Consider the following 57,123-nt stretch of genomic DNA (forward strand, 5'->3'; position numbering starts at 1 on the left):
CAATTCGGCTCCGCCCCCGGCGAGATGGTGATGCCGGATCTCCACCGCGAACAGTCTCGGCAGGCCGCGCCGCCGGCGGTCGGGGTCCGGCCACATCCACACCATCACGGGGTCGTCGAAGAACGCGTCGGCCAGGACGCGCGACAGTTCGGGGATGTCGGATCCGGTCGCAGCACGCACGCTCACACCCATGCCCAGAGGGTACGGGCACACCGCGGCGGCGCGCCGGAACGACTGGCCGTCGTGCCCGGTTCGGGGCCGCTGCGGACTCATGACCCGCCCCTCGTCCACATGCAGTCCGCTCGAGTCCGGCGGCAGGTGATGGGGGCGCGTCACCGCGCGACGCCCGGTCGTCCGCATCACCGAGCACGGAACGACACGCCTGCTCACCGAGGGCGTCATCGAGGCCGCACCGACGTGTCCGTCGTCCGCTACTGCGACGGCGTCGACGAGAGCGGAGCCGACATGTACAACGTGCTCGATGTGGTTCTGGCCGAGGGCGTCCCGGTGCCGGGCGGACCCGAACGCCGATTCGTCACCTCGTCGGCCTGCGGGGTGTACGGCAAAGCGTCGCACCAGGCCCGGACGCGGTCACGATTCACGTTGTCCGACAATGACTTGTCGGTGACGGCGGCCACGTTGTCGTCGATGCCGGCGACCCTGCGGTCAAGGCGCTGGGGGGCGCTCACACGGGATCGGGTGCCGCTGTCGGGCCGCGTTCTGCTCGTCAGCGGGCGCGCGTCCTTCGAATTGGTGCAGAAGTCCGTGACGGCGGGGACACCGATGCTCGGCGCGGTGTCGGCGCCGTCCTCGCCGGCCGTCGACCTGGCACTGGAATCCGGCACGACGCTCGTCGGCTTCCTCCGCGGGGAGTCGATGAACGTCTATGCCGGAGCCCAGCGCGTGAAGACCGGGGCCTGAGCGGGCCCTAGACGGTGGCGTCGACGAGGAGCTTCGCGCCGGTGGCCGCCTGGACGTCCTCGACGCTGTGGCCGGGAGCGGTCTCGACGAGCCGCAGGCCATCGGGGGTGACGTCGATGACGGCGAGATCGGTGACGATCTTCTGCACGCAGCGCTTGCCGGTGTACGGCAGCGTGCACTCCTCGAGGATCTTGTGCTCACCCTTCTTGGTGACGTGATCCATCATCACGATGACCTTGCCCGCGCCGTGGACGAGGTCCATCGCGCCGCCCATGCCCTTGACCATGGCGCCCGGGACCATCCAGTTGGACAGGTCGCCGTGGCTGCTGACCTGCATGGCGCCGAGAACGGCCACGTCCACGCTGCCGCCGCGGATCATCGAGAAGGAGTCGGAGGAGGAGAAGAACGCGCCGCCGGGGACCACGGTGATGGTCTCCTTGCCCGCGTTGATCAGTTCGGGATCGACCTCGTCGTCGGTCGGGTACGGCCCGACGCCGAGGATGCCGTTCTCCGAGTGCAGGATGACGTCCTTGCCGGCCGGGATGTGACCGGGGATCAGGGTGGGCATTCCGATGCCGAGGTTCACATACTGCCCATCCTCCAGCTCGGCCGCGACCCGGGCCGCCATCTCGTCACGCGTCCAGCTCATGCCCGCACCGTCCTGTTCTCGATTCCCGTTTCCTGCTTGCCGACCTCGACCACACGCTGGACGAAGATGCCGGGGGTGTGCACCTCGGCGGGGTCGATCTCGCCGGGCTCGACGAGGTACTCGACCTGCGCGATGGTGATGCGACCGGCGCCGGCGGCGTCCGGGTTGAAGTTGCGGGCCGTCTCCCGGTACACGAGGTTGCCGAGGCGGTCACCCTTCCACGCGTGGACCAGCGCGAAGTCGGTTCGGATGGCGCGTTCGAGAACGAAGGCCTCCCCGTCGAACTCGCGGGTCTCCTTGGGCTTGCTCGCCACCGCGATGCCGCCCTGGCCGTCGTAGCGGATCGGCAGACCGCCGTCGGCGACCTGCGTCCCGACACCGGCGGGGGTGTAGAAGGCGGGGATGCCCGCTCCCCCGGCGCGCATGCGCTCGGCCAGCGTGCCCTGCGGAGTGAGCTCGACCTCGAGCTCCCCGCTGAGGTACTGCCGCGCGAATTCCTTGTTGGCGCCGACGTACGAGCTGATCGTGCGCCGGATCCGGTGCTGCTCGAGGAGCAGACCCAGACCGAAACCGTCGGTGCCGCAGTTGTTGCTGACCGTCTCGAGGTCGGTGGCACCTTGTGCGAGGAGGGCGTCGATGAGGACCGAGGGGATACCGACGAGGCCGAAGCCGCCCACCGCGAGGGACGCTCCGTCGGGGACATCGGCAACGGCCTCAGCCGCCGTTGCGAAGACTTTGTTGACCATGTGACGCAGGCTACCGCAAAATGTTCGAGTAGTGAACACCCATCCACATTGCGAACAAATTACGCCCTGCCTGTTGGCCCCATCACAGAACGCGACTACTATGTGCGAATAGCGGCCGACTGTTCACATCGAGAACGTGAGGATCTTTTTCCATGCTGCATCTGCCAGCCCACCACCACGCCGGGCACGAAGCGAATGCCCCGCTGCTGTTCCCCGAGTACAAGACGACTCGGCTGCGCAGCCCCAAGAACGACCTGATCCTGGTCCCGCAGCGACTCGGCGAGATCACCGGTCCGGTCTTCGGCGACGCCGACATCGCCAAGGGCGAGAACGACATGACCCACGCCAACGGCGGCGAGGCCCAGGGACAGCGCATCATCGTCCACGGCCGCGTCCTCGACAGTGCGGGCAAACCCATCCCCGACACCCTGATCGAGGTGTGGCAGGCCAACGCCGGAGGCCGCTACCGCCACAAGATGGACTCCTGGCCGGCCCCGCTCGACCCCCACTTCAACGGTGTCGCCCGCTGCCTGACCGACAAGCAGGGCCACTACGAGTTCACGACCATCAAGCCCGGCGCCTACCCGTGGGGCAACCACCACAACGCGTGGCGGCCCGCGCACATCCACTTCTCCCTGTTCGGTCAGGCGTTCACCCAGCGGCTGGTTACGCAGATGTACTTCCCGGACGATCCGTTCTTCTTCCAGGACCCGATCTACAACTCCGTACCCGAAGCCGCCCGCGAGCGGATGATCAGCACGTTCGACTACGACCACACCCGCGACAACTGGGCCGTCGGATTCAAGTTCGACATCGTCCTGCGCGGTCAGGACGCCACCCCGTTCGAGGACCCGGAGGGCCACTGATGATCGACACCCAGAACCCCGACGCCCCCCGCTACCCGGTCTTCGCCAAAAGCCAGGACGAGGTGCCGTTCGGCGTCACCCCGTCCCAGACCGTCGGCCCGTACGTCCACATCGGCCTGTTCCCCACGTGGGAGAACAGCGGCGAGGCCGTCCCCGAGGATGCGCCGGGACGAATCGACGTGTCCTTCAACGTCATCGACGGGGCCGGACAGCCGATCGGTGACGCGATGATCGAAACCTGGCAGGCGGATGCGGCCGGCCGGTTCAACAGCCCGACCGATCCCCGCGGTGCCGCCGAGGCGACCCCCGCCGGATTCCGCAGCCTGGCACGCGTGTTCGCCGACGAGAGCGGCACGATCGTGGTGCACACGGTCAAGCCGGGCGCACTTCCCGCCGAGGACGGCGCCGTCGAGGCTCCGCACATCAACGTCGGACTGTTCGCCCGCGGCATGCTCGAGCGCCTCTACACCCGGCTCTACTTCCCCGAGGACACGGACGCGCACGCATCGGACCCCGTGCTCTCCGCCGTCCCGGAAGCAGATCGCCCCAAGCTGATCGCGGAGAAGACGGATCGCGGATACCACCTGACGATCCACGTGCAGAACACAGAAGGACGGGAAACCCCGTTCTTCGCCCTGTAACCGTTCACAACCCAGAAAGGTGTCGCGCGTGAACTCTCCGGAGCCTTCCCGGGGTGCCCTGTTCGATCCGACGTTCGGTGCCGGCGAGTTGTCTGCACTGCTCTCGGACCGGGCGTGGGTCACCGCGATGGTCGAGGTCGAGGCCGCGCTGGCCCGGGCGGAAGCGAAATGCGACGTCATCCCCGCCGCGTCCGCCGACGCCATTTCGTCGGTGTTCGCGCGCGTCGTCGCCGAAGGATCCGTGGATGTGGGCGCCCTCGGCGAGGCGGCCGCAGCGGGGGGTAATCCCGTGATCCCGCTGGTGAAACTGCTCCGCGGCGAGGTCGCTGCCGCCGACCTCGGAGTGCCCGGAAGCCACGTGCACAAGGGCGCCACGAGTCAGGACATCCTCGACACCGCCCTGATGCTGCTGTGCCGCCGGTCGGGTGCGCACATCCTGGCGTCCCTCGACGAGGCGGTACTCTGCGCCGAGGCCCTCGCGCGGGCGCAGCGCGACACCCCGATCGCCGGCCGCACACTCGGCCAGCAGGCCCTCCCCACCACATTCGGCGTGCTCACCGCCGGGTGGATGACGGCGTTGCACAGGGCTTCTCGCGCGCTGTTCGACGCACTGGACGGCCTCCCCGTGCAACTGGGAGGTGCGGCCGGCACGTCCGCTGCGCTCTACCCGCACGGCCTCGACGTCGCCGACGTGCTCGCCGACGAACTCGGGCTGGCACGTCAGGACGTGCCCTGGCACACCGATCGCACCCGCATCGCACTGCTCGCGTCGGCGCTCGGAACGGCCGCGGGGGCGGTGTCCAAGATCGCCACCGACCTCGTATTCCTGTCGTCCACCGAGGTCGGCGAGGTCAGCGAAGGGTCACCCGGCGGTTCGTCGGCCATGCCGCACAAGCGCAATCCGGTCGCCGCGATCGCGGCCCGCGCCGCGGCCCGCCGCACCCCGGGACTCGTCGCGACGATCCTCGGCTCGATGGATCACGAGCAGCAGCGCGCCGCGGGTGCCTGGCACGCCGAGTGGGAAACGCTCACGGACCTGCTGCGCCTCACCGGCGGAGCCGTCTCGCGCATCGCCGACTCGCTCGGCGGACTGAACGTCCACCCCGATGCGATGGCCCGCAACCTCGACATCACCGGCGGCCTGCTCCTCGCGGAACGAGTCACCGGCGCCCTGTCCGCCCGCACCGACAACGCGCGCGACCTCGTGACCGCCGCGTGCGAGACCGGAAGCCCTCTCTACGAGGATCCGGGGCTCCTCGAATACCTGCAGGCGGACGAGATCCGCGCCCTGCTCGACCCCGCCGGATACCTCGGCCACGCCCACGACATCGTCGACCGCGCACTGGAGACAGTGGCCCGCGGCCGGGAAGGAACGCGATGACAGTCGCACTCGCACACGAAATCTCCGGACCCCGAAACGGCGCGGCGGACGCCCCCGTCGTGGTCCTGCTCGGATCGCTCGGTTCCAACCGATCCATGTGGGACCCGCAAATCGCGGCGCTGTCCGACGAATGCCGGGTGGTCGCCGTCGATCAACGCGGCCACGGCGAGTCGCCGGCACCGGACGGCCCGTACTCCGTCCGCGACCTGTCCGAGGACGTTCTCGCCCTGCTCGACTCGCTCGGCGTGGACGCCGCCCACTTCGTCGGACTGTCCATGGGCGGTGCGATCGCCCAGTGGCTCGGCGCGCACACTCCGCGCCGGGTGCTGTCGCTGTCGCTGCTGTGTACCGCCGCGAAATTCGGTGAACCGCAGGCTTGGACCGAGCGGGCCGCGGCATCGCGCACCGACGGTCCGGAGTCGCTCGCGGACGCCGTTGTCGCCCGGTGGTTCAGCGAGGGGCTCGCCAAGCGTGATCCGGAATTCGTCCGGCACTACCGCGAGATGATCGCGTCGACGTCCCCCGAGGGATACGCCGCGTGCTGCGACGCCCTCGCGGACTGGGATTTCACCGCCGACGTGTCCCGCATCAGCGCGCCGACGCTGGTGATCGCGGGTGAGGAGGATCCGTCCACCCCGCCGTCGGTCATGCAGATCCTCGCGGACGGCATCACCGGTGCCCGGTTCGAGGTACTCTCCCCCGCCGCCCACGTCGCGAACCTCGAGCAGGCAGGCGCCGTCACGGCGCTGCTGCGCGAACACATCGCCGGCGGCGGGTACGCGCGCGGACGTCGCGCCGCGCACGCACAGGGAATGACGGTGCGCCGCTCGGTTCTCGGCGACGCACACGTGGATCGCTCCGTGGCGGGAACCACCGACTTCACGGCACCGTTCCAGGACTTCATCACCCGCACCGCGTGGGGCGACATCTGGTCGCGCCCCGGACTGGACCACGAGTTGCGGCGGCTGCTCACGATCGCCGTCCTCACCGCGGTCGGAAACGAGCACGAACTCGACATGCACATCCGCGCCGCCCTCCGCGCGGGTGTCGACGCCGACACCATCGGTGAGGTGCTCCTGCACACCGCCGTCTACGCCGGAGTACCCAACAGCAATCTCGGGTTCGCGCTCGGCAAACAGGCCCTCGCCGACCTGTCCTCCACCGACACCGGGGCCACGGAGGAGAATTCGCAGACATGACCGCTACCGAACCGACGGAGAAGATCCTCCCGTCCCCCGACTACGTGCAGTCGCTGGCCCGGGGCCTCGCCGTGATCCGCTGCTTCGACAACCGGAATCAGCGGCGCACGCTCAGTGACGTCGCCCGCGCCACCGACTTGACCCGCGCCACCGCACGCCGATTTCTGCTCACCCTCGTCGAGCTCGGCTACGTGGCCACGGACGGTTCCGCGTTCTGGCTCACCCCGCGGGTGCTCGAACTCGGATACAGCTACCTGTCGAGCCTGTCGCTGCCGGAGGTCGCGCAGCCGCACCTCGAGAGGCTGAGCCACAAGGTCCACGAGTCGTCGTCGGTGTCGATCCTCGACGGTGCCGACATCGTCTACGTCGCCCGGGTGCCCGTCAGCCGGATCATGACGGTGGGCATCACCATCGGTACCCGGCTCCCCGCGTACGCCACCTCGATGGGCCGGGTCCTGCTGGCGGGACTGCCCGACGACGAACTCGACGCCTACCTCGAGAAGCTCGACATCCAGCGGCTCACCGAACGCACGATCACGGCCCGCGACGACCTGAAGGCTGCGATTCTCGCGGTCCGCGCGGACGGTATCTGCGTTCTCGACCAGGAACTCGAGGCAGGCCTGCGGTCGATGGCCGCCCCGATCCGCAACGCCTCCGGGCTGACCGTCGCCGCGGTGAACATTTCCACTCCGGCCGCGCGATACAGCCTCGAGGATCTGCATTCCGATCTCATCCCGTCGCTGCGGGTCACCGCAACCGACATCGAACAGGACCTCGCCACCGTCAATCGCTGACGCAGTGCCCGAGGAAACTTCATGAAAGGTCTTTCCATGCGTGACGTCGTCATCTGCGAGCCCCTGCGAACGCCGGTCGGGCGCTTCGGCGGAGTGTTCAAGGACATCACCCCTCAGAGCCTCGCGGCCACCGTCATCACGGCGCTCGTCGAACGCACCGGCATCGAGGGCAGCCAGATCGACGACGTCATCCTGGGCCAGGCGTCCCCGGGCGGGGAAGCCCCGGCCCTCGGCCGGATCGCCGCGCTCGACGCGGGACTGGGCATCGACGTCCCGGGCATGCAGGTGGATCGCCGCTGCGGATCCGGACTGCAGGCCGTCATCACCGCCGTGCTTCAGGTGGCGTCCGGCGGCAACGACCTCGTCCTCGCCGGTGGCGCCGAATCCATGAGCCAGGCCGAGTTCTACACCAACCCGAACATCCGCTGGGGCGTCAAGGGCGACGGGGTGCAACTCGCGGACCGGCTCGCCCGCGCCCGGGTCACCGCCGGCGGTGCGAACTTCCCCGTGCCCGGCGGCATGATCGAGACCGCCGAGAACCTGCGCGCCGAGTTCGACATCAGCCGTGAGGACCAGGACGCGCTCGCCGTGCAGTCGCACCAGCGTGCCGTCGCCGCACAGGAATCGGGACGCTTCGCCGAGGAGATCGTCGGAGTGACGGTGCCGCAACGCAAGTCGGACCCGCTCGTCGTCGACAAGGACGAGCACCCCCGCGCCGACACCACGGTGGAGTCGCTGTCGAAGCTCCGCGCCATCCGCTCCAAGATCGACTCCGCCTCCACCGTCACCGCAGGCAACGCCAGCGGGCAGAACGACGGTGCCGCCGTGTGCATCGTGACGACCGCCGAGAAGGCGAAGGAACTCGGACTGAAGCCCCTCGCCCGCATGGCGTCCTGGGCCGTGGCCGGCGTCCCGCCGCGCACCATGGGCATCGGCCCGGTGCCCGCCACGGAGAAGGCCCTCGGTCAGCTCGGACTGTCGCTGTCCGACATGGGGGTCATCGAACTGAACGAGGCCTTCGCCGCACAGACCCTCGCCGTCCTCCGCAGCTGGGACCTCGACCCCACCGACGAACGCCTCAACCCCAACGGATCCGGCATCTCCCTCGGACACCCCGTCGGCGCCACCGGCGGCCGCATTCTCGCCACCCTCCTGCGGGAGATGGACCGTCGCGAATCCCGCTACGGACTCGAGACCATGTGCATCGGCGGCGGCCAGGGCCTCGCCGCGGTCTTCGAACGGGTCTGATCCAGAATCACCCCAGGACCCCCGGCACCGGACGACACAGTCCCGGTGCCGGGGTTCCTGCCTTGCGGCATGTGCCGCTCACACTCGCCGTTCGGTCACCGCGATCGACTCCCGGTCACACTCGAGCGCCAGCCTGTACTCAATGGTCGATTCGACCGATCGGACGCCTGCTGTCCCGATACGCTTTGCTCACTGCAATCGGCGGAGTCGACGGCGAGAGAACGGCGGGCCATCATGCCTGAGGAAGCACGTTCAGCTCCAGCGGGGTGGTATCCGAGCCCAAATGGTGGTCGGCGCTATTGGGACGGCACACGGTGGCTCGACCTTCCCGACCCGGCCGCGGAGTCCGTCCGAACCCAACAGAAGCGCCCCTTCCCCAAGAAGTTTGCTGCCTTCGGCCTGGCTGCCCTCGTTTTCCTGGGTGGCGCCGGGGCGATGTGGAAGGTCGGACACGACGGAAAGATCGCTGCTGAGAAGGAAGCTGCTGCAGACGCAGCCGACAAACGAGAGGCAGATCAGCTCGCCGCACAACGGCAGCAAGACGATGCCAAGCGCGCAACGCGAGCGGCCGCTGTGACGAGGATCGAGGCAAGCGTCGATTCGATGGCTCGAGATCACATAGCGCGCGGCCTCATCGACGGGTCGGTCATTTCGGTGACCTGTTCGCCGGTCAGCGGGGGATCCACCGATGACCTCACTGAGACGACAACGGTATTCGACTGCTTCGTCGCCAACGAGAACAATGGCGACGGCACGCTCAGCGGCTACAAGTACAACGCAACAATGAACTGGAACTCCGGCCAGTACACGTACGGGATGGGAGCACCCTGACTATCGCGGCTCGCTGCGTCACGGAGCAGTCGGGCTCGTCACAGCCGGTGCAATTCGACGTCGCCGAGTTCCCCGTCGGCGGCGGTGGCGGTCACGTACGTGCAGTGCGGCTGCCGTCGCCGATCCGTCGGTGATCCCGGGTTCAGCAGTCGCAGTCCGGTTTCCGTGGTGGTGTCCCAGGGAATGTGGCTGTGCCCGAAGATCAGGACGTCGGTGTCCGGGTAGGCGGCCGACATCCGTTTTTCCCTGCCGGCGGAGGCCCCGGTCTCGTGCACGACGGTGATGCGCACCCCGGCCAGGGTCACGTCCGCCCGCTCGGGCATCAGGGCGCGCAGTTCGTCGCCGTCGTTGTTGCCCCAACACGCCACGAGCCGCGCCGATCGCGCCTGCAAGGCCTCGAAAGTGGGGAGATCGACCCAGTCGCCGGCGTGGATCACCACGTCGGCGCGGTCGACCTCGTCCCACACCCGGGCGGGCAGGTCTCGTGCCCGCTTCGGGACATGGGTGTCGGCCAGCAGCAATAACCTCACGGTCACAGTCTGCGCGAATCCGCACCCTTTCTCTGCATCCGCACCCGTTTTCGCGAAAAGCGGTGCGGGTGCAGAAATGGGGTGCAGGTGCTTTACGCGCCGGCGAGCGCGGCGGCGTCCTCTGCCTGCAACAGCAGACCCATGTGCTCACGCATCCGCTGGGCGTCCGGCTCGAGGCCGGTGAAGATCCGGAAGGAGTCGACGGCCTGACCGATGGTCATGCCGATTCCGCTGAGAGTCCGGGCGCCGATCTCGCGGGCGCGGCGGAGGAGTTCGGTTTCGGCGGGACGGTAGACGACGTCCGCGACCCACAGGTCGGGGCGCAGCAGCGCGGCGTCGAGTGCCATGCCGGGGTGGGCCGCCATGCCGATCGGCGTCGCGTGGATGAGGCCCTGGGCCGCACCGACGGCGGCGGGAACGGCGGAGAGGTCGCCGGAAGCGATTTCCCGGTCCGGGAACAGTTCGGCGAGCGAATCGCGCAGATCCTTCGAGCGCGCGGCGTCGGCGTCGATGATCGTGAAGTGTCCGACACCCCGGGTGAGCGCGGCATAGGCGACGGCCGCGCCGGCCCCACCGGCCCCGAGTTGCACGACGCGGTTGATGGGCGCGCCTTCGAGACCCTCGTCCATGTTGCGCGCGAATCCGGACCAGTCGGTGTTGTGGCCGATCAGGCGCCCGCCGTCGATGTGGACCGTGTTGACCGCGCCGAGCTTGCGGGCGTCGTCGGAGAGGTCGTCGAGCAGCGGAATGACGGCCTGCTTGCACGGGTGCGTGATGTTGAGCCCGTTGAACCCGAGGAGCTTGGCGGCCGAGAGGAGCTGCGGCAGTCCCTCGACGCCCACGCCCAACGTGTCGAGGTCGAGGATCCGGTAGACGTACCCGACGCCCTGCACGCGACCCTCGGCCTCGTGGAGCGGCGGGGTCAGCGATTTCGAGATCCCGGTGCCGATCAGACCGCACAGGTACGACGGGCGAGCGGTGGGGGCATCGAGGTCACGAGAGGTCATGGCGATCACTTCCGGGAGAGGGCTGGGAGCTAATTAACTATCTAGTGAGTTATGTCACGGTAGCATACCTCCATACCGCGCGGAAGACAGCACAGGCAGGAGTTTCACCGATGACACGAAGCGAGACGACGGGCGCGACCTCCGAGAAGGAAACGGTCAAACGGACCCGTAACCCCGAGAAGACCCGGGAGAACATCCTGCGGGTGGCGATGACGGAATTCGCTGACAAGGGCCTGACCGGGGCCCGCATCGACGAGATCGCGGCGAAGACCGCCACCACGAAGCGGATGCTCTACTACTACTTCGGCGACAAGGAGGGGCTGTACCGGGCAGTGCTGCAGCGGGCCTACGAGGAGATCCGCTACGAGGAGTCCCAGCTCGACGTCGACCACCTCGAGCCGACCGAGGCGATCCGCGCGCTCGCCGAGCTGACGTTCGACCATCACGAGGCCCACCCGGACTTCATCCGTCTCGTCGCGATCGAGAACACGAATCGCGGCGCCAACCTCGTCCAGGCCGAGGGGCTCCCCGAGACGCAGGCTCCGGCGATTCGCACGCTCGAGCGGATCCTCCAGCGCGGACAGGAGGCGGGCATCTTCCGCACCGACACGACGGCGCTCGACATCCACATGCTCATCAGCTCGTACTGCGTCTTCCGGGTGGCGAATCGGTACACATTCAAGGCGTTGTTCGACTGGGATCTCACCGGCGCGGAGAACCGCCCCCACCTGCGCGCAATGATCGGCGACGTCGTCCTGGCGTACCTGCAGCAGCCCGGGAAAGTATGAACTAACCATTTCGACCATTATTGACTCAAGGCTGTGACCGGGGTTACCTTGCTTCTACGACCTACGAACACCTGCTCTTCCGAGCCGCCCGTGTTCACTTTCCTCGCTCCCCAGGAGTATCGATGACCATCGACTACGGCACCGGCGTCTCCGGTCGAAACGGTGACGGCAAAGGCCGCTCCTCCGTCGACCCCAACGCTGATCCCACCAACGCGAAGAAGGCCGCGAAGGCCGCCTTCTTCGGCAGCCTGCTCGAGTACTACGACTTCTACATCTTCGCCTCGGCTGCTGCGCTGGTCTTCCCGCACGTGTTCTTCGAGGGATCAAAGAATCCGCTGCTGCTGTCGCTGGCCACCTTCGGCATCTCCTACATCGCGCGTCCGATCGGCGCCGTGTTCGTCGGACACTTCGGCGACCGGGCCGGACGCAAGAAGGTGATGATGTTCTGCCTGGTTCTCATGGGCGTCGTCACGTTCCTGATCGGCTGTCTGCCGTCGTCCGAGCAGGCCGGAATGGTCGGCCCGGTGCTGCTGGTGCTCCTGCGCATCTGCCAGGGCGTCTCCGCGGCCGGCGAACAGTCGGGTGCGGGCTCGCTCACCCTCGAGCACTCCCCCGCCCACCGTCGCGGCTTCTTCTGCAGCTGGACGCTCACCGGTACCCAGGCCGGCTTCATCGTCGCGAGCCTCGCGTTCATCCCCGTCGCGGCGCTGCCCGACGAGACCCTCTACAGCTGGGGCTGGCGCGTCCCGTTCTGGTGCAGCCTCCTCGTCCTCGTCGTCGCCTACATCGTGCGTCGCAAGCTCGAAGAGCCCGAGATCTTCATCGCCAACAAGGAAGCACTGGACGAGACGCCCGCCCCGCTGCCCGTCGTCGACCTCTTCCGCACGCACTGGCGTGACGTTCTCCGTGTGGTCTTCTGCGCGTTCATCGCCGTCGTCAGCACCGTGTTCTCCGTGTTCGGCCTCGCCTACGCCACCACCCCCGAGATCGGGATGAGCCGCACGACCATGCTGTGGGTCGCGATCGCCGCCAACGCGGTGGCCCTCGTCTCGCAGCCGCTGCTCGGCATGCTGTCCGACCGGATCGGCCGCAAGCCGGTGTTCATCGGTGGCGCGATCGGTTCGGCCGCCGGAATCTTCCTGTACTTCGCCGCGATCGGCACCGGCAACGTGGCGATGATCTTCCTCGCGGGCATCCTGCTGATGGGTGGCGTCTACGCCGGGACCAACGCCATCTGGCCGGCGTTCTACGCCGAGATGTTCTCGTCGCGGGTTCGCTACTCCGGTATGGCGATCGGCACGCAGCTCGGTTTCGCTCTCGCCGGATTCGCTCCGACCATCGCCCAGGCACTGCGCGGCGCCGACCCGATGAACTGGGTGCCGGTGGCGATCTTCACCGCTGTCTGCGCGCTCATCGCCGCGGCTTCTGCCTCCACCGCCAAGGAGAACTCCCGCACTCCGCTGATCGACCTCGACAAGGAGGATGTCGCGCTCACGAAGGCGAAAGCGAAAGCGAACGCGAAGGTCTGATCCACTCGAAACGACCGATGCGCCCGGCACGTGTGCCGGGCGCATCGTCGTGTCGGTTCCTAACGCCGCAGTTCGTGGGTGAGTGCTTCGAGTTCGTCGCCGCCGGCCATCTGCTGGGTGAGTTCTTCGAGGCTGATCTCGTCGAACGTGCAGTCCAGTTTCTGGCGGCCGCGGTTGAGGAGGACGAAGTGGTCGCCGACCATGTAGGCGTGGTGCGGGTTGTGGGTGATGAACACGACTCCGAAGCCCTGTTCCTTGGCGGCGGAGATGTAGCGCAGCACCATCCCGGACTGCTTGACGCCGAGGGCGGCGGTGGGCTCGTCGAGGATCAGGACGCGGGCGCCGAAGAAAATCGCCCGGGCGATCGCGACGCACTGGCGTTGGCCGCCGGACAGCGAGCCGATGGGGGCGTCGACGTCGGGCAACTCGATGCCCATCTTCGACAACTCGGACATCGTGGTGGCACGCATCCCGTTCGCGTCGAGGGACCTCAGCGGTCCCTTCCGAAGTTCCTGGCCGAGGAAGAAGTTGCGCCACACCGGCATCAGCGACACCACCGCCAGGTCCTGGTAGACCGTGGCGATGCCCTTGGAGAGGGCTTCCTTCGGTGAGCCGAAGGTGATGGCCTCGCCGTCGACGAGCAACTCACCCTCACTCTGCTGGTGCAGGCCGGCGATGATCTTGATCAGGGTGGATTTGCCGGCTCCGTTGTCGCCGAGGACACCGGTGACCTCCCCGGCCCGCACCCGCAGGTTGATGTCCTGCAGGGCGATGATGTTGCCGTACCGCTTGCCGACGTGTTTGAGCTCGATCAGCGGGATCTTGTCGCCACCACCGGGTTCGGTATCGACGGGCATCTGTTCGATGGTACTCATGCGGTCACCTCTTGGCGGCGTAGTTGCGGAAGGCATTGTTGGCGATGACCGCGAACAGCAGCATCGCGCCGAGGAAGAACTTGAACCAGTCCGGGTTCCAGCCGGCGTAGACGATGCCCTGGTTCGTCATGCCGAAGATGAACGCGCCGATCGCGGCGCCGATCGCGGTGCCGTACCCGCCGGTGAGCAGGCAGCCGCCGATGACCGCGGCGATGATGTAGAGGAACTCGTTGCCGATACCCTGCCCGGACTGGACGGTGTTGAACGAGAACAGCAGGTGCATCCCGACGAACCAGGCGGCGAACCCGACGGTCATGAACAACCCGATCTTGACCTTGGTGACCGGGACGCCGATCGCGCGGGCAGAGTCCTGGTTGCCGCCGACGGCGAAGATCCAGTTCCCGATCCGGGTCTTGAACAGCACCCAGGTGGCGATCGCGGTGAACAGCAGCCACCACACCACGGTGATCCGCACCGACACCCCGCCGATCTCGAACGAGGACGCGAACACCTTCTTCGCCGAGTCGAAACCCTGCATGTCGGACACGCTGGGGGTGGCGACCTGGCCGGTGACGAGTTTGGTGACCGCCAGGTTGATGCCGGTGAGCATCAGGAACGAGCTCAGCGTGATCAGGAAGCTGGGGATCTTCGTCTTCATCACCAGGTACCCGTTGAAGAACCCGACCGCCAGCGAGACGACCAGGGCGAGGGCGGCGCCGGCCCACAGGTTCAGGTGCAGGTTGTAGGCGATCATCGACGCCGCGAGGGAGCTGGTGGTGACGGCGACGCCGGCGGAGAGGTCGAATTCCCCGCCGATCATCAGCAGTGCGACCGCGCACGCCATGATCCCGATCGTCGACGAGGCGTAGAGCACCGTGGCCAACGCTTCGGGGCTGCGGAACGGGGGTGCGACGACCATGAAGAAGACGAAGATGGCGATCGCACCGAACAGGGAACCGATCTCGGGCCGGACCAGCAGACGCTGCAGGCGTTTTTGTTCTTTCACCCGCTCGTCGTGGACGACCTTGTGACTGGCAAGGTCCAGATCTTGCTGTGTGGACATGATTTCCTCTCCGCGCCGGTGGATCTCAGCGTTGTGCAGTGCCGGCCGGCCGTGCGGCCGGGTCGATGGTGACGGTGATGGTGTGTGCATGAGATGGACCCACCGGGGTCCGGATCGTGTGCCCTGACATGTGATCGGCCGCCGATCAGCGGGTGCCGGCCTTGGCGTACTCGGCGACCTTGTCGATGTTGGACTTGTCGATGAACGACGGCCCGGTCAGCGTGGGCCCGCCGCCGCCGATGACGTTGCCGTTGTTCAGGTAGAGCCACAGCGAATCGATGGCCAGGTAGCCCTGGAGGTACGGCTGCTGGTCGATGGCCCACTGCACGCTGCCGTCGGAGATGGCATCGACGAGTGCCGCGTTGGTGTCGAACGTGTAGACCTTGGCCGGGCTGCCCGCGTTACCGACCGATTGCACGGCGGTCAGGGCGATCGGGGCGCCGAGCGCGAGCACACCGTCGATGGACGGGTCCTGCTGGAGCTTGGCGGCGATCGTCGAGTTCACCGACGGCATGTCCTCCCCGTTCACGTTGAGTGTCTCGAACGTGCCGCGGAAGGTCTGCTTGGCGCCGGCGCAACGGGATTCGAGCTGAATCTGGCCCTGCTGCTGGATGACGCAGATGACGTGCTTGGCGCCGTCCTCGTTGAGCCGGTTCCCCGCGGCCTGGCCGGCGATGGTCTCGTCCTGCCCGAAGTACTGGGTTGCCCCCATGTCCTTCCAGGCTCCGTATCCGGCGTTGAACGCGGAGATCGGGATGCCTGCGTCCTGCGCGCTCTTGACGGCGGGAGCCATCGCCTCGGGGGTGGCGAGGGTGAGCGCGAGTCCGTCGACCTTGGAATCGATTGCCGTCTGCACGAGGTTGGCCTGGTTGGGGGCCTGCGGATCGGAGGAGTACTTCAGTTCCACGTTGTCCTTGTCGGCGGCGTCCTGCGCGCCCGTGCGGATCAGGTCCCAGAACGTGTCGCCCGGTGCCGCGTGCGTGACCATTGCGATCGTGATGCGCGGGGTGTCGGCGGTGCCCGCGCCGATCCCGGACCCGCTGCTGTCCGGCTTGCCTCCGGTGCTCGAGCACGCCGCGAGGCTCATCACCAGGGCACTCGCGCAGGCCAAGGCCGCCACGCGACGCCGGTTGGGGAAGTTCATCTGCTTTTCCTCTCGGGGGGACGAACGGCCCGGTGACGTCTCGGCCGTGTGCCTTAGATGTAATACGCGTCACACCCGAAAGTCAATAGTTTGTCTGGACATTAGGACCACATATCAAATGCGGACATAGGGGTTCTGCAGTCGGCCCGGAAATCAAGCAGAGGGATGGACGGATCCAGGAGATCCAGGCGCGCTCAGCGCGTGACCGCTGCCCCCGCGTCGCGCGGCAGACGCAGCGTGTCGACCACCGTGCACAACATCAGCAGCCCCAAAAGGACGAAGGTCCAGGAATATTCGGACCCGAACCCGTGCTCGGACGACGTCGCCAATGGCGTGAACGCGGTGAGGGCTAGCGCTGCGACCGCGATCCCGAGACCGGCCGCCAGTTCCTGCACGGCGGCGTTGAGGGTGTTCGCGTGCGTGAGGTCTGCACGATCGACGTCGGAGAACGCGAGACTGTTGTACGCGGTGAATCCGACCGACCGCAGGGCGCCGCTCACGAACAGGACCCCCGCGATGACCGGCATCGGGGTCGACGAGCTCAGGGCGGCGAGCAACCCGAAGCAGCCGACGGACAACAGGGCATTGACCAGCAGGATCGGCCTGATCCCGAAGCGCCGCATCAGCGGCGTCGTACAGGGCTTGATGGCAATGTTGCCGGCGAACAGCGCCGCGACGAGCAGACCCGCGAGGAACGGCGTCCAGCCGAAGCCGAGTTGGAACTGCAGCGGCAGCAGGAACGGCACCGCGGTGACGATCAGGCGGTAGAGCGAACCCCCGGTGACGGTGGTGCGCAGCGTCCGGACGCGCAGCACGCGGAAGTCGACGAGCGGGTGGGGTGTGCGGGCGAGATGGCGCACCGAGGCCGCCAGCAGGACGACCGCGACCACTCCCCCGACCACGACCCGGCGCCAGTCGGTTCCCGTCACGCGGATGCTCTCCAGCGAGATCAGGGCCGCGGCGATTCCCGTCCCGACCCCGAGGAGTCCCCGCCAGTCCAGCCTGCTCGTCGACGGCGCACGCGAACCGTGAACCAGCTTCAGCGACAGCAGGATTCCGAGGAGGCCGATCGGAATGTTGATGACGAAGATCCACCGCCACGACCCGACCGTGGCGATCGCACCGCCGAGCAGGGGCGCGATGACGGGTGCCGCGAGCGCGGGCCAGGTGAGCAGGGCGATCGCGCGGACCAGGTCACCCTTCGTGCTCGACCGCAGCACCGCCAGCCGCCCGACGGGCACCATCATGGCACCACCGACGCCCTGGAGCACCCGCATCACGACGAGCATCGGCAGCGACACACTCGCCGCGCACCCGATGGACGCCAGCGTGAACACGGCGATGGCGGCCACGAACACCCGGCGCGTCCCGAACCGGTCGGCCACCCACCCGCTCGCGGGAATGAGGACGGCGACCGTCACCAGGTAGGCGGAGATCGCGATGTTGACGTCGACTGCGTCGACACCGAAGGACTCGGCGATCAGCGGGACGGCGGGCGCGATGATGGTGGCGTCGAGAATTTCCATGAACAGGGCACCTGCCACCAGCAGGGCCATTCCGCGGGGGAACGACGTCGCGCGCGCGGTTCTAGCGATCGACAACGGTCGTGTCGAAGTAGTACCGCGACGCGCGGTAGCAGTGACTGCCGAACTCGACGGCGCTTCCCGAGTCGTCGAACGCGGTCCGGTTCATCGTCAGCAGCGGCGCCCCGGTCTTCTCGTCGAGCAGCGACGCCTCCGCCTTGCTCGCCGCTTTCGCGCCGATGCGCTGCCGTGCGAGCCGGATGTGCACGCCGCGGGCCCGGAGTGCGTGGTAGAGGCCGTGCGCCTCCAGTTCCTCGGGATCCGGCGCGAGGTCCACCGGGATGTGGTTGGTCATCAGCGCCAGCGGTTCGCCGTTGGTGCTGCGGAGGCGCCGGATGGACGCGACCTCGGCGCCGGGCTGCAGGTTGAGTTCGGCGGCGACGTCTTCGGCCGGCACGGATACCTGGTAGTCGAGGAGTTTGGTGGTGGGGCTCTGCCCCGCCCGCGCGAGGTCGTCGAAGAGGCTGGTGAGTTCGACCGGCCGGTGCACCGCGCTCTGCACCACCTGGGTGCCGACCCCGCGTTTGCGGACGAGCAGCCCCTTGTCGACGAGCTCCTGGATGGCGCGGCGCGTGGTGGGGCGCGACAGGTTCAGCCGCTTGGCGAGCGCCAGTTCGTTCTCGAAGCGGTCACCGGGGGCGAGTTCCCCGCCGATGATCGCGTTCTCGATCGTCTGCGCAAGCTGGAAATACAGCGGAACCGGGCTCGACCTGTCGAGCTCGACTGCGAGTGGTGCACCCACGGACAACTCCGATCCTCGTGCGCGGGGCGACGTCGCCGTCGCCGATCTTTCCGGCAGTGTATGCGAACACTAACACCAGATTGACTTCAAGTAATAATGTCAGGACAAAGTCTTGACAGGAGTCGGTGAGGTGGAGCACAGTTTCAATCAGACCTCGGCGCCCTGCGCAGACCACCCACAACGACCTATTCGGGAGTCAGCCTTGACCACCATCCAGACGCACACCAACCGGAACGGATTGGACGTCCTCGCCATCGGGCGCTGCGGTGTGGACATCTACCCATTGCAGACCGGAGTCGGACTCGAACACGTCGAGACGTTCGGCAAGTTCCTCGGCGGAAGCGCGGCCAACGTCACCGTCGCCGCCGCCCGCCTCGGCTGCCGCAGCGCGCTCATCTCGGGCGTCGGCAACGATCCGTTCGGACGCTTCGTCCGCACGGCACTCACCGACCTCGGCGTCGACAACCGTTACGTCGGCATCGACACCGACCACCCGACTCCCGTCACGTTCTGCGAGATCTTCCCGCCGGACGACTTTCCGCTGTACTTCTACCGCAAACCCGTCGCCCCGGACCTGCAGGTGACGCCGGCGGACATCGACCTCGACGCGGTCCGCGACGCGAAACTGTACTGGTCGACGGTCACCGGACTGTCCGAAGAGCCCAGCCGCAGTGCGCATTTCGCGGCCTGGGAAGCCCGCGGACGCCGCACCCACACCGTCCTCGATCTCGACTACCGCCCGATGTTCTGGTCCTCCCCCGCCGAGGCCACCGCTCAGGTGCAGCGCGCACTCCAGCACGTCACCGTCGCGGTCGGCAACCGTGAGGAGTGCGAGATCGCGGTCGGCGAGACCAATGCGCACAAGGCCGCGGACGCGCTGCTCGATCTCGGCGTCGAACTGGCCATCGTCAAGCAGGGCCCCAAGGGTGTCCTCGGGAAGACACGCACCCAGAGCATCACGGTGCCCCCGAACGACGTCCAGGTGGTCAACGGGCTCGGTGCCGGCGACAGCTTCGGCGGCACGCTGTGCCACGGCCTGCTCGCGGGGTGGCCGCTGGAGAAGATCCTGCGCTACGCCAACGCCGCGGGGGCGATCGTCGCCTCCCGCCTCGAATGCTCCACCGCGATGCCGACGGCCGACGAGGTCCGGGCGCTCGCCGATTCCACCACTTCGGAGGCTGTCAATGTCTGAAACTCTCGCTCACCGCGCAGTCTGCACGTCGTATGCCGACGTCACCGACGTACGCGCGAACGACCCGGGCGCCATAGACCGCGCCTGGGCGACCCGGATCACCCGGCCCACGATGCGCGGTAACGGCCGGCTCATGATCGTCGCCGCCGACCACCCCGCCCGCGGTGCACTCTCGGTCGGCGACCGTCCCACCGCGATGAACAGTCGCACCGACCTTCTCGACCGCCTCCGCACCGCCCTGCGCAACCCCGGCGTGGACGGTGTGCTCGCCACCGCCGACATCCTCGACGATCTGGTGCTGCTCGGCGCACTCGACGACAAGGTGGTCATCTCGTCGATGAACCGCGGCGGCCTGGCCGGCGCCAGTTTCGAACTCGACGACCGGATGACCGGCTACACCGCGGCCGGCACCGCGAAGGCCGGCATGAACGGCGGAAAGATGCTGTGCCGCATCGATCTCGACGATTCCGGCACGCTGTCCACCCTCACCGCGTGCGCCCAGGCGGTCGATGCGCTCGCCGAGGCCGGACTGATGGCCATGGTGGAACCGTTCCTGTCGCGACGGGTCGACGGCAAGGTCAAGAACGATCTCAGCGCCGACGCCGTGATCAAGTCGATCCACATCAGCCAGGGCCTGGGCTCCACGTCCGCGTACACCTGGATGAAGCTTCCGGTGGTCGACGAGATGGAACGCGTCATGGACGCGACGACGCTTCCGACGCTGCTGCTCGGCGGAGACCCGCAGACAGCCCCCGAGGACACGTTCGCGAGCTGGGCCAAGGCCCTCGCGCTGCCGTCGGTCCGCGGCCTGATCGTCGGACGCACCCTGCTGTACCCGCGGGACGAGGACGTCGCCGCCGCGGTCGACACCGCCGTATCCCTCGTTCACTGACGCACACCGGAGAGGCCCACGATGAACAGCAAGTACTACGTGCCGGTCGGTTCCGCGGCCACCGGGCCGTTCGACCTCGAGGTCACCCCCGAATCGGCGGGCTGGACCGAATCGAGTCTGCGGGTGCTCACCCTGTCCCCCGGTGGCTCGGCCGAACTCGCGTCCGGTGACGACGAGATCATCTTCGTGCCACTGGCCGGGTCTGCGGCGGTGTCGAGCGAGGGCACCGAGTTCGCCCTCACCGGGCGGCGATCCGTGTTCGACGGGCCGAGCGACTTCGCCTACGTGGGCCGGGATTCGGCTTACACGGTGACGAGCGCGACCGGTGGACGATTCGCCCTGTGCGGGGCCCGCGCGCGGCAGAAGTTCCCCTTCCGGTACGTCCCGGCAGCCGACATCTCCGTCGAACTGCGCGGCGCGGGCACCTGCAGCCGCCAGGTGCACAACTTCGGCACCGCCGATCGCTTCGAGGCCGATTCGATCATCGCGTGCGAGGTCGTCACTCCCGGTGGCAACTGGTCGTCGTACCCGAGCCACAAGCACGACGAGAACAGCGACGTCGAGTCACAGCTCGAGGAGATCTACTACTTCGAAATCGCCGAAGCCAATTCCACCGCAGTGGATTTCGGCGGAACCGGCTTCGGCTACCATCGCGTGTACGGCACTCCCGAGCGGCCCATCGAGGTGCTCGAGGAGGTGCGCTCCGGTGACGTGGTCCTCGTGCCGCACGGCTATCACGGACCGTCGATCGCCGCCCCCGGACATCACATGTACTACCTGAACGTCATGGCCGGGCCCGGCGAAGACCGCGCCTGGAACATCTGCGACGACCCGGCCCACACCTGGCTGCGCGGCAGCTGGGAACACCAGACCGTCGATCCCCGCCTCCCCCTCCACGCACCGTCCGAAGGAGCATGACCGTGGTGTCCACCGCGCCGATGTCGGCGAGCAAGAACCCCAACGCCGAGGGCACCGTCCACCTCACGGTGGCTCAGGCAACCATCCGATTCCTCGCCAACCAGTACGTCGAGCGGGACGGCGAACGCACCAAGTTCTTCGCCGGCTGCTTCGGCATCTTCGGCCACGGCAACGTCGCCGGACTCGGTCAGGCACTGCTGCAGGCCGAGATCGACGCGGTCGAAGCCGGGACCGAATCCGAACTGCCGTACATCCTCGGGCGTAACGAGCAGGCGATGGTGCACAGCGCGGTCGCGTACGCACGCCAGAAGGATCGCCTGCAGACGTGGGCGGTGTCGGCCAGCGTCGGCCCCGGCTCGACCAACATGCTGACCGGCGCGGCGCTCGCCACCATCAACCGGCTGCCCGTCCTGCTCCTGCCCGCCGACACGTTCGCCACCCGCGCGAGCGCACCGGTGCTGCAGGAACTCGAACTGCCGTCGAGCGGTGACGTCACCGTCAACGACGCGTTCAAACCGCTGTCGCGGTACTTCGACCGCGTGTGGCGGCCGGAGCAGTTACCTTCGGCGCTGCTCGGCGCGATGCGCGTGCTGACCGACCCCGTCGAGACGGGTGCGGCCACCGTCGCCATCCCGCAGGACGTGCAGGCCGAGGCGTTCGACTGGCCGGAGTCGCTGTTCGCAGAGCGCACGTGGCACCTGGCCCGGCCGCTCCCCGAGAAGTCGGTGATCTCACGGGCTGCGGACGTGATCCGGACGGCGAAGAAGCCGCTGATCGTCGCGGGCGGTGGCCTGATCTACTCGGGCGCCACCGAGACACTGGCCTCGTTCGCCGAGGCGACCGGAATTCCGGTCGGTCAGAGTCAGGCCGGCAAGGGTTCACTGCCCTACGACCACCCGCAGTCGGTCGGCGCGATCGGCTCGACCGGCACCACGGCGGCCAACGCGCTCGCCACCGAGGCCGATGTGATCATCGGCATCGGCACCCGCTACAGCGACTTCACCACGGCGTCGCGGACCGCGTTCAACAACCCCGACGTGCGGTTCGTCAACATCAACGTCGCGTCGATCGACTCGGTGAAGCAGGGCGGCGTCAGCGTCGTCGCAGACGCCCGCGAGGCGCTCGAGGCACTCGCCGTGGCACTGCGCGACTACCAGGTTTCCGGCGAGTACCGCTCGCGTACAACCGAACTCGCGGACCACTGGGAGTCCACGGTCGACGCGGTCTACAAGATCGACGACGACTCGCTCGGCTTGAACCAGAACCAGGTCATCGGTCTCGCCAACACGCTGTCGGATCCGCGGGACGTCGTCGTGTGCGCCGCCGGCTCCATGCCCGGCGACCTGCACAAGCTGTGGCGTACCCGCGACCCCAAGGGCTACCACGTCGAGTACGGCTTCTCGTGCATGGGCTACGAGATTGCCGGCGGCATCGGCGCCAAGATGGCCTGCCCCGACCGCGACGTGTTCATCATGGTCGGCGACGGCTCGTACCTGATGATGGCCACCGAACTCGTCACGGCCGTGCAGGAGGACGTGAAGGTCATCGTGGTCCTCGTGCAGAATCACGGGTTCGCGTCCATCGGGTCGCTGTCGGAGTCGCTGGGCTCTCAGCGGTTCGGCACCGACTACCGCTACCGCGGCGACTCCGGCCGGCTCGACGGCGACATCCTGCCCGTCGATCTGGCGGCCAACGCCGCCAGCCTCGGCGCCGACGTGATCCGCGCGAACACGGCCTCCGAGTTCGCCGACGCCGTCAAGCTGGCGAAGGCCAGCGACAACACCACCGTCATCCACGTCGAGACGGACCCCCGCATCGCGGCCCCGGACAGCGAATCCTGGTGGGACGTGCCGGTCAGCGCGACCAGCACGCTCGACTCCACCCGGGCCGCCTACGAGACGTACGCGCAGTGGAAGAAGATCCAGCGTCCGTTCCTCCGCCCGTCCGGCAACTGACCCCTCCCCCCGCAGAACTTTCGAAAGGAATTCCCGATGAGCGTCATTCGCGTCGGATCCGCCCCCGACTCCTGGGGCGTCTGGTTCCCCGAAGACCCCCAGCAGACCCCGTACGGTCGGTTCCTCGACGAGGTCTCCGCATCCGGTTACGAGTGGATCGAGCTGGGGCCGTACGGCTACCTGCCCACCGACCCGCAGCAACTCCGTGACGAACTCGCGGCCCGCAATCTGAAGCTGTCGGCCGGCACCGTGTTCGAGCACCTGCATCAGGACGACTCCTGGGATGCCGTGTGGACCCAGATCGAGGACGTCGCGAAGCTGACCGCGGCCGCCGGCGGCGAGCATGTGGTCGTGATCCCGGAGATGTGGCGCGACCCGAGCAGCGGCGAGGTGCTCGAGGACCGCAATCTCACTGCGGAGCAGTGGAGGAAGAAGACCGGCGGCATGAACGAGCTGGGCAAGAAGATGTTCGAGCAGTACGGCGTGAAGGCGCAGTACCACCCGCACGCGGACAGCCACGTCGACACCGAGGAGAACGTGTACCGCTTCCTCGACGGCACCGACAGCGAGTACGTGAACCTGTGCCTCGACACCGGCCACATCAGCTACTGCGGCGGCGACAACCTCGCGATCATCGAGCGCGCCCCCGAGCGGATCGGCTACCTGCACCTCAAGCAGGTCGATCCCGAGGTCCGCGCCAAGGTCGAGGCCGAGGACCTGCCTTTCGGCGAGGCCGTCAAGCTCGGCGCGATGATCGAGCCGCCGCTCGGCATCCCCGACCTGCCGCCGCTGCTCGCCGCGATCGAGAAGCTCGACATCGACGTGTTCGCGATCGTCGAGCAGGATCTCTACCCCTGCGCCGTGGACGTTCCGTTGCCGATCGCCCAGCGCACCCGTAAGTACCTGGGGTCCTGCGGGATCCCGTCCGTCAAGTTCGTCTAACCGATCACGTCAGGAGCTAGTCAGCTATGTCCGGAAGCAACGACCTGCGCATCGCCGTCCTGGGTGTCGGAATGATGGGCGCCGACCACGTCGCACGCATCACCGAACGCATCAAGGGCGCCACGGTCGCCGTCGTCAACGATTACTTCATCGAGAAGGCCGAGCAGATCGCCGCCGGGATCCCCGGCTGCCGGGTCATCAGCGACCCGCTCGACGCGATTGCCGACCCGGATGTCGACGCCGTCGTCCTGGCCACCCCCGGCCCGACGCACGAGAAGCAGCTCCTCGCCTGCCTCGAGCACGGCAAGCCGGTGATGTGCGAGAAGCCGCTGACCACCGACGTCGCCACGTCTCTCGAGATCGTCAAGCGCGAAGCCGAACTCGGCAAGAAGCTGATCCAGGTCGGCTTCATGCGACGTTTCGACCACGAGTACGAACAGCTGAAGACGCTCATCGACGACGGCGTGTTCGGTCAGGTGTTGCTCGCCCATTGCGTGCACCGCAACCCGGTGGTGCCCCCGAGCTTCGACAGCTCGATGATCGTCAAGGACTCCCTGGTCCACGAGGTGGACGTCACCCGATTCCTGTTCGACGAGGAGATCACCTCTGTCCACATCCTCCGGCCGGCCGCGAATCCCGGTGCGCCCGAGGGACTGCAGGATCCCCAGATCGCGTTGTTCACCACCGAATCCGGTCGCCACGTCGACGTCGAGGTCTTCGTGACCACCGGCATCGCCTACGAGGTGCGCACCGAGATCGTCGCCGAGAAGGGTTCTGCGTTCATCGGTCTCGATGTCGGGCTCGTCCGCAAGTACGGCACCGGCGCGGGCAACGGTCGCTCGGGCGCCGGAGCGTGGGGTGGGGAGATCACCCCCTCGTTCAAGGAACGCTTCGGCCAGGCCTACGACGTCGAGATCCAGCGCTGGGTGAACGCCGCCCGCACGGGTGCGGAGACCGGCAACTACGTCGACGGACCCGGTGCGTGGGACGGCTACGCCGCCGCCGCCGTGTGTGCCGCCGGCGTGCAGTCGCTCGAGACCGGCGAGCGCGTGGCCGTCGACATGGTCGACCGTTCCTCCATTCCGGGAGCCTGATCACGATGAAGATTGCACTCGATCCCACGCCGTTCCACCACGACTACTCGCTGCTCGAACTGCCGGCCGTGGTCGCGGAGCTCGGCTTCGAACACCTGCAGCTCACCCCGCATCGCGACATGATCCCGTTCTTCAACCACCCGAAGGCCGACGACGAACTGGTCCGGCAGTTCCGCAAGTCCTGCAGCGACGCGGGCGTCGGAATCGCCTCCGTGTTGCCGGTCCTGCGGTGGTCCGGCCCGGACGAGGACGCCCGCGAGGCGGCGGTGCGGTACTGGAAGCGCGCCATTCAGATCACCGTCGACCTCGGTGTGAACGTGATGAACACCGAGTTCAGCGGCCGCCCGGAGAAGGCCGAGGAATCGGAGCGCGCCTTCTACCGGTCGATGGAGGAACTCGTCCCCATCATCGAACGTGAAGGCATCGACGTTCGCATCGACCCGCACCCCGACGATTTCGTGGAGAACGGTCTGGACGCCATCCGGATGATCCGCGGCATCAACTCGAAGAACTTCGGACTGGTGTACGTCGCGTGCCACTCGTACCACATGGGCGCCGGCATGCTCGAAATCATGCGCGCGGCCGGCGACATGCTGCGGCTCGTCCACGTCGCGGACACGATGGATCACCACCGCTCCCACGGACTGCGGTACATCACCAACCCGCCCGGCAACCCGGTGCGTGTGCACCAGCACCTCAAGATCGGTGACGGCGACCTCGACTGGGACGAATTCTTCGGCGGGCTCGGCGAACTCGGCTTCTACGACAAACCCGACACCGTGATGGTGTCCAGCGTTTTCGCCGAAGACGAGAACGCTCACGACGTCTCCCGCTACCAACTGAAGACCATGAAGGATTACATCGCGCGCACGCGGTGAAAGGACAACACATGAGCACCAACATCACTCGCGAGATCGCACACTGGTCCGACGGCAAGGGTTTCACCGGGACCAGCGGCAACACCGCCCCGGTCACGAATCCGGCGACCGGTGCCGTCACCGGTCAGGTGGCTCTGGCCAGCGTCGAGGACGCCCGCGCCGTGATCGACGCCGCCGCCGCCGCGTTCCCCGCCTGGCGCGACACCTCCCTCGCCAAGCGCACCCAGGTGATCTTCACATTCCGGGAACTGCTCAACGCCCGCAAAGGCGAGTTGGCGGAGATCATCACCGCCGAGCACGGCAAGGTCGTCTCCGACGCATTGGGTGAGGTCTCCCGCGGCCAGGAAGTCGTCGAATTCGCCTGCGGCATCGCGCACCTGCTCAAGGGCGGCATGACCGAAAACGCCTCCACCAACATCGACGTCTCCTCCATCCGCCAGCCCGTCGGCCCGGTCGGGATCATCTCCCCGTTCAACTTCCCCGCCATGGTCCCGATGTGGTTCTTCCCCATCGCCATCGCCGCCGGCAACACCGTCGTCCTCAAACCGTCCGAGAAGGACCCGACCGCCGCGATCTGGATGGCCGAACTCTGGGCCGAAGCCGGACTGCCCGCCGGGGTGTTCAACGTCCTCCAAGGCGACAAGACCGCCGTCGACGAACTCCTCACCCACCCCGCCATCAAGGCCATCAGCTTCGTCGGATCCACCCCCATCGCCCAGTACGTCTACGCCACCGGCACCGCCCACGGCAAACGCGTCCAGGCCCTCGGTGGGGCGAAGAACCACGCCATCGTCCTCCCGGACGCCGACCTCGACCTCGCCGCCGACGCCATGGTCAACGCCGGCTTCGGCTCCGCCGGCGAACGCTGCATGGCCATCTCCGCCCTGGTCGCGGTCGGCGACATCGCCGACGAACTCGTGACCAAGATCAAAGACCGCACCGACACCCTCAAGATCGGCGACGGCACCCTCGACTCCGACATGGGACCGCTGGTGACCAAGGTGCACCGCGACAAGGTCGCCTCCTACATCGACGCCGGCGAAAACGACGGCGCCACCATCGTCGTGGACGGGCGGCAGGTGCAGGCAAATGGCGGGGCGGACGGGTTCTGGCTCGGCCCGACCCTGATCGACCACGTCACCACCGACATGAGCGTGTACACCGACGAAATCTTCGGACCCGTCCTCTCCGTGATCCGCGTCGACTCCTACGAGCAGGCCCTGGAACTGGTGAACTCCAGCCCGTTCGGCAACGGCACCGCCATCTTCACCAACGACGGCGGCGCCGCCCGACGGTTCCAGAACGAGGTCGAGGTCGGCATGGTCGGCATCAACGTCCCCATCCCCGTCCCCATGGCGTACTACTCCTTCGGCGGCTGGAAGAACTCCCTGTTCGGTGACACCCACGCCCACGGCACCGAAGGCGTCCACTTCTTCACCCGCGGCAAGGTCGTCACCACCCGCTGGCTCGACCCCAGCCACGGCGGACTCAACCTCGGATTCCCCCAGAACGCATAGGTACTGGTTCTCCGCGCCGGACCGTCCGCGGTCCGGCGCGGAGTCCGTTCGATCGAAAGGAACTTCATGAGCGACACCTCTCTCGCCCGCCGTCATCGGGTCGTGGTCATCGGATCGGGATTCGGCGGCCTCTTCGCCACCAAGGCCCTGAAACGGACGGACGTCGATGTCACTCTGATCGATCGGACGACGCACCACCTGTTCCAGCCGTTGCTGTACCAGGTGGCGACGGGAATCCTGTCCGAGGGTGAGATCGCGCCCGCGACCCGGCTCGTCCTCGAGGACCAGCAGAACGCGTCCGTCCTGATCGGCGGAGTCGAGAAGATCGACGTCGCCGATCGGACCGTCACCTCCACACATCGCGGCCGCACCACCGTCACCGAGTACGACAGCCTCGTCGTCTCGGCGGGCGCCCGCCAATCCTATTTCGGCAACGACCATTTCGCCGAGCATGCACCCGGAATGAAAACGATCGACGACGCCCTCGAGCTGCGCGGCCGCATCCTCGGCGCCTTCGAAAGCGCCGAGGTGAGCACCGATCCCGCCGAGCGGGCGCGACTCCTGACGTTCGTCGTGGTCGGCGCCGGGCCCACCGGAGTCGAGATGGCCGGCGAGATCGCCCAGCTCGCACACCGCACTCTCGCCGGCGCCTACCGCACCATCGATCCCCGTGACGCGCGGATCCTCCTGCTCGACGCGGCGCCCACGGTGCTCCCGCCCTTCGACGACAAACTGCGTCGAGCTGCCGCCGACACGCTGGAGGATCTCGGGGTCGAGATCCAGCTCGGCGCGATGGTGACCGACGTCGACGACGACGGACTCACCGTCCGCGACCAGGACGGGGAGCGGCGGATCGAGGCCGCCTGCAAGATCTGGTCCGCCGGCGTCGCAGCCAGCCCGCTGGGCCGGCAACTGGCCGAACAGACCGGCGCCGACACCGACCGCGCGGGCCGCGTCCTCGTCGAACCCGACCTCACCCTCCCCGGCTACAGCAACGTCTTCGTCGTCGGGGACATGATGAACCGCGACGGCCTTCCCGGCGTCGCCCAGGTCGCGATCCAGGGCGGCCGCTACGCCGCGCAGCTGATCGCCGCGGAGGTGCGCGCCCACCGGAAGGGTCGCGACAAGCCCGAACGCGCCCCGTTCCGATACACGGACAAGGGCAGCATGGCCATGATCTCCCGCTTCCACGCGGTCGCGAAGGTCGGCCGCCTCCAACTGACCGGGCTGCTCGCCTGGCTGCTCTGGCTCTTGATCCACCTGGTCTACATCGTCGGCTTCAAGAGCCGACTCGCGACCGCCATGTCCTGGACCTGGTCGTTCCTGGGCAGGACCCGGGGACACCTGGCGGTCACGGAGCAACAGGTGGTCGCGAGGACAGCCATCAACCGGCTCGACGCCTGGGAAGATTCCCGGGCGGTACCCGAGGCGGCGACGGCCTCGGCACGGTGAGTACCGTCGCCTCCGTGCCTGCTTCCGCTCTCACCGTCGGCATCGACGTCGGTGGTACCAGTATCCGTGCCTGTGTGGTCGACGACACCGGCGAGGTACTCGACTCCGTCCAGGCACCCACACCGCAGTCGGCGAAAGCACTCGAGGACGCGCTCGACCGTGCCGTCCGCGAGCTCGCGTCCCGTCATCGGATCGCCGCCGTCGGTCTCGCCGTGGCCGGATTCATCAGCTCCGACCTCACCACGGTGCGATTCGCCCCGCACCTGCCGTGGAAGAACGTGCCGGTCGCGAACGATCTGAGTGACCGGCTCGGACTGCCGGTAGTCCTCGAACACGACGCGAACGCGGCGGCGTGGGCGGAGCACCGGTTCGGTGCCGCCGCCGGTGGTCGCAATGTCGTGATGGTCGCGATCGGCACCGGCATCGGTGCGGCTCTGCTCATCGACGGCACGCTCTACCGGGGCAGTTACGGCGTCGCCCCCGAGCTGGGTCACCTCCAGGTGGTGCCGGGCGGCAGACCGTGCGCGTGCGGTAAACGGGGGTGCTGGGAACGGTATTGCAGCGGAACAGCGCTCGTCGACACGGCTATCGAGCTCCTCGCCGCCGACCCGGCGAGTTCCACGGTGCTCGCACGCGAGGTCGCGAGCGACCCGGGATCGCTCACCGGCCGCCGCATCGCGAGCGCCGCGCGAGACGGCGACCCGCTCGCCGTGCGCACCATGGAGGAGTTCGCACGGTGGCTGGGCGTCGGACTCGCCATTGTCGGTGACGTCTACGACCCCGATCTCGTCGTCGTCTCCGGCGGTGTCAGCGGTTCGGCTCCGCTGTTCCTCGACCACGCGCGAGACGTCTACGCCTCTCTCGCAACCGGTTCCGGGCACCGTCCCCTCGCCCGCATCCGGGAAACCCAACTCGGCGAATCGGCCCAGCGGATCGGGGCCGCGACGATGGCCAGGGACGCACTACTGAACGCAGCTCCGCTCTCCGTGCGTGGTTGAGGAGTCTCTGGGCTCGTCGGGCACTCACGGGCGCAGTCGAGGATTCGGGCCGTGAGCGATCGGGAAAGCATCGAACTGCGTGCGTGCCTCGGTGAGGAAGCGTTGCCGGTCCTCGCTGCCATCCGGAAAAGCGCGGTGCAGGCGACGATCTCACCTCACCCACAATCGGTGCAGACCTCCCCGCGCCCTCCGACTGCTCATCGAGCGCTCCCGCGACCAGCAGGACGCGAAATTGTTACACGACCTGCTCGGGAGGCGAGCCACACACCACCACGCACCGGCACCACCACCCGAAGGCGGCGGTGCCGGTGCCTGAGATCCAGCGATCAGTGGGTGGCGACGGCGGCGGTGCTTCCCGCAGCCGACGCGTCGGGCTTGCCTGCGCCGAGGCGGTCCTCCAACTCTTCGAGGCTGCGCCCCCTGGTTTCCGGGACGAAGCGGTATACGAAGTACACCGAAATGAGGTTGACGAGGACGAACAGGCCGAAGGTTCCGGTGGATCCGAGGACCGAGTTCAGGATCGGGAAGACGAACGAGATCAAGGCGTTCGTCGTCCAGAGCACGAAGACCGCGAGGCCCATGGCGAACCCGCGGATGGCCATCGGGAAGATCTCCGAGAGCAGCAACCACACGCAGGTTCCGATGAAGCACTGCACGAAGGCGACGAACACCATCATCGCGGCGAGGATGATGTAGCTGCGGCCGGTGGACGAGGGCAGCAGGAACACCAGGGACAGCGCGGCCTGCGAGGATGCCACACCGATGAATCCGGTCAGCAGCATCGTGCGACGATTCACGAAGCCCAGCAGGATGATTCCGACAATCGTCATGACCACCGACGTGACACCGACCGCGATGGTGGCAACCAGGGACGCGCTGACACCCAACCCGCTCTGTTCCAGGATCGTCGGGGCGTAGTAGTTGACCGTGTTGATACCCGTTGCCTGCTGGACGATGGCCAGACCGCAGCCGATCCAGAGGATCCGGCGCATCCAGGGATAGTCGCGCAGATAGTGGACGGCGCCACTGACCTTCGAGTTCCGGTCGCGGGCGGCGTGGACGCTGATGCTGGCGTACTCGATTGCGGCCTCCGACTCGCTGCGGCTCAATTCGAGCGTCCTGCGCGTTTCGGCGAACCGGCCCTTCGACGCGTACCACCGCGGCGAATCCGGGAGCGCGAGCATGCCGAGCAGCAGGAGTACCGCGGGCACCGAGGCGATGGCCAGCATGTACCGCCACACCGTCGGATCCTCGATCAGGTGATCGAGTAGCGCGTTGATCGAGAAGGCGAGCATCTGACCGGTGACGATCATCAGTTCGTTGATGGTGACCATCCGACCGCGGCGCTCGACCGGCGCCATCTCGGCCAGGTAGAGCGGGCAGGTGACGGCGGCGGCGCCCACACCGAGTCCGAGGACGATCCTGGCCAGCACCATGATCTCCACGTTGGGGGCCATCGCACACCCGAGGGCGCCGACGAGGAACAATCCCGCGCAGACGAGGAGCGTGCGCTTGCGACCGAGAGCGTCCGACAACCGGCCTCCGAGCAGCGCACCGACGGCGGCACCCGGGAAGAGCAGCGAGCTCACGACGGTGGCTTCGCCGACCGCGCTGAGGTTCAGCTCGTCCTTCATGTAGAGCAGCGCACCGGAGATCACACCGGTGTCGTAGCCGAACAGCAGGCCCCCGAGCGTGGAGATGACGGTGAGCTTGGTCAGGAAGCGTTTGTGACTGCGCTCGTTACGCGCAGCGCCGCCGCTTCCGCGGGCACTGGCAGCCGAGTGGGTTGTCGACATCAGGTGTATGGCCTTTCTGGGGAATGCTCACGCATCGCGACACGGAAGATCGGTTCACGTGTGTCGATATCGCCCGAGTGCGCTCGGCTCGATGCAGCCGACGGGGCGTTCTCTCCTGGACTGAAGCGCTTCACTAACGCGCTTCAGTTACCTACTATGATGTGAATCACAGAGGGTGTCAAGGGCAGATGACGCGATGCGTGAGAATGTCCCTGACTACGCGACCGAGGGAGATCGAGATGCTCGACGACCGAGCCACCGCGCACGACGGTGCGGAACGGCTACCCGCCGGCCTGCACCGACGCCCCACGATGGCCGATGTCGCGACGCGGGCCGGGGTGTCGCGCACCCTCGTGTCACTGATCTTCAGCAACAAACCCGGCGCCTCCGACGAGACGCGGGAACGCGTCCTCCAGGCCGCGGACGAACTCGGCTACCGGCTCGACCGGGCCGCCCGCATGCTCGCCCGTGGGCGCAGTCGCACCCTCGGTGTGCTCATCGACGTCCACCAGACCTTCCAAGCCGACCTGATCGGAACCATCTACGCGGAGGCCGAGGCCGCCGGATACGAAGTCCTGCTCTCCGCGAGCGCACCCGCCCGGGACGAACACAAGGCGATCGAAGCGCTTCTCAGTCACCGGTGCGAAGGCCTGATCCTGCTCGGTCCGCTGTCCGAGGCCGACTATCTGCGGACGCTTGCGGACCGTGCCGTCGTCACCGTCGTCGGCCGCGCACTCCCCCACACCGCCGTCGACACCGTGCGGACCGCGGACGCCAAGGGCATCAGGCAGTCCGTCGACCACCTCGTCGAACTGGGACATCGTGACATCGTGCACGTCGACGGCGGAGCGGACCCGGGGTCACCCGAGCGTCGTCGCGCGTACCTCGCGGCGATGCGCAAGCACGACCTCTCCGACCACATTCGCGTCATTCCCGGTCAGCACACCGAGGACGCAGGTGTCGCCGCCGCGAACACCCTACTGGCGGAGGACCGCCTGCCGACCGCGGTGCTCGCCGGCAACGACCGCTGCGCCATCGGCCTCATGGACGTGTTCACCCGCGCCCACGTCGACGTGCCCGGCGACATCTCGATCGTTGGGTACGACGACAGCCACCTGGCACAGTTGTCGCGGATCGACCTCACCACCGTGCGGCAGGACACGGAGGGTCTGGCGCGGCGCGCCGTGCAATTCGCCATCGGGCGACTCGAGGACGAGGACCTCGTCCCGCAGGATTTCGTGATCGACCCCCACCTGGTGGTGCGCGGCACGACCGGTCCGGCCCGGTCGTAGCCGCGTCCCCGCCGGCACCCCGATTCAGCGCAGAGGCGATGGCCTCACTTCGTGATGCTCCTCAGGTATTCGACACTCCGGACGACGTCCCGCACGGGGCCTTCGCCTTCCGGTTCCGACGCGAGGATGGTGTCCTGTTCGAGGACGTACCAACCGTCGTAACCCTGATTCTGCAGCCGCTCGACCACCCCGGCGATATCCACGTCTCCGGTGCCCAGTGGCGTGTACATCCCCTGCGCGACGGCCTCGGTGTAGGTGAGTTCGCCCGCCCGGACCCGCCCGAGAAGTTCCGCATCGACGTCCTTCAGGTGCGCGTGCGCGATCCGCTCGGGGGCCGTGGTGACGAGGTCGAGGGGGTCGGTGCCGCCGATCAGCAGGTGTCCGGTGTCCAGGCACAGCGGGATCGACGAGCCGTCCAGGATGCGGTCCACCTCGGCGCGGTTCTCGATCATCGTCCCCACGTGGGGGTGGATCACCGCCCGGAGCCCCCGGTCGGCAGCGGCCGACGACACGCGGTCCAGGTTGCGCAACAACGTCTTCCATCCCGAGTCGTCGAGTTCCGGTCGTGAATCGTAACCGATGGCTCCCGTCACCGCCGCCAGGACCATCACCTCCGACCTCGACGCGAGGAGTGAGTCGATCGCCCCGCCGACACCAGCGACCGCGTCGTGATCCGGATCGTGGAGCAGCACCGGGACGAATCCCCCGACCGCAGTCAGGTCGTACCGGGCGAGAGTGTTCGTCAGCTCGTGCGGATCCGAGGGGAGGAATCCGTCCGGACCGAGTTCGGTGGCAGCGAGGCCGGCGTCACGCATTTCGGTGAGCACCCGGTCGGGGTCGAGCTGGTGGCCCCAGCCCTCCACCTCACACACTCCCCACGAAATCGGTGCGCCTGCAAGTCGAATCGTCATCGTCGTGTTTCATCCCATCGCACCGGACGGTGCTGTTGTAGTGACAGTGTGGCCGTGTCGACAATCCCGCTCACGGCCGCCGCCGGGTGGTCTGCTCGGACAGACGCTCGGCGAGCACCGCCGGATCGGCGTTTTCCCGCAATGCTTCCCACACCGTGTCCACCTGAGTGGCCGGCGCGAGACTGTGCACCGGCCGATCGTGGTCGAGGTTGGTGGGGAACGGGTAGCACTCGGCCGTCGCGACGACGGCATTGCGGAGGGTGCGCTCGCTCGCTCCGGCACTCTGCCGTGCCAGCAGGGCCGGATATACGGCGTTCGCCATGGCCTCCCGGTCCAGCACCTCCATCGCCCGGCCGAACGGCGACGAGATCTGCAGCAGATTGGCCGTCCGCCGGATCGCATCCGAACGGTTGTGGCCTGCACCGTGGTAGAGCGCCGGGTTGAAGAACACCGCGTCGCCTTTCCGCAGCGGCAGCTGAACGTGACTGTCACGGAAGAACTCGACGAACTCCGGCCGGGAGAACGCCAGGTAGCCCGCCTCGAACAGGTGCGAGTACGGCAGATGCAGGGTGGGTCCGCTCTCGACGGGCATGTCGCAGTGTGCCACCGCGCCCTGCAGTGTCAAGGTTGCCGACATCCGGTGCAGGTGCGCCGGATACTCGGTCAGCTCGTCCCGGGGCACGATGCCGAGGTGGTAGTCCCGATGCGGCACCTGCGCGGCACTGCCGGGGTTGACCACGTTGACCTGCGACGTCACCTGATACAGCGGCCCCAGCCAGCTCTGGCAGATCAGCGCGAGAATGTCGTTGGAGTAGTACTCGGCGAACACCTCCGGGGCGCCGAGAGCCAGCTTCTGCGCGGCGTTCCAGATGCGGCCGTTGGCGCCCGCCTTGCCGAAGTGGTCGCCCACCAGGCCACCCGACGCGTACTGCTGCGCGTTGAGGAGGTCGAATTGCTCCGTGGCGCGATCCACCACCGCGAGATCGTTGAAGGCGTTCTGGAACACCACGATTCCGGGGCCGTCGGTGAGCGCGCGCACGAGTTCGGTCTGCACGGCGCGGCGGGACTGCGCGTCGTCGAGGTGGGGCATCAGCGAGTCACTGCGGTACAGCAGGACGTTCCGTTCCACGGAGTGAGCGAACGGGTAGTCGGCGAGATTCGTCGAGCGGTCAATGGACGTGCGAAACGAGTCGAGGTCACAGTCGGAGTCGCGGATCCACTCACGCCCGCCGGTCGGCGGAGGAGTCGTGATGGTCATGGGGATAGTCTTGCTGTGATGTGAGCGCCGAACAACAGCAGAAATCCATCATTTTCACCTCAGGAGCCGGCCGTGAAGCACCGCTACAAGGTCCGTGAGATCGCCCAGCAGTCGGGATTGAGCGAGGCGACCGTCGACCGCGTGCTCCACGAACGCCCCGGAGTACGGGAATCGACGAGAGCGGAAGTGCAGCAGGCGATCCGCGATCTCGACAAACAACGCACTCAGCTCAAGCTGAGTGGGCGCAAGTTCCTCGTCGACGTCGTCATGCAGTCACCCGAGCGCTTCACCACCGCGTTCCGCGCGGCCGTGGAGGCGGAACTGCCCGCTCTCGCTCCCGCCGTCGTGCGCTCACGGTTCCATTTCCGGGAAACCGGCTCCACACCCGCGATGGTCGAGACCCTTGATCGGATCGGGGCCCGCGGCACGCAGGGCGTGATCGTCAAGGCGCCCGACTCCGTCGAGGTCGTCGAGGCCATCGACCGGCTCACCGCGGCGGGGATCCCGGTGGTCACCTATGCCACCGACGTGCCGGGCAGCTCGCGGGCCGGCTACGTCGGGATCGACAACCGGGCCGCGGGGGCGACCGCCGCCTATCTCGTCGACCAGTGGCTCGGCGAGGCGTCGTCCACCGTCCTGATCACGCTGAGCAGCAACGCGTTCCGGGGCGAGGAGGAACGGGAGATGGGGTTCCGCGCCGCACTGCGAAGTTTCGGCACCGACCGTGCGGTGATCGACATCGCCGAGAGCGACGGGCTGGACGCGACCATCGAGAGCCTCGTCCTCCGGGCCCTCGAACAGAATCCGGACATCGCGGCCGTCTACTCGATTGGCGGCGGCAACGTGGCCACGACCCGCGCATTCGAACGCACCGGCCGCGCCTGCCGCGTGTTCATCGCCCACGACCTCGACGGGGACAACACGCGGCTGCTGCGCGCGGGCACGCTCTCCGCGGTGCTGCACCACGACCTCCGGGCCGACGCCCATCTGGCGTGCCGCATGCTGCTGCAGGCCCGGGGCGCGCTCGGTGGAGTCGCGACCGCGGCGTCACCCATCCGGGTGGTCACCCCGTACAACCAGCCGTGACGGCGTGAATCGGCGACTCGCCCGCGCCTAGCCCTGCCCCTGGGGGACGGGGACGCCGCGCGATTGGAACCAGCCCGCCGGATCGATCTTGGTTCCGTTGACCGCCCACACCTCATAGTGCAGGTGTGGTCCGGTCGACTGACCCCGGTTGCCCATGGTGGCGATCTGGTCGCCGGCCCGGACCTGCTGCCCGACCGACACCAGTGAAGTGTCGATGTGGCCGTACACGCCGGTGGTGCCGTCGTCCTGCCGGATGCGGACCCACAACCCGAATCCCGACGCCGGACCGCTCTCGACCACGGTGCCGTTGGTGACAGCCTTGATCGGGGTGCCGATGGAGTTCGCGATGTCGATCCCGTTGTGGTTCGTGCCCCACCGCGGGCCGAAGCCTGAGGTGAAGGTGCCGACGGCCGGGACCAGCACGGCGGGTCGACGTGCCGCTTCCTCCGCCGCAGCCTGGCGCGCGGCCTGTTCGGCGGCCTCGCGAGCCAGCCGCTCGACCTGGGCCTTCTCGAACGCCAGCCGCTCGACCTCACGCTGGGCGCCGCGCTGGAGTTGCTCGGCGTAGTCGACGGGTACCGGGCGCGTGACCTGTAGGAACTGGGGCGGCGTCGAGAGAGACATGCCCGTCTCGGTCGACGCCTGCGCTACCTCACCGGTGGCCGCGGAGGCGATCCCCCCGGATGCGAGCAGTGCAGCGGCCGCCAGCGAGGTCGCGACCAGCCGTCTACGGGAGGTCTTCGTCGAACGGAGGCGCCGGGTGCGCCGGGCTTGCGGGACGGTGTTCGGGTGTAGAGCCAAAACCACATTCCTCTGTCGAGTGCGTGATCGATAACGAAACGGTCACGGTTTCGACACAGGTTAGTACGGATCTGGCTGAATCCTGCGCGTCGCATTGACACACTCGGACGAGGTCAAGGTTTCGAACTGGATTACTCGACCTCATCAGTCACATGCACCCCGTGGGCCCACATCGACGACAGTGGTCACGCTCCAAAAGTGTCCGAAGTCACGGAGCCCGCGGTCGTGACCGCGGGCTCCGTGACTTTCGAATCGACCGCTCAGCCGGCCGCCCGCAACTGGGCCGCCAAACGCATCGCGGAGTTCGCGTCCCCGTATCCCTTGTAACCGCCGACGCGTTGCACCACCTCGAAGAACAGGTCGGCGCCCACCGTCTGGGTGAACAGATGGAAGAACTCGCCGTGCGCATCACGGTCGTACATGATGCCCGACCCGCTCATCCGGTCCAGGAGTTCGCGGGAGAGCCCGAAGCGGGCCTCGAGGTCGTCGTAGTAGTTCGGCGAAATCACGAGGGGCTCGAACCCGTTGGATTGCATGGTCGCGGCGGCGGTGAAAATGTCCGTGCACGAGAACGCGACGTGACTGATGCCGCCGCGCCGAGCCGCGGCGATGTGGGAGTTGCCCGACACCGCACCCGGAACCATGTTCAGGGAGATGCGCAGCGGACGGTCGACGCCGTCGGCACCCGTCTGATCCATCGTCAGCGCCTGACTGCGCATCATTCCGACCGCGTCGGTGACATCGAGGCCCTCGTGCGGCGCCATCGCGAAGACCGAACGGAGCAGCAGCATGATGCCGTCCCAGTTGTCGGACGGCACGGCGAGCGCCACGTGATCGACACCGGTGAAGACGGGCACCTCATCCTGCCAGCGCGACTCCGTCGGGTACAGATCGAACGCCGACTGCCACGACGCGGCGCTGCCCGGGCCGCGCAGATCCAGCGACGTCGCGTCGGTGATCTTGAGACGCACCACATCCGATTCGGGTGCGGTGTCGACACCGGGCAACAGGACCTCGTGCACCGGGACCTCGAGCGCTGCGGCGCGCTCACCCCACGCGTCGGGATCGCTCGACCGGATACCGATCTGGGTGAGCACCGGCAGGTGCGCAGGCAGACCCGGAGCGGTCCACACCGTGCCCGCGGTCGCATCGACCACGATGGTCATCCGGCCGTGCCGCCACAACTGGAGGTCGTGGCTGCGGTGCCGGCCCACCAGACGGAATCCGATGTGCTGAAGCGCCTGCCGAAGGTCGGAATCCTTGCCCGGACCGGCCGCGAGCCGGAGCGACACGATGCCTTCGAGGGGTGCGCGCGGCGGCGGCTCGAACAGCGTCAGGCCGCGACCGGTGTCCTCACCGCGCTCGGCCTGCACGCGTGCGACCTCCTCCTGGAGGTACAGCAGCGAGCGGTGCGCGTCGGCGGCCGTGCGCCCCGTGGACGACTGCCGGAACGTGTCGTTGAAGATCTCGAGCGACCACGGTCCGGTGTATCCAGCGGCCTGGACGTGCGCGCCGAACGTCGCGAGATCGAAGTTGCCCTGCCCCGGGAAGTTCCGGTGGTGCCGGCTCCATTGCAGGATGTCCATCGACATGCGGGGCGCGTCGGCGAGTTGGAGGAAGAAGATCTTCTCCCCCGGGATGTCGCGGATGCCGGACGGGTCGTCGCCGCGGGAGAGGATGTGGAAGCTGTCGAGGCAGGTACCGAGGGCAGGATGGTCGGCGTCCTGCACGATCTTCCACGCGTGCCGGTACGTGTTGACGTGCGTGCCCCAGGCCAGCGCCTCGTAGGCGATGCGGAGTCCCCGGCTGTGTGCGCGCTCGGCGAGAGTGTGGAGTTGCTCGGTCAGGCGAGCGTCGTCCCGCACCGCCTCGGGCAACGGCGACGAGCACACCAGCAGGGTGTCGCAGCCGAGCTGCTCCATGATGTCGAACTTGCGCTCGGCTCGGATCAGGTTGCGCGCGAACGTCGTGTCGTCCACGGAGTCCAGATCACGGAACGGCTGATACAGATCGAGGGTGAGTCCGAGATCCGCTGCGCGGGAAGCCAGCTCACTCGGCGACCACGGCGAGCTCACGAAATCGGGTTCGAACACCTCGAATCCGTCGAACCCGGCCGCCGCGATCGCGGTGACCTTCTCCTCCAGCGATCCGCTCAGGGATACCGTGGCAACGCTCGTACGAACCTGTCGTCCCATGGCGGCGTCAGCCCTTGTTGCAGATGAAGTCGACGGCCAGCGCATAGCCGAGGATTCCGAGTCCGGCGATCACACCGGTCGCGACCCCGGACACGTACGAATGGTGCCGGAATTCTTCGCGGGCGTGCACGTTGCTGATGTGCACCTCGACGAGCGGCACCTCGAGCGTCACCAGGGCGTCGCGCAGCGCCACCGACGTGTGCGTGAAACCGCCGGGGTTGATCACGACGCCCGACGCCGTGGTCCGGGCCTCGTGCACCCAGTCGATCAGGTGGCCCTCGTGATTGGACTGCCGCGCGACGATCTCACGTCCAGCCTTCGCGGCAGCCGTGCGGCACGACTCCACGACATCGTCGAGCGTCTCCCGCCCGTACACCTCGGGCTGCCGCTGCCCCAGCAGGTTCAGGTTGGGGCCGTTGAGAACAAAGATCGGTCCGGGAGCGGTCATCGCGCGCATTACCTCCATTTGTACGAACTAGTGAGTTAGTTCGCACCCAGGATACAGCGCGCTCCCGCCTAGGCGGACTTGTCTCGGCGTTCTCCCCGCTCCGGCTTGCGCGGAACGATGGTCGGAAGCACGTTGTCGTTGACCGTCTCCGCGCTGACCACGACCTTCTCGACGTCGTCACGGCTCGGGATGTCGTACATGACCGGCAGGAGGACTTCCTCCATGATCGCGCGGAGTCCACGAGCACCGGTGCCGCGGAGGATCGCCTGGTCGGCGATGGCCTCGAGTGCGTCCGTGGTGAACTCCAACTCCACGCCGTCCATGTCGAACAACCGGTTGTACTGCTTGACCAGCGCGTTCTTCGGCTCGGACAGGATCTGGACGAGCGATTCCTTGTCCAGGTTCGTCACCGACGCCACGACCGGCAGACGACCGATGAACTCGGGGATCAGCCCGAACTTGATCAGGTCTTCCGGCATGACCTCTGCGAAGTGGTCCTGCGTGTCGATCTCCGCCTTCGACCGCACCTCGGCGCCGAAACCGATTCCGCGCTTACCCACGCGATCGGACACGATCCGCTCGAGGCCGGCGAACGCGCCCGCCACGATGAACAGGACGTTCGTCGTGTCGATCTGGATGAACTCCTGATGCGGGTGCTTGCGACCGCCCTGCGGCGGCACGCTGGCCTGCGTGCCCTCGAGAATCTTCAGCAGAGCCTGCTGCACACCCTCACCGGACACGTCCCGCGTGATCGACGGGTTCTCGCTCTTGCGGGCGATCTTGTCGACCTCGTCGATGTAGATGATGCCGGTCTCGGCGCGCTTGACGTCGTAGTCGGCGGCCTGGATCAGCTTGAGAAGGATGTTCTCGACATCCTCACCGACATAGCCGGCTTCGGTGAGCGCCGTCGCATCGGCGATCGCGAACGGGACGTTGAGCATCTTCGCCAGCGTCTGTGCCAGATACGTCTTGCCGCATCCCGTGGGACCGAGCATGAGAATGTTCGACTTCGCCAGCTCGACCGTCTCGCCGCGCGCATCACGACCCTTGTCGCCGGCCTGGATGCGCTTGTAGTGGTTGTAGACCGCAACGGCGAGAGTCCGCTTGGCGGCATCCTGGCCGATCACGTAGTTCTCGAGGAAATCCCGGATCTCGGCCGGCTTCGGCAGCTCGTCGAGCTTCACCTCGCTGGACTCGGCCAGCTCCTCTTCGATGATCTCGTTGCACAGGTCGATGCACTCGTCGCAGATGTACACCCCAGGCCCAGCAATGAGCTTCTTGACCTGCTTCTGGCTCTTACCGCAGAAAGAGCACTTGAGCAGATCCCCGCCGTCACCGATGCGTGCCATCTCGTCAGGTCCCTACTTCCTTCGTCTACGTGCAACCATCGAACCGATCCCACGCCGTGCGCGCACCGACCGAAAACGAAAGCCCGTTATGTGACCGTACCCGCAGATCGCGAGCGAGGTCGACTGGTTGTCGGTGATTCGCGCACCGATCTTCCGGGAAAGCCGGCCTTGCCGATCCCGCACCCGGCTCGCGGCAACCGCGCCGTAACGGCGTGTCGCCCGAGCCGGGGCGGCAGGAAATCACTTCTGGGCGCTGAGTTTGCGGTACTCGAGCACGTCGTCGATGATTCCGTATTCCTTGGCCTCGGCGGCCGTGAGGATCTTGTCGCGATCGGTGTCCTTGCGGATCACGTCGGCATCCTTGCCGGTGTGCTTCGCGAGGGTGGTCTCCATCAGGCGACGCATCCGCTCGATCTCGGCAGCCTGGATCTCGAGGTCGGAGACCTGACCCTGGATGCCGCCGGTGGCGGGCTGATGGATGAGGACACGAGCGTTCGGCAGGGCGAGACGCTTGCCGGGGCTACCGGCCGCCAGCAGCACCGCGGCAGCCGAGGCCGCCTGGCCGAGGCACACCGTCGTGATGTCGGCGCGGACGTACTGCATGGTGTCGTAGATCGCCATCAGCGAGGTGAACGAGCCACCCGGCGAGTTGATGTACATGGTGATGTCGCGATCGGGGTCCAGCGACTCGAGAACGAGCAGCTGAGCCATCACGTCGTTGGCCGACGCGTCGTCCACCTGCACGCCGAGGAAGATGATGCGTTCCTCGAACAGCTTGTTGTACGGGTTGGACTCCTTGACGCCGTAGCTCGAGTGCTCGATGAACGACGGCAGGATGTAGCGAGACTCGGGGCCTGCGGGCGCCTGGCCTCCCAGGCTGCGGGGATCGAACAGGTTGGTCATCAGTTCTCCAAAGGATGTGTGGGAGCGGTCAGTGAGGAAGCCGGGCCGCTACAGCCCCGTCCCGCCCGCCTGCGCCGCGCGGGAGACGACGTGGTCGACGAAACCGTATTCGAGAGCCTGCTGTGCGGTGAACCAGCGGTCACGATCCGAATCGGCGGTGATCTGCTCGACCGTCTGACCGGTGTGCTCGGCGATCAGCTCGGCCATTTCGCGCTTGGTGTGCGCGAACTGCTCGGCCATGATCGCGATGTCACTGGCGGTACCACCGATTCCGGCGGACGGCTGGTGCATCATGATCCGCGCGTGCGGGAGCGCGTACCGCTTGCCCTTGGCCCCGGCGGAGAGCAGGAACTGACCCATCGACGCGGCCAGACCCATTCCGAACGTCGCGACGTCGCACTCGGCGAACTGCATCGTGTCGAAGATCGCCATGCCGGCGCTGACCGAACCGCCGGGCGAGTTGATGTAGAGGGAGATGTCCCGGCTGGGATCCTCCGCCGACAGCAGCAGGATCTGAGCGCACAGCTTGTTCGCGATGTCGTCGTCGACCTGGGTACCGAGGAAGATGATGCGCTCGCGCAGCAGGCGTTCGTACACCGAGTCGCTGAGGTTCAACCCAGCGGTGGCTGAAGTCATGGCGGGACTCTGCAAAGTCTCCAGGTGATTGGAAGTCACGGTACCTGCCTTCTCCGTAAATCGTTGATTGCTGACACAGACACTAACGAAGGAGGGCGGCACCGGAGTCCCGGTGCCGCCCTACTTCGCTCAAAGCGGAAAACAACTCACAGCCGAACGCGAGAGAAACATCCCGCGACCAGCATTACTTCTGGTCTTCGCCCTCGGCGGAATCCGACGCAGCCTCGTCCGTGGACGCAGCCTCCTCGGCGTCGGCCTCACCGTTGCCGAACAGTTCGGCGGTGTCGACAGCGGCACCCGAGGTGTCGGTGACGGTGGCCTGCTCGACGACACCGGCGAGAGCCTTGCCGCGACGCACGTCCGCGAAGACGGCGCCGAGCTGGCCGGCCTGCTGGATCTGCTGGATGAACTGCTCGGGCGCCATGCCGTAGCGCTGCGCCTGGAACAGGATGCGCTCGGTGAGCTCGTCCTGGCCGACGGTGACGTCGGAGGCGTCGGCGATGGCGTCCAGCAGCAGCTGGGTCTTCACCGAGCGCTCAGCGCTCTCCTTGGCGTCCTTGTCGAACTCTTCGCGGCTCGTGCCCTGCTCCTCGAGGAGCTTGTTCAGCGCTTCCTCGTCGTGGTCGAGACCGTGCACGGCGTCGTGCAGTGCAGCGTCGACCTCGGCCTTGACGACGGCCTCGGGCAGCGGGACCTCGACGGTCTCGAGCAGGGTCTCGAGGACCTTGTCGCGGATCTGACCGGCCTGCTCGACCTTGCGGACGCGTCCGACGCGCTCACGCAGGTCGGCCTTCAGCTCGTCGAGGGTGTCGAACTCGCTTGCCAGCTGAGCGAACTCGTCGTCCTCGGCAGGCAGCTCGCGCTCCTTGACGGTGCCGACGGTGACGGTGACGACAGCTTCCTTGCCCGCGTGGTCACCGGCGACGAGCGTCGAGGTGAACTCCTTGGACTCGCCGGCCTTGACGCCGACGACGGCCTCGTCGAGGCCCTCGATGAGCTGACCCGAACCGACCTCGTGCGACAGACCGCTCGCGGTGGCCTCGGGAACGGCCTCACCGTCGACGGTGGCCGACAGGTCGATGGAGATGAAGTCTCCGTCCTCGACCGCACGCTCGACACCGGTGAGGGTGCCGAAGCGCTGACGCAGCGACAGGAGCTGCTCCTCGACGGCCTCGTCGGTGATCTCGATCGGATCGACGGTGACGCTCAGCTCGCTGTAGTCGGGCAGCGTGATCTCGGGACGGACGTCGACCTCGGCGGTGAACTCGAGGAGCTCGCCGTCCTCGATCTTCGTGATCTCGATCTCGGGCTGACCGATCGCCTTCACCGAGGCGCTGGTGACGGCCTCGGAGTAGCGGGACGGGAGTGCGTCGTTGACGACCTGCTCCAGGACTGCGCCACGACCGACACGGGCTTCGAGCAACTTGGCCGGTGCCTTGCCCGGACGGAAGCCGGGGAGACGGATCTGTTGCGCGAGGGCCTTGTAGGCCTTGTCGAAATCAGGCTTGAGCTCCTCGAAGGGCACCTCAACGTTGATACGGACTCGCGTCGGGCTGAGCTGCTCGACGGTGCTCTTCACGGACTGGCTCCTTCGTGTGGTCGTGCTTTTCTGTGCGGCAGTTACCTGCCCTGTGGTTCTGGTCGGGGTGACAGGATTTGAACCTGCGACCCTCCGCTCCCAAAGCGGATGCGCTACCAAGCTGCGCTACACCCCGGTCGAAGCCGGCTCTCGCCAACCTCGCGAGGACCCGAGGAAGAATCCTACGGCCCCCCGATTATGAAATCCAAAGCGAGGTTGGGTACAGTCACTCATCGCAGACGACATGCATGGCGATCCCAGGTAGTCGTATGCACGGGGATGTAGCTCAATGGTAGAGCCTCAGTCTTCCAAACTGATTACGCGGGTTCGATTCCCGTCATCCCCTCCAGACAGGAGCGTTCCCACCCAGGGAACGCTCTTTTTTTCATGTTCGAGGGCGGCCGCGGAGACCGCATCCGCTATGACATGCGTCACATGGATGGTGGACGCGGCTCCACTCGCCCTCGACCGGACCACTCCCCCGTTCGCCGAGCGCGTAACCACGATTTCGGTCAGTACTCTGGGAGATGTCCGATTTGTCCCCTACTCGTGGATGTTGCAGCTCCGCAGCCGGCGGTCCGCGAGAACTCCGGAGGCCCACCGTGGAACTGCTACTCATTCTCGTGATCGTGGCGGCGGTCGCCTTCCTGGTGGTGAGGAGCCGCAGCAACCGCGCCGGGCAGACCGCGAACCAGCTCGAGGACGCCAAGGCAGACGCGCGCCAGGCCATCGAACGGCTCGGCGGACAGGTGTACAGCCTCACCGGATCCGACACCGCCTCCCAGCAGGCACTCGCCGACGCGTCCGAGCGCTACACCGCCGCCGGCTCCCAGATCGATCAGGCCACGACGCCCGTCCAGGCGCGTCTCGCCAAGCAGACGGCACTCGAGGGTCTCTACTACATCCGCGCCGCCCGCACGGCCATGGGCATGGACCCCGGCCCGGAGATTCCGTCCATCAACGGCCAGAAGTCCGCGGGCGCGGTCACCGAGGACCGTGAGGTCGAGTTCGAGGGGCGGCAGGTCGCGGCGTCGCCGAACCCGTCGTCGAAGACACCGAACTACTACCCCGGCGGCCGCGTCGCGGGACGCCCGGTTCCGGCCGGCTGGTACTCGGAGCCGTGGTGGAAGCCCGCTCTCGTCGCAGGCGCGTGGGGCCTGGGCTCGATGTTCCTCTTCTCGGCGATGTTCTCAGGGATGGCCGGAGTGGGGTACGACGCGCAGGGCTTCGAGAGCGGAGCGGGCGACGCGTCCCAGGACACCGGTGACGCGGGCGCAGACGGCGGTGGCGACGGCGGTGACGCAGGCGCGGACGGCGGCGGCGACATGGGCGGGGACGCCGGTGGCGACGGCGGCGGATTCGACTTCGGTGGCGGCGGAGACGGCGGCGGGTTCGACTTCGGTGGTGGGTTCGACTTCTAGCCGGCCGTCAGGAGGGCTGGCAACTCGGGCACCAGAAGAGGTTGCGGCCCTTCATGACCGAGTGGGCCACCGGGGTGCCGCAGATCCGGCACGGTGATCCCGCCCGCCGGTAGACGTACGTCCGGGGACGATCCTTCGCATACGCCGGATCGCCGTGATCGTCCTCGGGACGGACGACGTGCATCTTGCCGCGGCGGACCCCGACCTTCATCAGGGCGACGAGGTCGGCCCACAGCGCGTCCCACTCGTCACGGGACAGCGCGCGGCCGGGACGGTCGGGGTTGACGCCGTGCCGGAACAGGACCTCCGCCCGGTACACGTTGCCGATGCCCGCGATCACGGCCTGATCCATCAGCAGTGCCCCGACCGGGGTCTTCGACGCCGAGATGCGTTTCCACGCCTTGTCGGGATCGGCGTCCTTCCGCAGCGGATCCGGTCCCAGCCGCGCCTCGATGGCGGCGACCTGCGGCGGATGGAGAACCTCACAGGCCGTCGGACCGCGGAGGTCGGTGCCGAATTCGGCGCCGACCATCCGCATCCTGACCTGCCCGACCGGCGGTTCCATGGGAACGGCCGATTCCGTGAACGCTCCGTACAGTCCCAGATGGACGTGCACGACCAGTCCGGACTCGTAGTGATGCCATAGGTGTTTACCCCAGGCCTCGGACTTGACGAGGACGCGGCCGTCGACGAGGGCTGCGTCCTCGGCGAATCTGCCCTGCGGGCTCAGAACCCGCACCGGCGCACCGGCGAACCGGCGTTGGTGCAGCCGGGCCAGCCGGTGCAGGGTGTGACCTTCGGGCAAGGACGATCAGGCCTCGGGCAGGGCCGGGGCGACGCCGGTCTTCTCGAACTCGGACAGGATGTCGATGCGGCGCTGGTGGCGCTCCTCGTTCGACCACTCGGCGGCGAGGAACGCGTCCACGATCGCGAGGGACTCCTCGAGGGAGTGCATGCGGCCGCCGAGGCCGATCAGCTGAGCGTTGTTGTGCTGGCGGGCCAGCTGCGCGGTCTCGACGCTCCACGCCAGGGCACATCGCGCGCCCTTCACCTTGTTCGCGGCGATCTGCTCACCGTTGCCGCTGCCGCCCAGCACGATGCCGAGGCTGCCCTCGTCGGCGACGACACGACGAGCCGTCTCGATGCAGAAGGCGGGGTAGTCGTCGAGGGCGTCGTAGACATGAGCGCCGCAGTCGACGGTCTCGTGGCCCGCGGCCTTCAGGTGTTCGATGATCTCGTTCTTACGTTCGAATCCGGCATGGTCGGCACCCAGGTATACGCGCATGACTGGTGATTCTGTCAGGCGTCCTCGCGAATCGTGTCAGGGGCCCGGGACGCTTATCGTGATCAGCATGTATCCCGACAACGGACAGAACTGGGGACAGGCGTATCCGGGACATCGGCAGACCCCCGCGCAGCACCAGTGGAGTGGCGGGACGGGATGGAATCCTCCGGTCCCGTTGCCGGGCCTCATGCCGCACGACAGGCCCGCCCGGCACTCGTGGGAGATCCCGCTGCTCGTGGCGGCGATCGTTCTCACCGTGGTCGCCTACATCGCGGCGATCGCGGCACTCTTCCTCGGCGTGGTGTCCACCTGGGTGCTCATCGTGCTGATCGCACCGATCCTCATCGCCGTCGGCCGCGGCCAGCTCTACGGCTCGCAGCAGGTGAACGGGATCAAGATGACCCCCACCCAGTTCCCCGACGGGTATCGGATGGTGGCCGAGGCGGCTGCGCGGTTCGGGATGACCGAACCGCCCGACGCCTACGTCGTGCTCGGGAACGGCCGGATCAACGCGTTCGCATCCGGACACGGCTCCCGCCGCTTCGTCGTGGTGTACAGCGATCTGTTCGAGATCGGCGGCGAGGCCCGCGAGCCCGACGCCCTCGCCTTCATCATCGGCCACGAGGTCGGTCACATCGCGGCCGGTCACGCCTCCTACTGGCGGCAACTGGGACAGTTCGCCGCCAACTACATTCCCGTCGTCGGGTCGGCGCTGTTCCGATCGATGGAATACACCGCAGACAATCACGGCTACTGTGTGCGGCCCCAGGGCACCCGCGGCGCGATGGGCGTTCTCGGCGCTGGCAAATACCTCGTCAGCATCGTCGGCTTCGACGAACTCGCCGACCGGGCCACCACCGAACGCGGGTTCTTTCCGTGGTTCGTGAATCTGCTGTCGGGACATCCGGTGCTGACCTGGCGCGCCGCCGCCCTGCGGAACAGGACCCGGCACGGTCACCTGTTCGTGAAACCCGGCCAGATCTACCGCGATCCGCAGCAACTGCAGTACGCGGCCGACCCGGCCGGGCCCGTCACTCGGTGACCGTGCCCGGGACGGGGCTCAATCGAACTGGGGGTCCTCGGTCCGGGTGCGCTTGAGTTCGAAGAAGTGCGGGTAGCCGGCCAGCGCGACCGCACCGTCCCACACCTTGCCCGCGTCCTCGCCGCGGGGAATCCGCGACAGGACCGGGCCGAAGAACGCGACACCGTTGACGTGGATGGTCGGGGTTCCCACGTCCGGTCCGACGGCGTCCATGCCTGCGGCGTGACTCTCACGCAGTGCGGCGTCGTACTCCTCCGATTCGGCGGCCTCGGCCAGTTCGGCCGGCAGCCCGACCTCGGCGAGCGACTTGACGATCACGTCGCCGAAGTCCTTGTTGCCCTCGTTGTGGATGAGCGTGCCCATCGCCGTGTACAGCGGCAGCAGGATCTCGTCGCCGTGCTTCTGCGCGGCCGCGATCAGCACCCGCACCGGGCCCCACGCCTTGGTCATGAGCTCGCGGTATTCCTCCGGCAGATCCCGGCCCTCGTTGAGGACGGCCAGGCTCATCACGTGGAAGTTCGCCTCCAGGTCACGCACCTGCGTGGCCTCGAGGATCCATCGCGAGGTGATCCAGCACCACGGGCACAGTGGGTCGAACCAGAAATCAGCGACGTCCTTGGCGGTCCCGGCGTTCGTCCCAGCACTCACGTGATGCTCCTTCTCAGTGATGTACACACATTCCCGTCCAGTCAACACCTCCCCTCCGGGAATCCTTCCCGGAGACCCCGCTCGCGGCAGTAGGGTCGAAAGTGGTCGACCGGAAGGGAGCATCCTCACATGCCCTCCACTCGCACGTTCGTCGTCGTCGGCGGCGGCCTCGCCGGAGCGAAGACGGCAGAAGCATTGCGTGACAAGGATTTCGACGGATCGATCATCCTCCTGTCGGAGGAGGAACATCTTCCCTACGAGCGACCTCCGCTGTCGAAGGAACACTTCGCAGGCAAGAAGGCACTCGGCGACTTCACCGTCCACCACGGCGACTGGTACCGCGACCATCACGTGGACCTGCGGCTCGGCACCACCGCCACCGCCCTCGACCTCGCCGCCCACACCGTGACGCTGCCGGACGGTTCCACGCTGGGATACGACAAGCTCGCCCTCGCCACCGGTTCGCGCTCGCGCCGCCCACCGATCTCCGGGTCCGACGCCGAGGGCGTCTACTACCTCCGCACCATCGACGAATCGGACAAGCTCATCGAGGCGGTCGCCGGTGGCCGACGACTCGTGGTGATCGGCGCCGGCTGGATCGGCCTCGAGGTGGGTGCCTCCGCGCGGGAGAAGGGCGCCGACGTGACGGTGGTGGAAGCCGCCGAAGTTCCCCTGCTCGGCTCCCTCGGCCCCGAGATCGGCTCGGTCTTCGCCGAACTCCACCGCGAGCACGGCGTTCAACTGCACCTCGGCGCGACGGTCGAGGAGATCGTCGTCGAAGACGGCAAGGCCACCGGGGTTCGGTTGGGCGACGGCACCGTCCTGCCCGCCGACGCGGTCCTCGTCGCCGTCGGCGCGGCACCCAACATCGAGATCGCGGAGCGGGCCGGACTCGACGTCGACGGCGGCGTTCTCGTCGACGCCGGGTTGCAGACCAGCGACCCCGACGTCGTCGCGGTGGGCGACATCGCCGCGCAACAGCATCCGCAGCTCGGCACCCGCATCCGGGTCGAGCACTGGGCGAACGCGCTCAACCAGCCGGCCGTGGCCGCCGCCACCATGCTCGGGCACGAGGCGGAATACGGGAACCTGCCGTACTTCTTCACCGACCAGTTCGATCTGGGCATGGAGTATGTGGGGTACGCCCCGCACGATTCGTACGACCGGGTGGTCGTGCGCGGCGATTTCGCCGCACGCGAGTTCGTGGCCTTCTGGCTCGACGCGGACAACCACGTCCTCGCCGGCATGAACGTCAACATCTGGGATGTCACCGATCAGATCAAGAAACTGGTGTCGTCGTCCGCCCCGGTCGATCCCGACCGCCTGGCCGACCCCGGGGTGCCGTTGGCCGACCTGTCCGGTTAACACCCCTGGCCCACTCGTGATGGGATGGCAGCATCGAGTACGAGCACCGCCGCCGATCACGAGGAGACCTCTGTGGCCCCACCGAACCTGACCCGCGAACAGGCAGCCGAACGAGCCGGACTGCTGACCGTCGACAACTATCTGATCGAACTCGACCTCACCGACGGGACAGGTCAGCCCGGAGTCGAGACGACAATTCAGCCCGGAGTCGAGACGTTCTCCTCTCGCACCACCGTCACGTTCGGGGCCACCCCCGGCGCGTCCACGTTCGTCGACATCGTCGCGGCCCGTGTGCATTCGGCCACGCTGAACGGCTCCCCCGTCGACGTGTCGAACTACGACGAGTCCACCGGCATCACACTCACCGATCTCGCGGAACGCAACGAACTGGTGGTCGAGGCCGACTGCGCGTACTCGCACACCGGTGAAGGGCTACACCGCTTCGTGGACCCGACCGACGACGCGGTGTACCTGTACTCGCAGTTCGAGACCGCAGACGCCAAGCGCATGTTCGCCTGCTTCGACCAGCCCGACCTGAAGGCGACGTTCGACGTGCACGTCACGTCCCCCGCCGACTGGAAGGTGATCTCCAACTCCGCGACCGTCGAGACGGTGGCGCCGGACGCCGGCCGCCACATCTTCCGCACCACCCCGAAGATGAGCACCTACCTCGTGGCGCTCATCGCCGGCCCGTACGCGGAGTGGACCGACAACTACTCCGACGAGCACGGCGACATCCCCCTCGCGATCTACTGCCGCGCCTCCCTCGGGAAGCACATGGACTCCGAGCGCCTGTTCACGGAAACCAAGCAGGGCTTCGAGTTCTACCACCGCAATTTCGGCACCCCCTACGCGTTCGGGAAGTACGACCAGCTGTTCGTTCCCGAATTCAACGCGGGCGCAATGGAGAACGCCGGCGCCGTGACGTTCCTCGAGGACTACGTCTTCCGGTCCAAGGTGACGCGGGCGTCGTACGAGCGGCGCGCCGAGACCGTCCTGCACGAGATGGCGCACATGTGGTTCGGCGACCTCGTCACCATGCGCTGGTGGGACGACCTGTGGCTCAACGAGTCCTTCGCGACGTTCGCCTCCGTGCTCTGCCAGAGCGAGGCCACCGAATACACCAACGCGTGGACCACGTTCGCCAACGTCGAGAAGTCCTGGGCGTACCGGCAGGATCAGCTGCCCTCCACCCACCCCATCGCCGCCGACATCCCCGACCTCGCCGCGGTCGAGGTGAATTTCGACGGCATCACGTACGCGAAGGGCGCCTCGGTCCTCAAGCAGCTCGTCGCGTATGTCGGGCTCGACCCCTTCCTGTCCGGCCTGCGGGACTACTTCCGCGACCACGCCTTCGACAACGCCACGTTCGACGACCTCCTCGGCGCACTCGAGAAGTCGTCGGGCCGCGACCTGTCCGACTGGGGAGCCCAGTGGCTCAAGACCACCGGGCTCAACATCCTGCGCCCCGAATTCGACGTCGACGCGGATGGCAAGTTCACGCGGTTCGCCGTCCTGCAGTCCGGCGCCACACCGGGTGCCGGTGAGCGACGGGTGCACCGTATCGCCGTCGGCGTGTACGACGACCGGGACGGCAAGCTCGTGCGCACGAAGCGGGTGGAACTCGACCTCGACGCCACCGAACGCACCGACGTCGCCGAACTCGTCGGTGTCGAACGCGGTCAGCTGATCCTCGTCAACGACGACGACCTCACGTACTGCTCGCTGCGGCTCGATCCCGACTCGCTCGCCACCGCCATCGACCGCATCGGCGACATCGACGAGCCCCTCCCCCGCACGCTGGTGTGGTCGGCGGCCTGGGAGATGACGCGTCAGGCCGAACTCAAGGCGCGGGACTTCGTCGCCCTCGTGCAGCGCGGCGTCGGCGCCGAAACCGAGGTCGGCGTCGTCCAGCGCCTGCTGATGCAGGCCCAGACCGCGCTGCACAGCTACGCCGAACCCGAGTGGGCCAAGGAACACGGCTGGCCAGACTTCGCGAACCGGCTCCTCGAACTGGCGCGGGAAGCCGAGCCGGGTTCGGACCACCAGCTGGCGTTCGTCAACGCGCTGGCGGGGGCGCAGCTGTCGGCGTGGCACACCGAGGTGCTGCAGGAACTGCTCGACGCCGCACCCGAGACGGTCGGGCTTCCCGGGCTCGTCGTCGACACGGACCTGCGCTGGCGTCTCGTCACCGCACTCGCCGGGGCCGGTGAGATCGACGCCGAGGGCGTCGAGACGCCGTTCATCGACGCCGAAGCCGAACGCGACCCCACCGCGGCAGGTGCCCGCAACGCCGCCGCCGCGGCCACCGTCCGCCCGCAGGCCGCGGTGAAGGAACAGGCCTGGAACCGGGTGGTCGGCGACGATTCCGTGCCGAACATCACCGCCCGCTCGATCATCGGCGGCTTCGCCGGTCACGGCCAGTCCGAGATCCTCGCACCGTACGTGGCCCGCTACTTCGCGGACATTCCCGGGGTGTGGGAGCGGCGTTCGAGCGAGGTCGCGCAGACCGTCGTCGTAGGTCTGTACCCGTCGTGGTCGATCAGCGAGGAATCCGTGGCGGCAGCCGACGAATTCCTGGCCGGCGACCACCCGCCCGCCCTGCGCCGCCTGGTGGTCGAGGGCCGCGCCGGGATCGTCCGGTCGCTGGCGGCCCGAAAGTTCGACGCGAGCTGATCGGTGGCCGATCCTGCCGGCCTAATCCGGCAGGATCGGCACCGTCACACCCTGATCCCGGCCCAGCAGCACGGCGCGGGTGACGGCCGAGGAGCCGAAGCGGTCGCGCAGACTGTCGAGCGTGCTGTCGAGTGAACTACTCGTGTACGGGTCGAACGGCAGCGCCAGCTGTTGCGGGCAGTCGTCCTCGAGGTTGGCCACCGCGATTCCCACGAGGGTGATGCCCTTGCGTTCGATCATCGGCGTCGCGTTGTTCAGCAGGCCGCGGGCCGTCGTGAGGATCGTCTGCGTCTGAGCCGACGGCTGCGCGAGTGTGTGCGAACGCGTCACCCGCGTGAAGTCGTCGAACCGCAGCCGGAGCACCACCGTGCGCCCGACCCGCTCGCCGCGGCGCAATCGGCCGGCCACCCGGTCGACCAAGGTCACCAGAGCGGCGTCCACATCCTCCCTCGACTTCGGTCTGCGCCCCAGAGCGTGCTGCGCGCCGACGGATCTCCGCCTGCGCCCCACCTGCACGGGACGCGGGTCGCGTGCCCAGGCGAGCGCGTGGAGGTGGTGGCCCGCCGCGGGTCCGACGATGGACACGAGCAGCTCTTCGGGATAGTGGGCGAGCTGGCCGACGGTGGCGATCCCGGCGTCGCGGAGCTTGACCGACGTCACCGCGCCGACACCCCACAGCCTTTCGACCGGCAGCGGATGGAGGAACTCGATCTCGCGGTCCGGCGGCACGTGCAGCAGTCCGTCGGGTTTGCCCACCGCGCTGGCGACCTTCGCGAGAAACTTCGTTCTCGCGATCCCGACCGTGATCGGCAGACCCACCTGCTCGCGTACGTCCCGGCGCAGACGCGCCGCGATGTCGACCGGCGCGCCGGCGATCTTGCGGAGACCGGCGACGTCGAGGAAGGCCTCGTCGATCGACAGTCCCTCGACCAGGGGCGTCGTCCGGCCGAAGACTTCGAACACCGCCTTGCTCGCGGCCGCGTACGCCGACATTCGTGGGCGCACCACGACGGCGTGCGGGCACAGGCGCAGCGCCTGCGCACCGCTGCTGGCCGTGCGCACCCCGTACGCCTTCGCCTCGTAGCTCGCGGCCAGCACGACGCCGCCGCCGACGATCACCGGACGACCCCGCAGGCCGGGGTCGTCCCGCTGCTCCACCGAGGCGTAGAACGCATCGAGGTCGGCGTGCAGGATGGTCGCCTCGGCGCCACTCGAGATGGGCGGGCGCGGCGAATCGGACACGAACATATGTTCGCATCGACCACCGACAGAAATCGAGGGTCGTTCAGGCCGACAACAGTGTTCGCAGCGCGGTGGGTGTCTCGCCGAGGTGGGCCCGGATGGTCCTGGTCATGTGCGCCTGATCCGAGAATCCCAGGTCCGCGGCGAGTCCGGCGAGGTCACGGTCGCCGTTCTCGATCCGCGCGAGCGCCCGCCCGACCCGAACCCTGTTGCGGTACCTGGTGAGCGAGACGCCCATGACTGCACTGAACGCACGACTGAGCGCGAACGGTGACACCCCGAACCGTCCGGCGAGGGGTATCAAACCGTCCGAGCCGGGCTCGTCGTCGAGGACCGCCGCGCGGGCCGCCGCGGCCACTACGTCGTCCGGAATGCCGCCGCGCCGGTGTGAACGCGACCGCGCCCGGGACGCGGCGACCGCGACGACCGCGACGAGCCGGACGGCCTCCTCGGCGAGGGCGAGGTGGACGTCGCCCGTCCGGCCGGCACGGAGCAGGCGCCGATGAAGAAGGTCGACGTGGGCATCGACGTACACATCCGAACGGCCGAGTGTCCAGTGGTCACCGGCGATCGCACGCCAGAGCTCAGGCCGGACACTGATCGACGTGCACCGGTCTCCACCGGCGGGGTGCGCGAACTGTTCCACTTCGCCGGGTATTCCGAGATACGCGACGGTCGGATCGGCCACCGACTCACGTCTGCCGATCCGGCGAACGAATCGGCCGCCACGGACGAGCACGAGCCGGTGATCGTCCCGCACCTCCACGTCCGACCAGCCCGTGTGCGCGCCACAGCAGTCCACCGCCCAGACACTCGCGCCCGGCAGACGTGCGACCTCGCTCACCGCCACAACGGGGACGCTACCCGTGGGGCCCGACACCTTCCCGCACATACGGTGGCCTGCAAGAATCTTCAATCCTCACGGCAGTTCCCGCGGCAGGCTGCAGTCATGTCATACATCTACGAGTCCACCCACATCGATGTCACACCCGCTGCCGCGTGGGACGCTCTGCGCGACTGGGGTGCGTTGGACACGCGGCTCGCCGCAGGTTTCGTCACCGCCTCGGTGATCGACCGGGGAGATCGGGTCATCACGTTCTTCGACGGTTCCGTCGTCCGGGAGCGTCTCGTCTCGCGCGACGAGGACGCGCGCCGACTGGCCTGGTCGATCGTCGACGGCCCCTACCTGCATCACAATGCTTCCGCCCAGGTGAGCGACGACGGCCACGGCGCGACCGTGTTCGTCTGGATCGCGGACATCCTGCCCGCAACTCTCGCGGACCGGACCGCGCAGATGATGGAACTCGGCATCGACGCCGTTCGGCGGACCCTCGAAGGCGCCGATCGCGTCGTCGGCACCCGGTGAGACACCGACGGCCCGATCCGGTTCAGGAGGACTGAGCCGGATCGGGCCGCGCGGATGCTGATCTGTGCAGGTTTTACGGCGAGGCGATCGCCGCACTCATTACGCGGATGGCACTCACGAGACCGTCGATGAGGTCCCCGTCGCCGAACGACGACACGGCGGCGGTGGCGCCGAGCTGGGCGACCCGGTCGGTGACACGGTTGGCCACGGCCCGACCGCTGCGAATCTCGACCGTCCGCTGGTTGGGCGAGACCGCGATGAGCACGGACCGTTCCGCCTCGGGCGTCGTGGGGAACAGCGCGTCGGCGCCGGCCGCGGTGTCGGCGCCGAGGTCGCCGATGTACGCGTTGAAGCGCACCTTCGTCTTGCGGGTGCCTTCGGTGAGGGCATCGTCGAGGCGGACGAGTTCGTCCGTCGTGAACGGCAGGTCGTCGGTGAACGGCTCACCGACGCGGTGCACGCCTGAGATGCGACCGCTGGAGGTCACGACGCTGCCGACAGGAAGATTGTCCGCGGATACCGCCGACGCAGGAATCAGGTCACCACTTGCCACTTGCCGAGCCTCCAATCAGGTCTGCCGAACCGGCGTGCGCGCCGTGGTGTCCGCCGTGATGACCGTGCGTGGTCACCTCGTCGACGGCGCTCCACAGCACCGGCGCGTGCGTCCATTCCTCACCGAGGTGGAACGCGGGCGGCACGGGGCCCGGCGTCTTCTTGCCGACGAACGACATCCCCGCGAAGAAGGCGGTGATCAACGCCGGAATTCCTACGAATATCAGCACTGTCTCGAGAATGCTCACAACGCAAACGGTAGCCCAGAACCGTGCGAGGGGAAGCGTCAGGGCCGAACTTCGCGAAGCGGACGCGCGGAACGCTCAGGCGGCGCCTTCACCGAGGTAGGGCATCCACGACGGGTGCAAGTCCTTGGTGGACGCCAGCAGTCGCCAGTGCGGCCCCGACGGAGGCACGAGGGAGGCCCTGAGCGTCCAGCCGAGATCGCTCAGCAATTTGTCCGCCTTGCGGTGGTTGCAGGGCGCGCAGCAGGCCACGCAGTTCTCCCACGAATGCTCGCCGCCTCGACTGCGGGGAACCACGTGATCGACGGTCTCGGCCTTGGCACCGCAGTAGGCGCACCGGAACCGGTCCCGGTGCATGAGGGCTGCGCGGGTCATCGGAACACGGGCGCGATACGGGACGCGGACGTAGTTCCGGAGGCGGATCACGGACGGCACCTGCACGGACCACTGCTCGGAGTGGACGACCGGGGCCTGGGGATCCTCGTGGACGGTATCGGCTTTACCGCAGGTCATCAACACCACGGCGCGGCGGGCAGGAAGGGCGGTGAGCGGCTCGTAGGTGACATTCAGGAGAAGCACCCGGCGCTTGATCCAGAGCGGAACCGCATTCTCGCCCGGGAAAGAAGGCTCTGCGCTGCGCGCGGAGCCTTCG

54 protein-coding genes, 2 tRNA genes and 1 pseudogene (2 of these 57 only partly in view) are annotated in these 57,123 nt (G+C 67.5%); 28 read left to right on the forward strand and 29 right to left on the reverse strand.

Annotation, left to right across the window (positions count from 1 at the left end; translation table 11 throughout):
* A protein-coding gene (locus FND50_RS24625) for a GNAT family N-acetyltransferase (protein WP_043791586.1) crosses the window boundary here: on the reverse strand, positions 1-192 show its start. The gene continues 435 nt to the left of window position 1, outside the view; 192 of the gene's 627 nt are visible here — the first part of the coding sequence; it begins with the start codon at positions 190-192; its stop codon lies beyond the left edge, outside the window.
* A 166-nt stretch (positions 193-358) separates the two neighbouring features.
* Here FND50_RS24625 and FND50_RS24630 point away from each other — a divergent pair.
* A pseudogene (locus tag FND50_RS24630) lies at positions 359-921 on the forward strand (formate dehydrogenase accessory sulfurtransferase FdhD).
* A gap of 7 nt (positions 922-928) precedes the next feature.
* On the opposite strand, the gene FND50_RS24635 reads toward FND50_RS24630, so the two are convergent.
* Positions 929-1,570: a 3-oxoacid CoA-transferase subunit B gene (locus FND50_RS24635; RefSeq protein WP_005570063.1), complete on the reverse strand. Its 642-nt coding sequence runs from the start codon at positions 1,568-1,570 to the stop codon at positions 929-931.
* Positions 1,567-2,316, reverse strand: coding sequence for a CoA transferase subunit A (locus FND50_RS24640; protein WP_005248111.1), 750 nt, complete (start codon positions 2,314-2,316; stop codon positions 1,567-1,569). Before FND50_RS24640 ends, FND50_RS24635 begins: the two co-directional genes overlap by 4 nt.
* Before the next feature lie 152 nt (positions 2,317-2,468).
* On the opposite strand from FND50_RS24640, the gene pcaH reads away from it, so the two are divergent.
* From pcaH to FND50_RS24675, 7 genes are all read left to right on the forward strand, one after another.
* Positions 2,469-3,182, forward strand: a complete 714-nt coding sequence (pcaH, locus tag FND50_RS24645; protein WP_037226325.1) for a protocatechuate 3,4-dioxygenase subunit beta — start codon at positions 2,469-2,471, stop codon at positions 3,180-3,182.
* Positions 3,182-3,823 carry a protocatechuate 3,4-dioxygenase subunit alpha gene (gene pcaG, locus FND50_RS24650; protein WP_005261317.1) on the forward strand — a complete coding sequence of 214 codons (642 nt, stop codon included), beginning with the start codon at positions 3,182-3,184 and terminating at the stop codon, positions 3,821-3,823. The genes pcaH and pcaG overlap by 1 nt, the downstream gene beginning before the upstream one ends.
* Before the next feature lie 28 nt (positions 3,824-3,851).
* Positions 3,852-5,204 (forward strand): 3-carboxy-cis,cis-muconate cycloisomerase, encoded by a 1,353-nt coding sequence (gene pcaB / locus FND50_RS24655; RefSeq protein WP_144287408.1) that lies wholly within the window; start codon positions 3,852-3,854, stop codon positions 5,202-5,204.
* Complete coding sequence (gene pcaD, locus FND50_RS24660; RefSeq protein WP_144287409.1) at positions 5,201-6,403, forward strand: 3-oxoadipate enol-lactonase; 1,203 nt, start codon at positions 5,201-5,203, stop codon at positions 6,401-6,403. Before pcaB ends, pcaD begins: the two co-directional genes overlap by 4 nt.
* Complete coding sequence (locus FND50_RS24665; RefSeq protein ID WP_005261320.1) at positions 6,400-7,197, forward strand: IclR family transcriptional regulator; 798 nt, start codon at positions 6,400-6,402, stop codon at positions 7,195-7,197. Before pcaD ends, FND50_RS24665 begins: the two co-directional genes overlap by 4 nt.
* Before the next feature lie 36 nt (positions 7,198-7,233).
* Complete coding sequence (locus FND50_RS24670) at positions 7,234-8,445, forward strand: acetyl-CoA C-acetyltransferase (RefSeq protein ID WP_144289152.1); 1,212 nt, start codon at positions 7,234-7,236, stop codon at positions 8,443-8,445.
* Positions 8,446-8,679: 234 nt separating this feature from the next.
* Entirely contained in the window at positions 8,680-9,276 is a 597-nt protein-coding gene (locus FND50_RS24675; protein WP_144287410.1) for a DUF2510 domain-containing protein, read from the forward strand.
* 38 nt (positions 9,277-9,314) lie between these two features.
* Here FND50_RS24675 and FND50_RS24680 read toward each other — a convergent pair whose 3' ends face one another.
* Both FND50_RS24680 and FND50_RS24685 read right to left on the reverse strand, forming a co-directional pair.
* Complete coding sequence (locus FND50_RS24680) at positions 9,315-9,806, reverse strand: metallophosphoesterase (protein WP_144287411.1); 492 nt, start codon at positions 9,804-9,806, stop codon at positions 9,315-9,317.
* Between the two features lie 92 nt (positions 9,807-9,898).
* A complete protein-coding gene (locus tag FND50_RS24685) occupies positions 9,899-10,813 on the reverse strand; it encodes a shikimate dehydrogenase (RefSeq protein WP_144287412.1) in 915 nt (304 codons plus the stop codon).
* A 110-nt stretch (positions 10,814-10,923) separates the two neighbouring features.
* On the opposite strand from FND50_RS24685, the gene FND50_RS24690 reads away from it, so the two are divergent.
* Together FND50_RS24690 and FND50_RS24695 are read left to right on the forward strand one after the other, a co-directional pair.
* Positions 10,924-11,601 (forward strand): TetR family transcriptional regulator, encoded by a 678-nt coding sequence (locus tag FND50_RS24690; protein ID WP_005261325.1) that lies wholly within the window; start codon positions 10,924-10,926, stop codon positions 11,599-11,601.
* Between the two features lie 122 nt (positions 11,602-11,723).
* Positions 11,724-13,130 carry an MFS transporter gene (locus FND50_RS24695; protein WP_144287413.1) on the forward strand — a complete coding sequence of 469 codons (1,407 nt, stop codon included), beginning with the start codon at positions 11,724-11,726 and terminating at the stop codon, positions 13,128-13,130.
* 59 nt (positions 13,131-13,189) lie between these two features.
* Here the strand turns inward: FND50_RS24695 and FND50_RS24700 are convergent, their stop codons facing one another.
* The 5 genes from FND50_RS24700 to FND50_RS24720 form a co-directional block, all read right to left on the reverse strand.
* Positions 13,190-14,005, reverse strand: coding sequence for an ATP-binding cassette domain-containing protein (locus FND50_RS24700; RefSeq protein ID WP_005261327.1), 816 nt, complete (start codon positions 14,003-14,005; stop codon positions 13,190-13,192).
* Positions 14,006-14,009: 4 nt separating this feature from the next.
* On the reverse strand, positions 14,010-15,068 hold the full coding sequence (locus tag FND50_RS24705; protein ID WP_005261328.1) for an ABC transporter permease: 1,059 nt from the start codon (positions 15,066-15,068) through the stop codon (positions 14,010-14,012).
* Positions 15,069-15,213: 145 nt separating this feature from the next.
* A complete protein-coding gene (locus FND50_RS24710) occupies positions 15,214-16,212 on the reverse strand; it encodes a substrate-binding domain-containing protein (RefSeq protein WP_144287414.1) in 999 nt (332 codons plus the stop codon).
* 194 nt (positions 16,213-16,406) lie between these two features.
* Positions 16,407-17,768: an MFS transporter gene (locus FND50_RS24715; protein WP_144289153.1), complete on the reverse strand. Its 1,362-nt coding sequence runs from the start codon at positions 17,766-17,768 to the stop codon at positions 16,407-16,409.
* A gap of 31 nt (positions 17,769-17,799) precedes the next feature.
* Positions 17,800-18,537 (reverse strand): GntR family transcriptional regulator, encoded by a 738-nt coding sequence (locus FND50_RS24720; protein WP_009474056.1) that lies wholly within the window; start codon positions 18,535-18,537, stop codon positions 17,800-17,802.
* Between the two features lie 202 nt (positions 18,538-18,739).
* On the opposite strand from FND50_RS24720, the gene iolC reads away from it, so the two are divergent.
* From iolC to FND50_RS24770, 10 genes are all read left to right on the forward strand, one after another.
* On the forward strand, positions 18,740-19,729 hold the full coding sequence (gene iolC / locus FND50_RS24725) for a 5-dehydro-2-deoxygluconokinase (RefSeq protein WP_005261332.1): 990 nt from the start codon (positions 18,740-18,742) through the stop codon (positions 19,727-19,729).
* A complete protein-coding gene (locus FND50_RS24730; RefSeq protein ID WP_144287415.1) occupies positions 19,722-20,621 on the forward strand; it encodes an aldolase in 900 nt (299 codons plus the stop codon). Before iolC ends, FND50_RS24730 begins: the two co-directional genes overlap by 8 nt.
* Positions 20,622-20,642: 21 nt before the next feature.
* Positions 20,643-21,539: a 5-deoxy-glucuronate isomerase gene (gene iolB / locus FND50_RS24735; RefSeq protein WP_144287416.1), complete on the forward strand. Its 897-nt coding sequence runs from the start codon at positions 20,643-20,645 to the stop codon at positions 21,537-21,539.
* Positions 21,536-23,494: a 3D-(3,5/4)-trihydroxycyclohexane-1,2-dione acylhydrolase (decyclizing) gene (iolD, locus tag FND50_RS24740; RefSeq protein WP_186301139.1), complete on the forward strand. Its 1,959-nt coding sequence runs from the start codon at positions 21,536-21,538 to the stop codon at positions 23,492-23,494. Before iolB ends, iolD begins: the two co-directional genes overlap by 4 nt.
* Positions 23,495-23,530: 36 nt before the next feature.
* Positions 23,531-24,436 carry a sugar phosphate isomerase/epimerase gene (locus FND50_RS24745; RefSeq protein ID WP_144287417.1) on the forward strand — a complete coding sequence of 302 codons (906 nt, stop codon included), beginning with the start codon at positions 23,531-23,533 and terminating at the stop codon, positions 24,434-24,436.
* Positions 24,437-24,462: 26 nt separating this feature from the next.
* Positions 24,463-25,530 (forward strand): Gfo/Idh/MocA family protein, encoded by a 1,068-nt coding sequence (locus tag FND50_RS24750; protein WP_144287418.1) that lies wholly within the window; start codon positions 24,463-24,465, stop codon positions 25,528-25,530.
* A 5-nt stretch (positions 25,531-25,535) separates the two neighbouring features.
* A complete protein-coding gene (locus tag FND50_RS24755; RefSeq protein WP_005261338.1) occupies positions 25,536-26,408 on the forward strand; it encodes a sugar phosphate isomerase/epimerase family protein in 873 nt (290 codons plus the stop codon).
* 11 nt (positions 26,409-26,419) lie between these two features.
* Entirely contained in the window at positions 26,420-27,925 is a 1,506-nt protein-coding gene (locus FND50_RS24760) for a CoA-acylating methylmalonate-semialdehyde dehydrogenase (RefSeq protein ID WP_144287419.1), read from the forward strand.
* 66 nt (positions 27,926-27,991) lie between these two features.
* Positions 27,992-29,377, forward strand: coding sequence for an NAD(P)/FAD-dependent oxidoreductase (locus tag FND50_RS24765; RefSeq protein WP_144287420.1), 1,386 nt, complete (start codon positions 27,992-27,994; stop codon positions 29,375-29,377).
* Positions 29,374-30,375: an ROK family protein gene (locus FND50_RS24770; protein WP_144287421.1), complete on the forward strand. Its 1,002-nt coding sequence runs from the start codon at positions 29,374-29,376 to the stop codon at positions 30,373-30,375. The genes FND50_RS24765 and FND50_RS24770 overlap by 4 nt, the downstream gene beginning before the upstream one ends.
* A 326-nt stretch (positions 30,376-30,701) precedes the next feature.
* Here FND50_RS24770 and FND50_RS24775 read toward each other — a convergent pair whose 3' ends face one another.
* Positions 30,702-32,171: a sugar porter family MFS transporter gene (locus tag FND50_RS24775; protein WP_144287422.1), complete on the reverse strand. Its 1,470-nt coding sequence runs from the start codon at positions 32,169-32,171 to the stop codon at positions 30,702-30,704.
* A gap of 239 nt (positions 32,172-32,410) precedes the next feature.
* Between FND50_RS24775 and FND50_RS24780 the strand changes: the two genes are divergently transcribed.
* Positions 32,411-33,463: a LacI family DNA-binding transcriptional regulator gene (locus FND50_RS24780; protein ID WP_007296622.1), complete on the forward strand. Its 1,053-nt coding sequence runs from the start codon at positions 32,411-32,413 to the stop codon at positions 33,461-33,463.
* Between the two features lie 44 nt (positions 33,464-33,507).
* Here FND50_RS24780 and FND50_RS24785 read toward each other — a convergent pair whose 3' ends face one another.
* The gene (locus tag FND50_RS24785; protein ID WP_144287423.1) at positions 33,508-34,374 is read right to left on the reverse strand and encodes a sugar phosphate isomerase/epimerase; all 867 of its coding nucleotides are present in this window, start codon (positions 34,372-34,374) and stop codon (positions 33,508-33,510) included.
* 70 nt (positions 34,375-34,444) lie between these two features.
* Positions 34,445-35,632, reverse strand: a complete 1,188-nt coding sequence (locus FND50_RS24790; protein ID WP_144287424.1) for a phytanoyl-CoA dioxygenase family protein — start codon at positions 35,630-35,632, stop codon at positions 34,445-34,447.
* A gap of 72 nt (positions 35,633-35,704) precedes the next feature.
* Between FND50_RS24790 and FND50_RS24795 the strand changes: the two genes are divergently transcribed.
* Positions 35,705-36,718 (forward strand): LacI family DNA-binding transcriptional regulator, encoded by a 1,014-nt coding sequence (locus FND50_RS24795; RefSeq protein WP_144287425.1) that lies wholly within the window; start codon positions 35,705-35,707, stop codon positions 36,716-36,718.
* Between the two features lie 27 nt (positions 36,719-36,745).
* Here FND50_RS24795 and FND50_RS24800 read toward each other — a convergent pair whose 3' ends face one another.
* From FND50_RS24800 to FND50_RS24840, 8 genes are all read right to left on the reverse strand, one after another.
* On the reverse strand, positions 36,746-37,519 hold the full coding sequence (locus FND50_RS24800; protein WP_144287426.1) for a M23 family metallopeptidase: 774 nt from the start codon (positions 37,517-37,519) through the stop codon (positions 36,746-36,748).
* Positions 37,520-37,779: 260 nt separating this feature from the next.
* Positions 37,780-39,714, reverse strand: coding sequence for a bifunctional sugar phosphate isomerase/epimerase/4-hydroxyphenylpyruvate dioxygenase family protein (locus FND50_RS24805; RefSeq protein ID WP_144287427.1), 1,935 nt, complete (start codon positions 39,712-39,714; stop codon positions 37,780-37,782).
* A 7-nt stretch (positions 39,715-39,721) separates the two neighbouring features.
* Positions 39,722-40,162, reverse strand: a complete 441-nt coding sequence (gene aroQ, locus FND50_RS24810; protein WP_144287428.1) for a type II 3-dehydroquinate dehydratase — start codon at positions 40,160-40,162, stop codon at positions 39,722-39,724.
* 68 nt (positions 40,163-40,230) lie between these two features.
* Positions 40,231-41,511 carry an ATP-dependent Clp protease ATP-binding subunit ClpX gene (gene clpX / locus FND50_RS24815; protein WP_005248181.1) on the reverse strand — a complete coding sequence of 427 codons (1,281 nt, stop codon included), beginning with the start codon at positions 41,509-41,511 and terminating at the stop codon, positions 40,231-40,233.
* 240 nt (positions 41,512-41,751) lie between these two features.
* Complete coding sequence (locus FND50_RS24825; RefSeq protein ID WP_005264334.1) at positions 41,752-42,414, reverse strand: ATP-dependent Clp protease proteolytic subunit; 663 nt, start codon at positions 42,412-42,414, stop codon at positions 41,752-41,754.
* A 48-nt stretch (positions 42,415-42,462) separates the two neighbouring features.
* The gene (locus tag FND50_RS24830; protein ID WP_005264333.1) at positions 42,463-43,050 is read right to left on the reverse strand and encodes an ATP-dependent Clp protease proteolytic subunit; all 588 of its coding nucleotides are present in this window, start codon (positions 43,048-43,050) and stop codon (positions 42,463-42,465) included.
* Positions 43,051-43,234: 184 nt separating this feature from the next.
* On the reverse strand, positions 43,235-44,629 hold the full coding sequence (tig, locus tag FND50_RS24835) for a trigger factor (protein ID WP_005264332.1): 1,395 nt from the start codon (positions 44,627-44,629) through the stop codon (positions 43,235-43,237).
* 59 nt (positions 44,630-44,688) lie between these two features.
* Positions 44,689-44,765, reverse strand: a tRNA-Pro gene (locus FND50_RS24840).
* 139 nt (positions 44,766-44,904) lie between these two features.
* Between FND50_RS24840 and FND50_RS24845 the strand changes: the two genes are divergently transcribed.
* Positions 44,905-44,978, forward strand: a tRNA-Gly gene (locus FND50_RS24845).
* A 253-nt stretch (positions 44,979-45,231) separates the two neighbouring features.
* Positions 45,232-46,050: a DUF1542 domain-containing protein gene (locus tag FND50_RS36300; protein WP_186301140.1), complete on the forward strand. Its 819-nt coding sequence runs from the start codon at positions 45,232-45,234 to the stop codon at positions 46,048-46,050.
* Positions 46,051-46,057: 7 nt separating this feature from the next.
* Here FND50_RS36300 and FND50_RS24855 read toward each other — a convergent pair whose 3' ends face one another.
* Both FND50_RS24855 and FND50_RS24860 read right to left on the reverse strand, forming a co-directional pair.
* Positions 46,058-46,855, reverse strand: a complete 798-nt coding sequence (locus FND50_RS24855; protein WP_144287430.1) for an Fpg/Nei family DNA glycosylase — start codon at positions 46,853-46,855, stop codon at positions 46,058-46,060.
* A 6-nt stretch (positions 46,856-46,861) separates the two neighbouring features.
* Positions 46,862-47,335 (reverse strand): ribose-5-phosphate isomerase, encoded by a 474-nt coding sequence (locus FND50_RS24860; protein WP_005248193.1) that lies wholly within the window; start codon positions 47,333-47,335, stop codon positions 46,862-46,864.
* Between the two features lie 67 nt (positions 47,336-47,402).
* Between FND50_RS24860 and FND50_RS24865 the strand changes: the two genes are divergently transcribed.
* Entirely contained in the window at positions 47,403-48,377 is a 975-nt protein-coding gene (locus tag FND50_RS24865) for a M48 family metallopeptidase (protein ID WP_144287431.1), read from the forward strand.
* 18 nt (positions 48,378-48,395) lie between these two features.
* Here the strand turns inward: FND50_RS24865 and FND50_RS24870 are convergent, their stop codons facing one another.
* Positions 48,396-49,052 (reverse strand): DsbA family protein, encoded by a 657-nt coding sequence (locus FND50_RS24870; protein WP_397492477.1) that lies wholly within the window; start codon positions 49,050-49,052, stop codon positions 48,396-48,398.
* A gap of 102 nt (positions 49,053-49,154) precedes the next feature.
* Between FND50_RS24870 and FND50_RS24875 the strand changes: the two genes are divergently transcribed.
* On the forward strand, positions 49,155-50,390 hold the full coding sequence (locus FND50_RS24875) for an NAD(P)/FAD-dependent oxidoreductase (RefSeq protein WP_144287432.1): 1,236 nt from the start codon (positions 49,155-49,157) through the stop codon (positions 50,388-50,390).
* 72 nt (positions 50,391-50,462) lie between these two features.
* The gene (gene pepN, locus FND50_RS24880; RefSeq protein ID WP_144287433.1) at positions 50,463-53,066 is read left to right on the forward strand and encodes an aminopeptidase N; all 2,604 of its coding nucleotides are present in this window, start codon (positions 50,463-50,465) and stop codon (positions 53,064-53,066) included.
* 21 nt (positions 53,067-53,087) lie between these two features.
* Here the strand turns inward: pepN and dinB are convergent, their stop codons facing one another.
* Both dinB and FND50_RS37095 read right to left on the reverse strand, forming a co-directional pair.
* Positions 53,088-54,314, reverse strand: coding sequence for a DNA polymerase IV (gene dinB / locus FND50_RS24885; RefSeq protein ID WP_144287434.1), 1,227 nt, complete (start codon positions 54,312-54,314; stop codon positions 53,088-53,090).
* A gap of 37 nt (positions 54,315-54,351) precedes the next feature.
* Complete coding sequence (locus FND50_RS37095) at positions 54,352-55,158, reverse strand: helix-turn-helix domain-containing protein (protein ID WP_260850684.1); 807 nt, start codon at positions 55,156-55,158, stop codon at positions 54,352-54,354.
* A gap of 99 nt (positions 55,159-55,257) precedes the next feature.
* Here FND50_RS37095 and FND50_RS24895 point away from each other — a divergent pair, with 99 nt between their 5' ends.
* The gene (locus FND50_RS24895) at positions 55,258-55,674 is read left to right on the forward strand and encodes an SRPBCC family protein (RefSeq protein WP_144287436.1); all 417 of its coding nucleotides are present in this window, start codon (positions 55,258-55,260) and stop codon (positions 55,672-55,674) included.
* 73 nt (positions 55,675-55,747) lie between these two features.
* Here the strand turns inward: FND50_RS24895 and FND50_RS24900 are convergent, their stop codons facing one another.
* The 3 genes from FND50_RS24900 to FND50_RS24910 all read right to left on the reverse strand — a co-directional run.
* On the reverse strand, positions 55,748-56,227 hold the full coding sequence (locus FND50_RS24900; protein WP_005264322.1) for a DUF5130 family protein: 480 nt from the start codon (positions 56,225-56,227) through the stop codon (positions 55,748-55,750).
* A complete protein-coding gene (locus FND50_RS24905; protein ID WP_005248217.1) occupies positions 56,214-56,474 on the reverse strand; it encodes a hypothetical protein in 261 nt (86 codons plus the stop codon). The genes FND50_RS24900 and FND50_RS24905 overlap by 14 nt, the downstream gene beginning before the upstream one ends.
* Positions 56,475-56,549: 75 nt before the next feature.
* A protein-coding gene (locus tag FND50_RS24910; protein ID WP_186301142.1) for an HNH endonuclease crosses the window boundary here: on the reverse strand, positions 56,550-57,123 show its 3' portion. It continues 98 nt past the right edge of the window; only the last 574 of its 672 coding nucleotides appear in the window; its start codon lies beyond the right edge, outside the window — the gene reads right to left on this strand; its stop codon occupies positions 56,550-56,552.

It is taken from the genome of Rhodococcus sp. WB9 (assembly GCF_007558985.1).
Taxonomy (GTDB): domain Bacteria; phylum Actinomycetota; class Actinomycetes; order Mycobacteriales; family Mycobacteriaceae; genus Rhodococcus_F; species Rhodococcus_F opacus.

Excerpts from the sequence above, each read along its gene's own strand:
- pcaH (WP_037226325.1), top strand. The coding sequence starts at position 2,469 with ATGCTGCATCTGCCAGCCCACCACCACGCCGGGCACGAAGCGAATGCC.
- FND50_RS24755 (WP_005261338.1), top strand. The coding sequence starts at position 25,536 with ATGAAGATTGCACTCGATCCCACGCCGTTCCACCACGACTACTCGCTG.
- iolB (WP_144287416.1), top strand. The coding sequence starts at position 20,643 with ATGAACAGCAAGTACTACGTGCCGGTCGGTTCCGCGGCCACCGGGCCG.
- FND50_RS24760 (WP_144287419.1), top strand. The coding sequence starts at position 26,420 with ATGAGCACCAACATCACTCGCGAGATCGCACACTGGTCCGACGGCAAG.
- aroQ (WP_144287428.1), bottom strand. The coding sequence starts at position 40,162 with ATGACCGCTCCCGGACCGATCTTTGTTCTCAACGGCCCCAACCTGAAC.
- FND50_RS24690 (WP_005261325.1), top strand. The coding sequence starts at position 10,924 with ATGACACGAAGCGAGACGACGGGCGCGACCTCCGAGAAGGAAACGGTC.
- iolD (WP_186301139.1), top strand. The coding sequence starts at position 21,536 with ATGACCGTGGTGTCCACCGCGCCGATGTCGGCGAGCAAGAACCCCAAC.
- FND50_RS24635 (WP_005570063.1), bottom strand. The coding sequence starts at position 1,570 with ATGAGCTGGACGCGTGACGAGATGGCGGCCCGGGTCGCGGCCGAGCTG.
- FND50_RS24745 (WP_144287417.1), top strand. The coding sequence starts at position 23,531 with ATGAGCGTCATTCGCGTCGGATCCGCCCCCGACTCCTGGGGCGTCTGG.
- FND50_RS24765 (WP_144287420.1), top strand. The coding sequence starts at position 27,992 with ATGAGCGACACCTCTCTCGCCCGCCGTCATCGGGTCGTGGTCATCGGA.
- FND50_RS24865 (WP_144287431.1), top strand. The coding sequence starts at position 47,403 with ATGTATCCCGACAACGGACAGAACTGGGGACAGGCGTATCCGGGACAT.
- FND50_RS24830 (WP_005264333.1), bottom strand. The coding sequence starts at position 43,050 with ATGACTTCAGCCACCGCTGGGTTGAACCTCAGCGACTCGGTGTACGAA.
- pcaD (WP_144287409.1), top strand. The coding sequence starts at position 5,201 with ATGACAGTCGCACTCGCACACGAAATCTCCGGACCCCGAAACGGCGCG.
- dinB (WP_144287434.1), bottom strand. The coding sequence starts at position 54,314 with ATGTTCGTGTCCGATTCGCCGCGCCCGCCCATCTCGAGTGGCGCCGAG.
- FND50_RS24675 (WP_144287410.1), top strand. The coding sequence starts at position 8,680 with ATGCCTGAGGAAGCACGTTCAGCTCCAGCGGGGTGGTATCCGAGCCCA.
- FND50_RS24780 (WP_007296622.1), top strand. The coding sequence starts at position 32,411 with ATGCTCGACGACCGAGCCACCGCGCACGACGGTGCGGAACGGCTACCC.
- FND50_RS24695 (WP_144287413.1), top strand. The coding sequence starts at position 11,724 with ATGACCATCGACTACGGCACCGGCGTCTCCGGTCGAAACGGTGACGGC.
- FND50_RS24805 (WP_144287427.1), bottom strand. The coding sequence starts at position 39,714 with ATGGGACGACAGGTTCGTACGAGCGTTGCCACGGTATCCCTGAGCGGA.
- FND50_RS24875 (WP_144287432.1), top strand. The coding sequence starts at position 49,155 with ATGCCCTCCACTCGCACGTTCGTCGTCGTCGGCGGCGGCCTCGCCGGA.
- FND50_RS24860 (WP_005248193.1), bottom strand. The coding sequence starts at position 47,335 with ATGCGCGTATACCTGGGTGCCGACCATGCCGGATTCGAACGTAAGAAC.
- FND50_RS24715 (WP_144289153.1), bottom strand. The coding sequence starts at position 17,768 with ATGGCCCTGCTGGTGGCAGGTGCCCTGTTCATGGAAATTCTCGACGCC.
- FND50_RS24785 (WP_144287423.1), bottom strand. The coding sequence starts at position 34,374 with ATGACGATTCGACTTGCAGGCGCACCGATTTCGTGGGGAGTGTGTGAG.
- clpX (WP_005248181.1), bottom strand. The coding sequence starts at position 41,511 with ATGGCACGCATCGGTGACGGCGGGGATCTGCTCAAGTGCTCTTTCTGC.
- pcaG (WP_005261317.1), top strand. The coding sequence starts at position 3,182 with ATGATCGACACCCAGAACCCCGACGCCCCCCGCTACCCGGTCTTCGCC.
- FND50_RS24710 (WP_144287414.1), bottom strand. The coding sequence starts at position 16,212 with ATGAACTTCCCCAACCGGCGTCGCGTGGCGGCCTTGGCCTGCGCGAGT.
- FND50_RS24825 (WP_005264334.1), bottom strand. The coding sequence starts at position 42,414 with ATGACCAACCTGTTCGATCCCCGCAGCCTGGGAGGCCAGGCGCCCGCA.
- FND50_RS24665 (WP_005261320.1), top strand. The coding sequence starts at position 6,400 with ATGACCGCTACCGAACCGACGGAGAAGATCCTCCCGTCCCCCGACTAC.
- FND50_RS24895 (WP_144287436.1), top strand. The coding sequence starts at position 55,258 with ATGTCATACATCTACGAGTCCACCCACATCGATGTCACACCCGCTGCC.
- FND50_RS24790 (WP_144287424.1), bottom strand. The coding sequence starts at position 35,632 with ATGACCATCACGACTCCTCCGCCGACCGGCGGGCGTGAGTGGATCCGC.
- FND50_RS24670 (WP_144289152.1), top strand. The coding sequence starts at position 7,234 with ATGCGTGACGTCGTCATCTGCGAGCCCCTGCGAACGCCGGTCGGGCGC.
- FND50_RS24730 (WP_144287415.1), top strand. The coding sequence starts at position 19,722 with ATGTCTGAAACTCTCGCTCACCGCGCAGTCTGCACGTCGTATGCCGAC.
- FND50_RS24750 (WP_144287418.1), top strand. The coding sequence starts at position 24,463 with ATGTCCGGAAGCAACGACCTGCGCATCGCCGTCCTGGGTGTCGGAATG.
- FND50_RS24705 (WP_005261328.1), bottom strand. The coding sequence starts at position 15,068 with ATGTCCACACAGCAAGATCTGGACCTTGCCAGTCACAAGGTCGTCCAC.
- FND50_RS24775 (WP_144287422.1), bottom strand. The coding sequence starts at position 32,171 with ATGTCGACAACCCACTCGGCTGCCAGTGCCCGCGGAAGCGGCGGCGCT.
- FND50_RS24700 (WP_005261327.1), bottom strand. The coding sequence starts at position 14,005 with ATGAGTACCATCGAACAGATGCCCGTCGATACCGAACCCGGTGGTGGC.
- FND50_RS24685 (WP_144287412.1), bottom strand. The coding sequence starts at position 10,813 with ATGACCTCTCGTGACCTCGATGCCCCCACCGCTCGCCCGTCGTACCTG.
- FND50_RS24640 (WP_005248111.1), bottom strand. The coding sequence starts at position 2,316 with ATGGTCAACAAAGTCTTCGCAACGGCGGCTGAGGCCGTTGCCGATGTC.